This window comes from Acidobacteriota bacterium, from assembly GCA_016715115.1.
GTDB lineage: Bacteria > Acidobacteriota > Blastocatellia > Pyrinomonadales > Pyrinomonadaceae > JAFDVJ01.
On the sequence record JADKBM010000001.1, the window covers coordinates 115344 to 171712 of the forward strand.

59 protein-coding genes (1 of these 59 only partly in view) are annotated in these 56369 nt (G+C 55.8%); 37 read left to right on the forward strand and 22 right to left on the reverse strand.

Annotated elements, in window-relative coordinates; all coding sequences use genetic code 11:
* The 6 genes from hypD to IPN69_00580 all read right to left on the reverse strand — a co-directional run.
* Positions 1-911, reverse strand: the 5' portion of a protein-coding gene (hypD, locus tag IPN69_00555; GenBank protein ID MBK8809210.1) for a hydrogenase formation protein HypD. Its footprint begins 190 nt before the window's first position; the window shows 911 of its 1101 coding nt (coding positions 1-911); the start codon lies at positions 909-911; its stop codon lies beyond the left edge, outside the window.
* A 123-nt stretch (positions 912-1034) separates the two neighbouring features.
* Complete coding sequence (locus IPN69_00560; GenBank protein MBK8809211.1) at positions 1035-1316, reverse strand: HypC/HybG/HupF family hydrogenase formation chaperone; 282 nt, start codon at positions 1314-1316, stop codon at positions 1035-1037.
* Between the two features lie 94 nt (positions 1317-1410).
* Positions 1411-3762, reverse strand: a complete 2352-nt coding sequence (gene hypF / locus IPN69_00565; GenBank protein ID MBK8809212.1) for a carbamoyltransferase HypF — start codon at positions 3760-3762, stop codon at positions 1411-1413.
* Between the two features lie 61 nt (positions 3763-3823).
* Positions 3824-4501 carry a hydrogenase nickel incorporation protein HypB gene (hypB, locus tag IPN69_00570; GenBank protein ID MBK8809213.1) on the reverse strand — a complete coding sequence of 226 codons (678 nt, stop codon included), beginning with the start codon at positions 4499-4501 and terminating at the stop codon, positions 3824-3826.
* Positions 4479-4841 carry a hydrogenase maturation nickel metallochaperone HypA gene (locus IPN69_00575; protein MBK8809214.1) on the reverse strand — a complete coding sequence of 121 codons (363 nt, stop codon included), beginning with the start codon at positions 4839-4841 and terminating at the stop codon, positions 4479-4481. Before IPN69_00575 ends, hypB begins: the two co-directional genes overlap by 23 nt.
* Positions 4842-5233: 392 nt before the next feature.
* On the reverse strand, positions 5234-5578 hold the full coding sequence (locus IPN69_00580; protein MBK8809215.1) for a DUF1801 domain-containing protein: 345 nt from the start codon (positions 5576-5578) through the stop codon (positions 5234-5236).
* Between IPN69_00580 and IPN69_00585 the strand changes: the two genes are divergently transcribed.
* The 6 genes from IPN69_00585 to rpoZ all read left to right on the forward strand — a co-directional run bounded on the left by IPN69_00585 (position 5562) and on the right by rpoZ (position 7764).
* Entirely contained in the window at positions 5562-5846 is a 285-nt protein-coding gene (locus IPN69_00585; protein MBK8809216.1) for a hypothetical protein, read from the forward strand. The two genes, IPN69_00580 and IPN69_00585, sit on opposite strands and share 17 nt — an antisense overlap.
* A gap of 56 nt (positions 5847-5902) precedes the next feature.
* On the forward strand, positions 5903-6076 hold the full coding sequence (locus IPN69_00590; protein ID MBK8809217.1) for a hypothetical protein: 174 nt from the start codon (positions 5903-5905) through the stop codon (positions 6074-6076).
* Positions 6077-6241: 165 nt separating this feature from the next.
* Positions 6242-6658, forward strand: a complete 417-nt coding sequence (locus tag IPN69_00595; GenBank protein ID MBK8809218.1) for an STAS domain-containing protein — start codon at positions 6242-6244, stop codon at positions 6656-6658.
* A 119-nt stretch (positions 6659-6777) separates the two neighbouring features.
* Entirely contained in the window at positions 6778-7296 is a 519-nt protein-coding gene (locus IPN69_00600; GenBank protein ID MBK8809219.1) for a hypothetical protein, read from the forward strand.
* A 10-nt stretch (positions 7297-7306) separates the two neighbouring features.
* The gene (locus IPN69_00605) at positions 7307-7546 is read left to right on the forward strand and encodes a hypothetical protein (protein ID MBK8809220.1); all 240 of its coding nucleotides are present in this window, start codon (positions 7307-7309) and stop codon (positions 7544-7546) included.
* The gene (gene rpoZ / locus IPN69_00610) at positions 7543-7764 is read left to right on the forward strand and encodes a DNA-directed RNA polymerase subunit omega (GenBank protein ID MBK8809221.1); all 222 of its coding nucleotides are present in this window, start codon (positions 7543-7545) and stop codon (positions 7762-7764) included. The genes IPN69_00605 and rpoZ overlap by 4 nt, the downstream gene beginning before the upstream one ends.
* A gap of 680 nt (positions 7765-8444) precedes the next feature.
* Here rpoZ and dnaJ read toward each other — a convergent pair.
* The 5 genes from dnaJ to hrcA form a co-directional block, all read right to left on the reverse strand.
* Entirely contained in the window at positions 8445-9557 is a 1113-nt protein-coding gene (gene dnaJ, locus IPN69_00615; protein ID MBK8809222.1) for a molecular chaperone DnaJ, read from the reverse strand.
* Positions 9558-9820: 263 nt separating this feature from the next.
* Positions 9821-10483 (reverse strand): hypothetical protein, encoded by a 663-nt coding sequence (locus IPN69_00620; protein ID MBK8809223.1) that lies wholly within the window; start codon positions 10481-10483, stop codon positions 9821-9823.
* Between the two features lie 99 nt (positions 10484-10582).
* Entirely contained in the window at positions 10583-12388 is a 1806-nt protein-coding gene (dnaK, locus tag IPN69_00625) for a molecular chaperone DnaK (protein ID MBK8809224.1), read from the reverse strand.
* 55 nt (positions 12389-12443) lie between these two features.
* The gene (locus IPN69_00630; protein ID MBK8809225.1) at positions 12444-13262 is read right to left on the reverse strand and encodes a nucleotide exchange factor GrpE; all 819 of its coding nucleotides are present in this window, start codon (positions 13260-13262) and stop codon (positions 12444-12446) included.
* A gap of 40 nt (positions 13263-13302) precedes the next feature.
* Positions 13303-14427 carry a heat-inducible transcription repressor HrcA gene (gene hrcA, locus IPN69_00635; GenBank protein MBK8809226.1) on the reverse strand — a complete coding sequence of 375 codons (1125 nt, stop codon included), beginning with the start codon at positions 14425-14427 and terminating at the stop codon, positions 13303-13305.
* Between the two features lie 303 nt (positions 14428-14730).
* Here hrcA and IPN69_00640 point away from each other — a divergent pair, with 303 nt between their 5' ends.
* Positions 14731-15462: a M48 family metallopeptidase gene (locus tag IPN69_00640; GenBank protein MBK8809227.1), complete on the forward strand. Its 732-nt coding sequence runs from the start codon at positions 14731-14733 to the stop codon at positions 15460-15462.
* A 24-nt stretch (positions 15463-15486) separates the two neighbouring features.
* On the opposite strand, the gene IPN69_00645 is transcribed toward IPN69_00640, so the two are convergent.
* The 5 genes from IPN69_00645 to IPN69_00665 all read right to left on the reverse strand — a co-directional run bounded on the left by IPN69_00645 (position 15487) and on the right by IPN69_00665 (position 18865).
* A complete protein-coding gene (locus tag IPN69_00645; GenBank protein ID MBK8809228.1) occupies positions 15487-16386 on the reverse strand; it encodes a TIGR01777 family protein in 900 nt (299 codons plus the stop codon).
* Positions 16387-16755 (reverse strand): cytochrome c, encoded by a 369-nt coding sequence (locus tag IPN69_00650; protein ID MBK8809229.1) that lies wholly within the window; start codon positions 16753-16755, stop codon positions 16387-16389.
* Positions 16755-17525: a thiazole synthase gene (locus IPN69_00655; protein ID MBK8809230.1), complete on the reverse strand. Its 771-nt coding sequence runs from the start codon at positions 17523-17525 to the stop codon at positions 16755-16757. The genes IPN69_00650 and IPN69_00655 overlap by 1 nt, the downstream gene beginning before the upstream one ends.
* 179 nt (positions 17526-17704) lie before the next feature.
* Positions 17705-17905, reverse strand: a complete 201-nt coding sequence (thiS, locus tag IPN69_00660; protein MBK8809231.1) for a sulfur carrier protein ThiS — start codon at positions 17903-17905, stop codon at positions 17705-17707.
* A gap of 36 nt (positions 17906-17941) precedes the next feature.
* Positions 17942-18865: a hypothetical protein gene (locus tag IPN69_00665; GenBank protein MBK8809232.1), complete on the reverse strand. Its 924-nt coding sequence runs from the start codon at positions 18863-18865 to the stop codon at positions 17942-17944.
* 293 nt (positions 18866-19158) lie between these two features.
* Between IPN69_00665 and IPN69_00670 the strand changes: the two genes are divergently transcribed.
* The 24 genes from IPN69_00670 to IPN69_00785 all read left to right on the forward strand — a co-directional run bounded on the left by IPN69_00670 (position 19159) and on the right by IPN69_00785 (position 41807).
* The gene (locus IPN69_00670) at positions 19159-19647 is read left to right on the forward strand and encodes an NADH-quinone oxidoreductase subunit A (GenBank protein MBK8809233.1); all 489 of its coding nucleotides are present in this window, start codon (positions 19159-19161) and stop codon (positions 19645-19647) included.
* Between the two features lie 86 nt (positions 19648-19733).
* Positions 19734-20381, forward strand: a complete 648-nt coding sequence (locus tag IPN69_00675) for an NADH-quinone oxidoreductase subunit B (protein ID MBK8809234.1) — start codon at positions 19734-19736, stop codon at positions 20379-20381.
* Between the two features lie 64 nt (positions 20382-20445).
* Positions 20446-20922, forward strand: a complete 477-nt coding sequence (locus IPN69_00680; protein ID MBK8809235.1) for an NADH-quinone oxidoreductase subunit C — start codon at positions 20446-20448, stop codon at positions 20920-20922.
* A gap of 117 nt (positions 20923-21039) precedes the next feature.
* On the forward strand, positions 21040-22194 hold the full coding sequence (gene nuoD, locus IPN69_00685) for an NADH dehydrogenase (quinone) subunit D (protein MBK8809236.1): 1155 nt from the start codon (positions 21040-21042) through the stop codon (positions 22192-22194).
* A 76-nt stretch (positions 22195-22270) separates the two neighbouring features.
* Positions 22271-22621, forward strand: a complete 351-nt coding sequence (locus tag IPN69_00690) for a hypothetical protein (protein MBK8809237.1) — start codon at positions 22271-22273, stop codon at positions 22619-22621.
* Between the two features lie 44 nt (positions 22622-22665).
* A complete protein-coding gene (locus tag IPN69_00695) occupies positions 22666-23499 on the forward strand; it encodes an energy transducer TonB (protein ID MBK8809238.1) in 834 nt (277 codons plus the stop codon).
* A 13-nt stretch (positions 23500-23512) separates the two neighbouring features.
* Positions 23513-24040, forward strand: coding sequence for an NADH-quinone oxidoreductase subunit NuoE (gene nuoE / locus IPN69_00700; protein MBK8809239.1), 528 nt, complete (start codon positions 23513-23515; stop codon positions 24038-24040).
* Positions 24041-24045: 5 nt separating this feature from the next.
* Positions 24046-24429 carry a nuclear transport factor 2 family protein gene (locus tag IPN69_00705; protein MBK8809240.1) on the forward strand — a complete coding sequence of 128 codons (384 nt, stop codon included), beginning with the start codon at positions 24046-24048 and terminating at the stop codon, positions 24427-24429.
* Between the two features lie 103 nt (positions 24430-24532).
* The gene (locus tag IPN69_00710; GenBank protein ID MBK8809241.1) at positions 24533-25441 is read left to right on the forward strand and encodes an SIMPL domain-containing protein; all 909 of its coding nucleotides are present in this window, start codon (positions 24533-24535) and stop codon (positions 25439-25441) included.
* An 85-nt stretch (positions 25442-25526) separates the two neighbouring features.
* Positions 25527-26762 carry an NADH-quinone oxidoreductase subunit NuoF gene (gene nuoF, locus IPN69_00715; GenBank protein MBK8809242.1) on the forward strand — a complete coding sequence of 412 codons (1236 nt, stop codon included), beginning with the start codon at positions 25527-25529 and terminating at the stop codon, positions 26760-26762.
* Between the two features lie 93 nt (positions 26763-26855).
* Positions 26856-26981, forward strand: coding sequence for a 30S ribosomal protein THX (locus IPN69_00720; protein ID MBK8809243.1), 126 nt, complete (start codon positions 26856-26858; stop codon positions 26979-26981).
* A 13-nt stretch (positions 26982-26994) separates the two neighbouring features.
* Positions 26995-29220, forward strand: a complete 2226-nt coding sequence (locus IPN69_00725) for a molybdopterin-dependent oxidoreductase (protein ID MBK8809244.1) — start codon at positions 26995-26997, stop codon at positions 29218-29220.
* Positions 29221-29224: 4 nt separating this feature from the next.
* A complete protein-coding gene (locus IPN69_00730; protein MBK8809245.1) occupies positions 29225-29704 on the forward strand; it encodes a hypothetical protein in 480 nt (159 codons plus the stop codon).
* 24 nt (positions 29705-29728) lie between these two features.
* Complete coding sequence (nuoH, locus tag IPN69_00735) at positions 29729-30850, forward strand: NADH-quinone oxidoreductase subunit NuoH (protein ID MBK8809246.1); 1122 nt, start codon at positions 29729-29731, stop codon at positions 30848-30850.
* A 56-nt stretch (positions 30851-30906) separates the two neighbouring features.
* Positions 30907-31464: an NADH-quinone oxidoreductase subunit J gene (locus tag IPN69_00740; GenBank protein MBK8809247.1), complete on the forward strand. Its 558-nt coding sequence runs from the start codon at positions 30907-30909 to the stop codon at positions 31462-31464.
* A gap of 211 nt (positions 31465-31675) precedes the next feature.
* Positions 31676-31981 carry an NADH-quinone oxidoreductase subunit NuoK gene (nuoK, locus tag IPN69_00745; GenBank protein ID MBK8809248.1) on the forward strand — a complete coding sequence of 102 codons (306 nt, stop codon included), beginning with the start codon at positions 31676-31678 and terminating at the stop codon, positions 31979-31981.
* A 95-nt stretch (positions 31982-32076) separates the two neighbouring features.
* Entirely contained in the window at positions 32077-33309 is a 1233-nt protein-coding gene (locus IPN69_00750; GenBank protein MBK8809249.1) for a peptidylprolyl isomerase, read from the forward strand.
* A gap of 69 nt (positions 33310-33378) precedes the next feature.
* A complete protein-coding gene (nuoL, locus tag IPN69_00755) occupies positions 33379-35568 on the forward strand; it encodes an NADH-quinone oxidoreductase subunit L (GenBank protein ID MBK8809250.1) in 2190 nt (729 codons plus the stop codon).
* 80 nt (positions 35569-35648) lie between these two features.
* On the forward strand, positions 35649-37259 hold the full coding sequence (locus IPN69_00760; protein MBK8809251.1) for an NADH-quinone oxidoreductase subunit M: 1611 nt from the start codon (positions 35649-35651) through the stop codon (positions 37257-37259).
* Positions 37259-37882 carry a DUF1684 domain-containing protein gene (locus IPN69_00765; GenBank protein MBK8809252.1) on the forward strand — a complete coding sequence of 208 codons (624 nt, stop codon included), beginning with the start codon at positions 37259-37261 and terminating at the stop codon, positions 37880-37882. Before IPN69_00760 ends, IPN69_00765 begins: the two co-directional genes overlap by 1 nt.
* A gap of 16 nt (positions 37883-37898) precedes the next feature.
* Entirely contained in the window at positions 37899-39437 is a 1539-nt protein-coding gene (locus IPN69_00770; protein MBK8809253.1) for an NADH-quinone oxidoreductase subunit N, read from the forward strand.
* 9 nt (positions 39438-39446) lie between these two features.
* Complete coding sequence (locus tag IPN69_00775) at positions 39447-40079, forward strand: chloramphenicol acetyltransferase (protein ID MBK8809254.1); 633 nt, start codon at positions 39447-39449, stop codon at positions 40077-40079.
* Positions 40076-40567 carry a hypothetical protein gene (locus IPN69_00780; GenBank protein ID MBK8809255.1) on the forward strand — a complete coding sequence of 164 codons (492 nt, stop codon included), beginning with the start codon at positions 40076-40078 and terminating at the stop codon, positions 40565-40567. The genes IPN69_00775 and IPN69_00780 overlap by 4 nt, the downstream gene beginning before the upstream one ends.
* Positions 40568-40880: 313 nt before the next feature.
* Positions 40881-41807 (forward strand): hypothetical protein, encoded by a 927-nt coding sequence (locus tag IPN69_00785; GenBank protein ID MBK8809256.1) that lies wholly within the window; start codon positions 40881-40883, stop codon positions 41805-41807.
* A 73-nt stretch (positions 41808-41880) separates the two neighbouring features.
* On the opposite strand, the gene IPN69_00790 is transcribed toward IPN69_00785, so the two are convergent.
* Positions 41881-42375, reverse strand: a complete 495-nt coding sequence (locus IPN69_00790; protein ID MBK8809257.1) for a GAF domain-containing protein — start codon at positions 42373-42375, stop codon at positions 41881-41883.
* Positions 42376-42631: 256 nt separating this feature from the next.
* Here IPN69_00790 and IPN69_00795 point away from each other — a divergent pair, with 256 nt between their 5' ends.
* On the forward strand, positions 42632-43483 hold the full coding sequence (locus IPN69_00795; GenBank protein ID MBK8809258.1) for a 3'(2'),5'-bisphosphate nucleotidase CysQ: 852 nt from the start codon (positions 42632-42634) through the stop codon (positions 43481-43483).
* A 1273-nt stretch (positions 43484-44756) separates the two neighbouring features.
* On the forward strand, positions 44757-46454 hold the full coding sequence (gene ftcD, locus IPN69_00800) for a glutamate formimidoyltransferase (GenBank protein ID MBK8809259.1): 1698 nt from the start codon (positions 44757-44759) through the stop codon (positions 46452-46454).
* A 103-nt stretch (positions 46455-46557) separates the two neighbouring features.
* Here ftcD and IPN69_00805 read toward each other — a convergent pair whose 3' ends face one another.
* Together IPN69_00805 and IPN69_00810 are read right to left on the reverse strand one after the other, a co-directional pair.
* Positions 46558-47001: a DUF3368 domain-containing protein gene (locus IPN69_00805; GenBank protein ID MBK8809260.1), complete on the reverse strand. Its 444-nt coding sequence runs from the start codon at positions 46999-47001 to the stop codon at positions 46558-46560.
* Between the two features lie 43 nt (positions 47002-47044).
* On the reverse strand, positions 47045-47311 hold the full coding sequence (locus IPN69_00810; protein ID MBK8809261.1) for a UPF0175 family protein: 267 nt from the start codon (positions 47309-47311) through the stop codon (positions 47045-47047).
* Between the two features lie 327 nt (positions 47312-47638).
* On the opposite strand from IPN69_00810, the gene IPN69_00815 reads away from it, so the two are divergent.
* Entirely contained in the window at positions 47639-48091 is a 453-nt protein-coding gene (locus IPN69_00815) for a hypothetical protein (protein MBK8809262.1), read from the forward strand.
* A gap of 23 nt (positions 48092-48114) precedes the next feature.
* Complete coding sequence (locus IPN69_00820; protein MBK8809263.1) at positions 48115-49443, forward strand: S-layer protein; 1329 nt, start codon at positions 48115-48117, stop codon at positions 49441-49443.
* A 123-nt stretch (positions 49444-49566) separates the two neighbouring features.
* Here the strand turns inward: IPN69_00820 and IPN69_00825 are convergent, their stop codons facing one another.
* Positions 49567-49920 carry a hypothetical protein gene (locus IPN69_00825; GenBank protein MBK8809264.1) on the reverse strand — a complete coding sequence of 118 codons (354 nt, stop codon included), beginning with the start codon at positions 49918-49920 and terminating at the stop codon, positions 49567-49569.
* A 1-nt stretch (position 49921) separates the two neighbouring features.
* On the opposite strand from IPN69_00825, the gene IPN69_00830 reads away from it, so the two are divergent.
* Positions 49922-50986, forward strand: a complete 1065-nt coding sequence (locus tag IPN69_00830) for a hypothetical protein (protein ID MBK8809265.1) — start codon at positions 49922-49924, stop codon at positions 50984-50986.
* An 85-nt stretch (positions 50987-51071) separates the two neighbouring features.
* A complete protein-coding gene (locus IPN69_00835) occupies positions 51072-51359 on the forward strand; it encodes a GNAT family N-acetyltransferase (GenBank protein MBK8809266.1) in 288 nt (95 codons plus the stop codon).
* Positions 51360-52637: 1278 nt separating this feature from the next.
* Here IPN69_00835 and IPN69_00840 read toward each other — a convergent pair.
* Entirely contained in the window at positions 52638-53663 is a 1026-nt protein-coding gene (locus IPN69_00840) for a restriction endonuclease (GenBank protein MBK8809267.1), read from the reverse strand.
* Positions 53663-54637, reverse strand: coding sequence for an AAA family ATPase (locus IPN69_00845; GenBank protein MBK8809268.1), 975 nt, complete (start codon positions 54635-54637; stop codon positions 53663-53665). The genes IPN69_00840 and IPN69_00845 overlap by 1 nt, the downstream gene beginning before the upstream one ends.
* Between the last annotated feature and the right edge of the window lie 1732 nt (positions 54638-56369).

The window sequence follows — 56369 nt, forward strand, 5'->3', positions numbered from 1 at the left end:
CCCGTCACGTCAAATCTGAGCTCGGCGTCGAAATCGCGGTATTTCTCCGCCAGCGACCAGCCGCTTTTTGGGATCACACCGATTCCGCGCCAGGCCCGGTCGCTTTCGACAAAGACATCGGCGAGCATCGCCTGCGCCGCCTTGTTGCCTTCGTAGGTAACGATCCGCTCGTACGCGTTTTCGACCTCGTGACGACCCGATTCAAGCTGCAAAACGACCCGCCGGATGCCTTCCAGCACATCGAGCGGTTCAAATCCCGTGACGACGATCGGAACCTTGTATTTCTCGGCGAGCGGCGGATATTGCGAGAAGCCCATCACCGAACAGACGTGGCCCGCGGCGAGAAACCCCTGAACGCGGTTCGTCGGCGATTCCATTATCGCGGCGATCGCCGGCGGCACGAGAACGTGTGAGACGAGCATCGAGAAGTTCTTCAACCCCAGGCGTTTGGCCTGAAAAACCGCCATCGCGTTCGGCGGCGCGGTCGTCTCAAAACCGACACCGAAAAAGACGACCTCGCGATCCGGGTTCTCCTGCGCGAGCTTGATCGCGTCGAGCGGCGAATAGACCGTGCGCACGTCGCCACCGTCGCTCTTCACACGAAAAAGATCTTTTTCACTGCCCGGAACGCGCAGCATATCCCCGAACGAGCAGAAGATCACGCCCGGCTTGGCGGCGATCGCGAGCGCCTTGTCGATCAGTTCAAGCGGCGTGACGCATACCGGACAGCCCGGGCCGTGAATAAGTTCGATTTCTTTCGGGAGCAATTGGTCAATTCCGTTGCGGATGATCGAATGCGTCTGTCCGCCGCAGACCTCCATTATCGCCCAGGGCTTCGTGGTGGCGGCGCGAATCTCGTCAAAAAGCTTTCGGGCGAGTTCTGGATCGCGGAATTCCTGTTGGTACTTCATACGATTTTGGCCGGAGCGCAAGCGTCCCGCTTGCAATGAGCACGAAGTGCGAAAACGGCGATTGGATTTCGGAGTTCGCGACGCCGCTACGCGACGTTTGCAAGCGAGACGCTTGCGCTCCAATCAGTTCGTTTCAAACGAGTACTTTCCCGGCGGCGTTTCCTCTCCGAGTTCTTCCTCCAAAACGCCCATCTCGCGAAAGATCCGCAGCGTTTCAAGCGCCGATTCTTCGTCGAGCTTCTGGATCGCGAACCCGACGTGAACGATCGCATAGTCGCCGACGGCGATGTCGGGCAAGTATTCGAGGCATATCTCTTTCGTGATGCCGTCGAAGTCGATCTTCCCCATCCGCGCGCCGTTCGCCTCGTAAACTTCCCTGATTTGTCCCGGTACAGCTAAACACATAATTCATTTGCGATTGGCGATTTTCGATTTTCGATTGGCGGAAATTAATACCCCGGGATTCAAAGCCACGTGTTTCGGCCACTCAAATCCGAAATCACAAATCAGAAATCCGAATTCCTGCAAGCACTGCTTGCCCCAATGCCAGTCCGCCGTCGTTCGGCGGCACAATTCGATGAATCAAGACTTCGAACCTGTTTCGTTCAAGCATCGCGACCGATCTACTTAGAAGCGCAAGATTCTGAAAACATCCGCCGGTCAAAGCGACGCGGCCGATCCCCGTTTCACGCCGTAGTTTAACACTCAGTTCGACGATCAGCCGCGCGACCGCATTGTGGAATTTCGCCGAGATACGCGAAGCGCCGATGCCGTTTCGGACGTCCGCCACCACCTGCCTGATCAACTCCCGATAGTCGAACTCATCGCCGTTTATTTCAAACTCGTAAGATTCCGCCTCATTGTCATCCAAAACCGCTTCGAATTCAATCGCCGCCTGCGCCTCGTAAGTTGCGATCTGCCGGACACCCGCAAGCGACGCGACGGCGTCGAACAGACGTCCGAAGCTGCTGGTGTCGACCGTGTTCAGTTCCCGCTCGAACTGCGTCCTCAAGACTCCAAGTTCGGTCGGCGAACAATGAGCCGTGGTCGGCAGATCGTCCGACCATTCGACCCCCGCCTCGCGAAGCAGTCCGAGCGCGAGGCGATAGACGTTTCTCACCGATACATCGCCGCCGGCGAGCGGAAAGTACCTGAGGTGCGCGGCCCGTTCGAGCCGCTTGTAGCCGCCGACAAAGACCTCGCCGCCCCAGATCTTGCCGTCGGTGCCGTAACCCGTTCCGTCGAAAGCGAATCCGATCACCTCTTGGTCCGTGATTCCGTTCTCGGCCATTGCCGCCGCGACGTGCGCCTGATGATGTTGTATGCCGATGAAGTTCGACGAATTCCGCCGCGCCCAATTGCTCGAAAGATAATTCGGGTGAAGGTCGCCGGCGACGGCAACCGGTGCGACCCGAAAAAGGCGCTTCATTTGCTCGAAGGCGTTCTCGAACGCCCGGAGCGTCTCGAGATTTTCCATATCGCCGATATGCTGCGACATAAACGCGAAATTCTCTTTCGTCAGACAAAACGCAGCCTTGAGTTCCCCGCCCACGGCAAGGATTTCGGGCAGTCTGAACGGCAATTCGACCGGAAACGGCGCATAGCCGCGAGAACGGCGAACCGGGAGGATTTGCGATTTTCGATTTGCGATTTGCGATTGTTGTTCGTTCGCGCCTCGATCGTCCACATAATCCGCAATCCCAAATCCGAATTCCCAAATCCGCATCACGCTGTCGTCGCATTGGACAAAAATATCGCGGTTGTGAAGCAGAAAACTGTCGGCGAGGCTCTTGAGCGTTTCGAGCGCCTCGTCGTTGTCCTTTACGATCGGTTCATTCGAACGATTTCCGGATGTCATCACGAGGACGTCCAGTTCATCATCGAACAACAGATGATGAAGCGGCGCGTAGGGCAGCATTATCCCGATGAATTGGTTGTTCGGCGCGACTGATTCGGGAAGCGTGCCCGGCCTTTTCCGGAGAAGCACGATCGGCCGTTCGCGGCACTTCAAAAGTTCCCTTTCGGGGTCGTCGATCTCGGCAAACCGGCGCGCCGTTTCGATGTCGCGGCACATTACGGCAAACGGCTTGTCGATCCTGCCCTTGCGTCGTCGGAGTTCGTCGACGGCCAGCGCGTTCCGCGCATCGCAAGCGAGATGAAAACCGCCGATGCCCTTTATGGCAAGAAGCTTGCCCGATTTTAGATTTTGGATTTTGGATTTTAGATTTTCGAGCTGTTCATTGCGCGATGGTCGCAAAGCAGCGGAACAATCCGAAATCGAAAATCCAAAATCCGAAATCGCGGGTCCGCATCGCCAACAAGAAATTGGTTGCGCGTGAAATCGGCGATCGAGCGGATCGTGATATTCAGCCGAGCACGCGGCGCACATTTCGAAACGATCCATCGTCGTGTTCGGGCGGTCATACGGAACGGTGCGCGTGATCGTAAATCGCGGGCCGCAGTTGGTGCAGTTTATGAAAGGGTAAAGGTAGCGGCGGTCGGACGGATCAAACATTTCGCGCAGGCAGTCGTCGCACACCGAGATGTCAGGCGAGATCAATGTAAATTCCCCGGCGTGTGACTCGCTATCGATGATCCGGAAGTCCGCATCGCCCAGCGAGGCGATCTCGGTGACCGAAAACGAAGCGATGTGCGCGAGCGGCGGCGGATTTGCTTGCAGATAATCGGCGAACTCTGCCACCGACTCGCCTTCAGCTTCGATGAACACGCCTTTGCTTTCGTTTCCGACGAAGCCCCTGACGCCAAACCGTTTCGCCGCGGCGTAAACAAATGGACGAAATCCGACGCCCTGCACGACGCCTCCGATCTCAATCCTGAACCGTTTGCCCATAACCTCGCCAACCGCCCAAAGCTCACGGCTCATAGCTCGAAGCTCATAGCTCGAACCCGCCCTAACATACAACCGGTCGCTCACCGCTCACCCGCTCGAGATATCCGAACCATTCCGCAAAACCCGTTCCGCGTTTGGCCGAAGTTTCGATGATAGGGATGCCCGGCCGCACCGAGCGTATGTTCTCGTAACACGAATCGCGATCAAATTCGCATACTTCCGCCAAATCGATCTTGGTGATCAGCGCAACGTCCGAGCTATTGAAGATGGTCGGATACTTGAGCGGTTTGTCCTCGCCTTCCGTAACCGCGTGGAGTACCGCGCGCGACGTTTCACCGAGATCGTAACTCGAAGGGCATACAAGGTTTCCGACGTTCTCTATGAAGAGATAGTCGAGTTTCGCCAGGTCCCATCCATCGAGATGGCGTTCGATCATCTCGGCTTCGAGATGGCAGATCCCGTGTGTTTCGATCTGCCGCACGGGCACTCCGCTGCGTGCGAGGCGTTTGGCGTCGTTCTCGGTCGCGAGATCTCCGACGAGGGCCGCGACCCGGAATTCCAGCTCGGCCAATCGCCGCAGCGTTTCTTCGAGAAACGCGGTCTTCCCGGCCCCCGGCGACGAAACGAGGTCGATGACGCACACACCTGCGTCGCGAAATCGGCCGCGAAGGCCTTCGGCCAGTTGGTCGTTCTTCTTCAGGATGCCTTTCCTGACCTCAAGAATTCTCGGACTTTCCATCTTCAACCTCGATCGACAAAACTTCCAACTCCTTGCCCTGCAATAGCTTTCCGGTCAATTCGCCGCATCCGCCGCAGCGAAACACGGGCGGGATGCCGAGTACCGTATCGATACCGCAATCGTCACACCGGATGATCGCCGGCAGATCTTCGATCTCAAGTCTCGCGCCGGCGGAACGCGTTCCCTCGGCGGCGATCTCGAAACCGAAAAGCAGCGCGTCCCTGAAAACGCCAGCCATCGCTCCGATGCGCAGGTTGATAACGGTCGCACGCGATTCCGGAGTCGGCAGACTCTCTTCGACGGTTTCGACAATGCTGATCGCGATCGATAACTCGTGCATAGAATACGTAGTGAACCTTGTGGTCGGACGTCGTTGAGCAGTAAGCGGCCAACATTGTGGATTTGTTGGCCTCCGCCCCCGCACCGTTGACCACCGGCCACATCTTCACCGTTTACCGCTCACGGCTCACCGCTCACTGCTTACCGCTCACTGCCTACGGCTCACCGCTCACCGCTCCCTGCCTACCGCTCACCGCTCACCGCTCACTGCCTACGGCTCACTGCTTACCGCTCACCGCTTACCGCTCACTGCCTACCGCTCACTGCCTACGGCTCACTGCTCACCGCTCACTGCTTACCGCTCACGGCTCACCGCTCACTGCTCACCGCTCACTGCTTACCGCTCACGGCTTACCGCTCACTGCTTACCGCTGACGGCTTACCGCTCACTGCTTACCGTTTCGCCGCATTCCGCTCGACGCATAGCCGGAGCATCTTCTCGATCAGGGCATCGGGCAACGGGCGATCGAGCGTGAACTGAACCGTTCCCGCGGATGTCTTGAAATCCTTCAATTCATCGGCGCACGCGACGATCGGCGCGCGGCCCGGAAAAAAACTGCAGTGGTTCTTAAACGCCGCAAAACTGCATAGCATCCCGTGAAATTTGAGCGTCGGAACGCCGTAGCTGATACATTCTTCAGCTTCCGGCGCAATTCGTTTCGCGATTTCCCGCAAACGTTCAAGCTGCTCGCGCTGCTCGGGGCGAACGTTTGACAAATAAATGTCGATCTCGTTCATATTCACCGGACAGCTTTGCACGACCTGTCAAATTGTACAATTTTCATACTTCTATCTGATTCAACGACTGGACCTGATCGCCTTCAGCGAACATAAATCGACCGAACCAAAATCCGCAAGCCGGAGCCGAATTCGGACCATCGCGTTCCGTAAATATCCCACATTTGCGCGCATTTCCCTAGCGACGCAGGGAAGCCTGCAAAGCGTCCCGCACAGAATCGCGCATCCTGCAATTGCCGAGCATTCCGGTTGGTTTTTGCCGCAATGAAAGACTTCCTTTGAGGGCGCGTCGGCCGGGCGCAATCCACAAAACGCGAATGGTCGATGCAAATTCACGTCGAAGTCGTCGAAGGCCCCGAAGAGCCGGTCGGCGAGATCCTGCCGGGCGGCGTCGCCATCAGACGGAACGCTTGGGTTAGGGATCCGACCGCGCGCCCACCATTGATCACGAATCGCAAAACCCGACGGTTGCCCGACCGGCCACCGTCGCGGTTCTGAGTCGTCATCCGATTCGCAATCCCAAATCCGAATTCCCGATCCGCATCGACTTCGCCACCAATAGGGCGTATGCTTGAAATGTAAAGAATTTAGCTACTCTTTTCTCAGTTTCTCTGGAATCGGCCAGACCACCTGATCTGACACAGCTGATTAGCGGAGAATTCGATGAACAATCTTGAGATTACCGAACGCCGGGCTGGCGTCGTGACCGTGCTTGACCTGCGCGGAAACATTCGCTTGGGCGCGGGAAACATACACCTTCACAAAGCGCTGCGCGCGCTGGTCGACAAAGGCGAAAAGCGCATTCTGATCAATCTTGCCGACGTCACGCATATTGACTCCAGCGGGCTGGGCGAGTTGGTCGCGGGCTATACGACGCTCCAGAAAAGCGGCGGCGATATGAAACTCCTGAAACTCACGGAACGGGTCCGCGAACTGATGGTGATCACGAAATTGCTCACGGTTTTCGACGTTTTTGACGACGAACAGGAAGCGATCGGGAGTTTCGAAACGGTGGAAGACCCGGAAGTTGTCAACGGACCGCTCGAACAGGCCGCGGCCTCGCAGGGAGATTCCAAATGATAATCCTGTTTTTGCTGGGTTTGATCTCCGCTGCACTGTTCGTCAGATTTCAGGCGCTGGTGGCAGTGAACAATGTCAACACGTGCGCGATGCCGATCGATCAGAAGCTGGGGTGACGTATGTTGTTCGTAAATCTTCTGGTGAACGAGAAACTGCTCGACGCCGAAACCGCGCTGAGCCGCGCCGACGATCCGGCGAAGATCATCGGCCTGTGCCGAGATTACCTTGTTCTGCTCAACGTCTATCGTGACGAGCTCGGGAAACTCCGTGAGGATCGCAGGATCGCCGCGAGGCACACGTCGCCGCTGGCGAGGGATCTGACCGAACAGGTCCGGCGCGCGATCCGGACGGCCGTCGAGGTAACAACCCGTGAACGAAACCACGCCGAACGGCTGCTCGAATCGCTGACGGCGATCAGCGGCTACGAGGCGATGGAAACTTTCAACCTGCTCGCGTTTCGAGGGCTTTCGAATTGGGAGGTCCGGGCCGGCGGGGTCCGCGCGAAGTCCGCCAACGGCGATGCCTTCTTTACGATTGACGAGTCGGTCGCCGCCGCCGCCATTCTGCGCTGCGAAGAATACGCGGCCACGAAACGAACTTTTTTCCGCGACGCCGGCGATACTGCCGCCGCAGCCTGATTTGCGAATTATGACAACAGCGCTTTCAATTCCTTCAAAATGCGCCTGGTGCGAGGGTTCCGGAAAATGGAACGTCGCGCCGGGCAATGTGGCATCGTGCATCGTCTGCGGCGGCAAAGGCGCCGTCAACGCCGGCGTTTCGCCGGTCGAATGCCAACAATGCGGAGGCCGCGGCCGTGCGAACACCGTCACGCCGTGCCTGCAATGCGCCGGAACCGGATGGGAAACTTATCCGGCAAAAAAATTATGAGCATTATTACCGAACCGTTGATCGCGCCCGAGGATCTGATCCGCACGGGCTCGAACTTTCACAAGATCACCGTCGCGTTCCTGCGCTGGAAACAACTGAACCGCGGCGCCGACCCGCGCATCGAACCCGACAAATCGCGTCGCAAGAACACGACCATCGCCATCGAAGAGGTCCGTCAGGGCAAGATTCTGTTCTCGAAAAAAGACGAAGAAGAGTAGGACGATTGCGGATTTGGGAAATCGAATTTGGGAATTCGGGTTTCCGAATTTGGGATTCCAGATATTCCAGATTCGGGAGCTTTGAAAAACCCACGGGTTCTTTGTATTCGGGGCCGGGACGAGTCGGTACCATCTGCGGTAGCGGATGGTTGGTTGCGGCACTCCCGGACCGAGGTATTGATACCAATCTATCTTCAACCATCCGCTACCGCAGATGGTACCGACTCGACGCGATTGCAGCGCGATTCGGGATTTCCAGTCTCGAACCCTTGGAATTCTGGAATCTTGAATTCGGATCTGGAATCTTGGAATCTCGAACCTTCCTTGGAATCTTGGAATCTGGAATCCAAGTTCCAAGAATCTTGTATCGGCTTTGAAAAACCGAGGCGAACGAAGCAAGTCGCGTTTCCTACAGAACACAAATTGGCTGGGTGGAGCGGGTTTGTTTCAATCGATAGCAAAACGCTGGTTTCGAAGCATCCTCTTGCACCCGAGCTGTCTGTGTTCTGTCAGAAACGGCGCCGGTTACCGGGCAGCTGCTCGGCAAAGTGCTGGATTGCCATTCCCTAACCGGGTTTATCCCAGATTACGCTAAAGAAATTCTGACCGCGAAAAAACGCCAAGAAACGCGAAACCGTCTTCTCCGCAGAGTTCTCGCCGCCTGATGGCGGAACTCCAAGCTACCCGAAAATGTTCCGGACCTTGTCCATAAAGCTCTCGTCGTGGAATTCCGTGTCTTCGATCTCGGCGAGCTGTTCGAGGATCTTGCGCTGATCCTTCGTCAGGTTTTTCGGCGTCACGAGCGTCGCAGCGACAAAGAGGTCGCCTTTGCCGCGGCCGCCGAGGTTGGGCATTCCCTGGTTCTTGATGCGAAAGACCGTTCCGGTTTGGGTTCCGGCCGGGACCTTCAGCATCTCTTCACCGTCAAGGGTTTTGACGGAGATCTCCGCGCCGAGCGCCGCCTGAGTGAAGGAGATCGGGACCGAAGCGTAAAGATTCACACCCTGACGCTCGAAAAGATCGTGCTCCTTGACGTGGATCACGACGTACAGATCGCCTGTAAGCCCGCCGTTGACGCCGGCTTCGCCCTCGCCGCCGACGCGCAGCCTGGAGCCCGTCTCGACTCCCGCCGGAATCTTGATCTCCAGCGTCCTTTCCTTTTCGACCCGGCCCGCGCCACGGCATTTCTTGCACGGTGATTTGATAATCTGGCCCTTGCCGCCGCAGTTCGCACAAGTTCGCATCACCGAGAAGAAACCCTGCTGATATCGGGTCTGGCCGCTGCCGGCGCAGGCGATGCACGCTTCGGGGTCGGTTCCCTTCTCGGCGCCGCGTCCGTCGCATTCATCGCACGTTTCGAGCCTTGGAATATGGAGCTTTTCCTCTTTTCCGTGCGCCGCATCCTCAAGCGCGATCTCGAGATCGTAACGCAGGTCCGCGCCGCGCTGGGAAGACGTGCGCGACCCGCGCCCGCGGCCGCCGCCGAACATATCGCCGAACCCGAAGAGATCGAAGATGTCCTCGATGTTCGAAAATCCCTGACCTTCGAATCCCCCGAAACCTTGCCCGTTCGCCCCCGCGTGGCCGAAACGATCGTAGGACGCGCGTTTGTTGGCGTCAGACAGGACGGAATACGCTTCCGCCGCTTCCTTGAACTTGTCCTCGGCGGCGTGATCGCCCGGATTCTTGTCCGGATGATGCTGCACCGCCAACCGCCGGTAAGCGGTCTTGATCTCGGTTTCGGACGCGTTCTTCGAAACGCCCAGAATCTCGTAATAATCTCGTTTTGACATAATTTGCCGCTGAATTGCTGAACAATACGGATGATGTTTCGCGTGACCGGACAGAACGCTTCGAAAATGAAGAAACCGATCGGTCCAGATTCCAAAATCCCGCATCCAAAATGAAAATGTCAGCCCACGCTAATGAACTGACGTTTAAAGTATTTTTTGCGATATCCGGCACCGTCTTGACAAGCCCCGCCGGCTGACAGGCACAGTTACAGGCCGCCGCACTTCGCGGTTTGCACTTCCGAAGTAGCTGCGCAAGCCCTCGCTCAGTCGCAGAGTTTCTTGCAGACGATGTTTTCTATCTCCGGACAGATCGTCTTGCAGCTCTTTTCACAGACCTTTTCGCCGTTGACGATGCGGCAGTCCCATTCGCAGATTTCCTTGCAAACGATGTTGAAGATCCTCTCGCACGACTCGCGGCACTTCTTTTCCGGATCTTCGGTCGGTCGCGGAACTGCCTTCGCTCCCGCGTTCAGATCATCAAGATAGAACTTGCCGCCGTTCAGAAAGGCGATCTTCCGGTCGTCGGTAGCATTCCGGGCGAACGCCTTGAGTCCGTCGCGGAATTCCGGATTCTGAAAGCGTCCGGCAATCCGTTCGATCTCTGCCCCGGCCGAAATCTTCGGCATTCGATCCAACGACTTCGTGGTCATCTTTTCGCTAACGGATTCCTGTTTGTTGACGAGTTTGACGTCGCCTTCAAGATAGCCGATGCGATCTTCCGGAACTGCGACGCGGTCGCCCATTTCCATCCTCTTCAGCACCGCTTCGCGATACTCTTTGCGGACCGAATTCGCATTCTCGGGCGTGACCGTCGCCTGCGCCGCCGCCGGAATTTCGAATCTGGGCGCGGTCGCGAGGCTGTAGAACGCAAACAAAAAAGCGACCGCCACACCGGCGACCGCTATGATTTTTCGATAATTTCCCATTTCAGGAACCTCCTCGGCAAAAGAAATTTCCTGAAAAATATTGTGCCCCGAATGCGATTGGATTGCAATCTCGCCGCCTGAAGGCGGAACTCCGAACGCCTAAGCCATTACCATCAGGGCCGTTGTCAACTCGTTGGCGGCTTCTTCTGCCTTCTTGGTCGCCGCTTCGAGCTGTGCCCGATCGTCGGACGAAACGAACTCTTCGGCCTCGTTCAGCATCGCGTTGATCGATTTCTGCTGTTCGAGTTCCAGGCCTTTGCCGAATTCGGTCATCGCCTTGCGGGTGTTCTTGACGAGCGAATCGAGTTTGTTGCGCTGCATGATAAGTCCCTTCGCTTCCTTGTCGCGGTCGACCGAGGTTTCCGCCTCCATAATCAAACGGTCGATCTCGTCCGGCGACAATCCGGACGAGGGCGTGATCTGCATCGCCTGTTCGAGTCCCGTCATCTTGTCTTTGGCCGAGACGTTGACGATGCCGTTGGCGTCGATCTCGAACGAAACGTCAACCTGCGGAACGCCACGCGGCGACGGCGGGATTCCCACCAGCTCGAATTTGCCGAGACTTCGGTTGCCCGAGGAGATCTCGCGCTCACCCTGCAGAATATGGATCTCCACCGACTGCTGATTGTCGACGACCGTCGTGAACGTCATCGTGTTCTTGAGCGGGATCGTCGAGTTCTTCGAGATAAGCTTGACGAACAATCCGCCGCGCGTTTCAAGACCGAGCGACAACGGCAGTACGTCGAGAAGGACGATATCCTTGACATCACCGGTCATAACTCCGCCCTGGATCGCCGCGCCCATCGAGACGACTTCGTCCGGATTGATCTCCGCCGACGGTTCCTTGCCAAAAACCTCCGTCACGGTCGCACCAATGATCGGCGAGCGCGTCTGCCCGCCGACGAGAATTACCTTATCGATGTCCGTGGGCTTGAGCTTCGCATCCCAGAGAGCCTTCTGACAGGGCTCGACCGATGATTCGACGAGATCCTGAACAAGCTCTTCAAACTTCGCTCGCGTCAGCACCTTATTGATATGCTTCGGACCGGTCGCATCGGCCGCGATGAAGGGCAGATTGACGGTTGTTTCAAGGACGCTCGAGAGTTCGCACTTGGCGCGCTCGGCCGCTTCCTTGAGGCGCTGGAGCGCGAGTCTGTCTTCTCGCAGATTGATGTGATTCTCTTCGCGGAAAGTGTCGACGAGCCAATTGATGATTCGCTGATCAAAGTCCTCGCCGCCTAAGAAGGTGTTGCCGGATGTCGAAAGAACCTCGAAAACACCGTCGTTGATCTCGAGGATCGTGATGTCGAACGTGCCGCCTCCGAGGTCGTAAACGGCGACTTTTTCATTCTTTTTCTTGCCGAAACCGTAGGCCAGCGCGGCGGCCGTCGGTTCGTTGATGATGCGCTCGATCTCGAGTCCCGCGATCTTGCCGGCGTCACGAGTCGCCTGTCGCTGCATATCATCAAAATAGGCGGGCACCGTAATGATGGCCTCGGTGATCTTGTCGCCGAGGAATTCTTCGGCCGCCATTTTCAGGCGCTGAAGGACGATTGCGGAGATCTCCGGTGGCGAATAGTCGCGGTCGAGCACGCGGATAAATGCATCGCCATTTGGCGCCTCGACGATCTCGAACGGCACGGTTTCGCGCATTTTCTGCACTTCGGCCGAGTCAAACTTGCGGCCGATGAGCCGCTTGACCGCCGACAGCGTGTTCGTCGGGTTCGTTACGGCCTGTCGCTTGGCGATCTGTCCGACGAGCCGTTCGCCTTTGTCGGTAAAGCCGACGACAGACGGCGTGGTACGTCCGCCTTCCTTGTTGGGAATGATCTGCACGCTTCCGTTTTCCAGTACGGAAACGCAGCAGTTTGTTGTTCCAAGGTCAATGCCAATTACTTTGCTCATATTCGTCCTGAGTCCTTTCTTTGTTTGCGTGAATTCCGTGTGGAAACTGAGTGGATTATTCGCGATCGCCCGACGGTTGCTGAATTTCGGCCGGAGTTTCGGTTCGCGGGGCAACGGCGACTCGAACCATCGCAGCACGGATCACCTTGGTGCCGATTCGGTATCCGCGGAGGAGTTCCGAAGTGACTGTGTTCTGCGGCACGTCCGATCTCGGTTCGGCGGCGACGGCTTCGTGAAAGTTCGGATCAAACGGCTCGCCGACTGCAAGGATCGGAAAAATGCCCATCTCGGCGAGCACTTCGTTCAGTTGTTGGCTGACGAGCGCGATGCCGCGGAAAAACTCGTGAAAATCGCTGGACTTTCCATCAGAGTGCTTCTCGGCGAAAACGAGCGCGCGGTCCATATTATCGATCACCGGCAGCATTTGTCCGGCGAGGTTGCTGAGTTGATTGAGAAACGTTTCATCGCGTTCGCGTTCGGTCCGCTTGCGATAATTCTCAAAATCAAACTGCCGGCGGCGCATCGTCGAGGTCATTTCGGCCCGGTCGTTTTCGGCTTTCTCGAGCTTCGTTCTCAGCAATTCGACCTCGTCCTCGAGATCCGAAAACGTCTTATTGTTGGGCACCAAGTTCGTCGCGCGGATGGGTTCGATCTCGATATGTTTCCCGACGTTGAATTCCGATCTGATAAAATCGGGCGGATTCGTATCATCAAAATCAGCGCCCTCCACCTCGATATCAAGATCCGGTGAAATATGCAGATCCTTCTCTCGGGCTTCGAGCTGCCGAATGAAGTCTTCGATCGAAACTGCTCCGTCGTTGTCGATTTCAACGGCAGAAACATCCTGATTTTCGTAATCTTGATTTGAATCCATTATTTGACTCGTGACTTAGTGGATTGGCGTCGGGCGACTGCTAGCTGGCAGAAATATCCTTGGCCATATGTTTTTCAAGAATTCGGGCGACGTAGCCGACGATCGAGATGATCCGCGAGTACTCGATCCTCGTCGGTCCGAGCACACTTAGAGTTCCGATCGCCGATCCGCGTCCGATCTTGTACGGTGCGGTTATCAAAGTGCAGTCGCTGAGAGTGGCCGAGGCGTTCTCGCTGCCGATGACCACCTGAACGTTCCCTTTCGCCGTCGATTCGCGATCCACGCACTGGTTTAGAATGCGCATTAATCGCGACTTTTCCTCGATCGTCCGCAAGAGTTCGCGCAGTCGCTCCATATCGGTGAAGTCCCGTTTGGCGACAATGTTCGACGTTCCGTCAACATAGACCTCGCCGAGATTCTCGTCCTCATTCTCGATGCTCTGGGAACAGAGGATCATCGCCGTCTGGAGCAGTTTGTCAAAAAGGCTCTTTTCTTCGTGCATCAGCCTGAGAATCTCAACCCGTATCTCGGCAAGGCTCTTGCCTCCGAACTCCGCGTTGATGTATCGCGCGGTCCGATCAAGTTCGTCCTGCGGGAACGAATCCCTAAGCCGGATTATCTTGTTGTGGACGATGTTCGGGGCCGAGACCAGAACGACGAGAATGCGCCTTTCGGAAAGATTCACAAACTCGATGTGCTGGAGACGGTCGTGGGCGAGCGACGGCGACACAACAATGCCGATGTTATTTGAAAGAGCCGAGAGAAGGTGCGAGGTGCGTTCCATCAAGCGGTCGGGAGTTTCCTTGAATTCGCTTTCGAGGGAACCGAATTCCTCGCCGATAAAGCGAAGGTCCTCGTCCGAGAGGCGCAAGATCCCGAGCAGGTTGTCAACGTAGAAGCGGTAGCCCTTGTCCGTCGGAACGCGTCCGGCGGAAGTATGCGGCTGTTCGACCAGTCCGCTTTCTTCTAGATCGCCCATCACATTGCGGATCGTCGCCGAACTCAAGCCGAAGCTGCTGACAAACTTTTCCGCGATTGCTTTTGAGCCGACCGGTTCACCGGTGATGAGATGTTCGCCGATGATCGCCGTTAGGATCGCCTGCCCGCGCGTGTCGGGAAAATTACTAACTTTCTCGAACCCAATATTTGAACCGCGGACAGCCATTCTACATTTCGTGAGACCCGAAGCAGGCGTTTCCGAAAAGGGATGCCTGCGCTATTAAAACAGATAACATTTTAGTGCTAAACCTGTCAACAATTATTAGTTAAACGCTGTTTATCCTGAAAGCGCCGGCGGAACTTTTGAAGGAACTTTTGTCTTCGGAATAGCGGAAAACGGATAACTGAAAACTGATAAATGGCCGTTGACGGTTTCTTCGTACCGAACCGCTGACGGAGCCGCTGCAGACCAACGCCAAACCCGGCGGCTTTGCGCGTTCGGGTCTGAATCCACTACTCTCTATGTTTTATGAGCAAGGCTGCCGATGAATTGAAACCGTTTTACGTGGAAGCGTTCCGCGCGCTCGACCGCAGCGGGAATCAGATGCCCGAGATCTCGGTCGAGTTTTATCCGTACGTCGGCATCAATCATACGATCCGCATCCGTGACGGCCGGATACTGGTGCGTGTCGGCGAAATATGCCGGACGATGCCGCCGAATGAGCACAAGGCGCTCGCTTACATCCTGGTCGCGAAGTTGTTGCGCCGCTCGGTTCCGGCCGAGGCGAGGCGCGTCTATGCCGCGTATGTGAAGGGGCACGAGGTGCAGGAGAAGGCCCGCGAGAACAAACGATCGCTCGGCCGAAAAGTGATCAGCGGTGCGCGCGGAGCCGTTTACGACCTCGACGGCATCTTCGAAAAGGTGAATCAGATCTATTTCGGAGGCAATTTGGAGAAACCGGTGCTGACCTGGTCGGCGCGCAGAACCTACAGGATCCTCGGCCATCACGATCCGGCTCACCGGACGATCGTCATCAGCCGTTCGCTCGATGACGCGCACGTGCCGAAATTCGTCGTCGAATACGTGATGTTCCACGAAATGCTCCACGTGTTTCATCCGACGAAGAACATCAACGGACGAAGGATGAACCACACTCGCGAATTCCGCGAGAGTGAACGCAAGTTTTTATATTACGACGATGCCGAGCGTTGGATATCGGACAATGCGAGAAAGCTGAAGCGAAAGGCAAAAAGGTCTTGAGTGAGCGTGGTCCGTGTCTCAAGCCTAAACAAGTTGCGCGGCAAGCGCGCCTTCAAGATCAGTGAAATCGAATTCGAATCCCGAATCGAGTGCTTTTCTGGGAATCACGCGATTTCCCTGCAGCAACAGAGTCTCGCCCATCTCGCCGAACAGCAGCTTGATGGCAAATTCTGGGACGGGAAGAAATGTTGGTCTGTTGAGCACTTTCCCAAGCGTTTTCGTGAATACGGAGTTGGTCACCGGATTCGGCGCCGTCGCGTTGAGCGGTCCGCTGATCGATTCATTCTCGAGAGCGAAGACGATAATCCTCACAAGATCGCCGATTGCGATCCAAGGCATCCATTGTTTTCCAGATCCGATGATGCCGCCGACACCGAACTTGAACGGCGTGAGCATCTTTTCGAGCGCGCCGCCGTCTTTGGAAAGAACGATTCCGATACGCGGTGTCACAACGCGCGCTCCGAATTCTCTTGCCTTCAACGCTTCGGCTTCCCATCCCTGACAGATCTCAGGGAAAAAACCGCTTCCGGGAGCGGATTCCTCGGTCAGGATCTCGTCTTCCCGATTGCCGTAGAATCCGATCGCCGACGCCGAAATCAAGGTCTTCGGTTTGGTCTTGCATTCAGCCAGCGCGCCGACCAGCAATCTCGTCCCCTGAATGCGGCTCTCTCGTATGCGGCGCTTCTTGTCGGCGGACCAGTTCTCGGAAGCGACGTTGTCGCCGGCAAGATGGATCACGGCGTCAAATCCTTCTAGTTTCAGCGCTTCGTCATCGCTGAAGCCGTTCTCGGAATTCCAGATTATCTCGTCGGAACCCGCCGTCTTCGTACGGACAAGCTTCGAGATCGAATGCCCTTTTGATTCGAGGACCGGGATCAGCTGCTTTGCGACAAGTCCGGTCGCACCGGAGATCAGGATCTTCATTTATTGCCGTCCCTGCAGATCTTTGTAGATGAACTTTGCCATCCGCCGCATTTCTTCCTCGGTCAGCTGAAATTTGAACGACGGCATCGGCGGCTTGCCGGTGGCGATCTGTTCGTAGATCTGTTCCTCGGTCTTGCTTGCGATATCGCCGTGACGGAGCGACGGGATCATTCGGCCCTGCATCTCCTTTCCATATCCCTCGACGCCGTGGCATAGCGCACAATTCTGCCGATAGAGCGACGCCTCGTACATTTTGCTTTCGGCCAAGACGATCCCGACGCGCGGCTGACCCGGGGGCTCCTTTGCCGCGCAGGCCGCGATAAAAAGCGCCGCGGCGCTGACGATGATAATTAACTTAACTTCCCTCATTATTTGATCGCTCCCTCGATCGGGCTCGAAGCCGACGCGTAGAGTCGCTTCGGCATTCTGCCCGAAAGATATGAAAGACGTCCCGCCCTGACGGCGTAATTCATCGCCGTCGCCATCAGTTCCGCATCGCGCGCCTCGGCAATCGCGGTATTCATCAGGATCGCGTCGGCTCCGAGTTCCATCGCGATCGACGCGTCTGACGGCACGCCGACGCCGGCATCGACGATGATCGTCGCATCCGGCAACTGTTCGCGCATGATTCGCAGATTTGACGGATTCTGAACGCCCATTCCAGACCCGATCGGCGCCGCGAGCGGCATCACCGCCGGACATCCGGCGTCGAGCAGTTTCTTGGCCATTATCAGATCGTCGGAAAAATACGGCAGAACGATGAACCCTTCTTTGACGAGAATTCTCGCCGCTTCCAGCGTTTGTTCGTTGTCAGGCAAAAGGGTCACCGGATCGCCGATGACCTCGAGTTTGATCCAATCCGTCTCAAGCGCCTCGCGCGCGAGACGGGCCGTGCGGATCGCGTGATCGGCGTCGTAGCAACCGGCCGTGTTCGGGAGGATCCGCATCTCCGGATCGAGATAGTCGAGAAAAGATTCGGACTTGCGGTCGAGCGGAACGCGGTTGACGGCGACCGTCACCATTTCCGCCCCTGAAGCCTTGTGCGCCGCCTGCATCTCCTTGAAACTGCGATATTTGCCGGTTCCGATGATAAGCCGCGAGGTGAACGTTGTCCCCGCGAGTGTAAACGTGTCAGACATAATTCGATTTCGGAATCGGGTTTTCCGATTTCGGGTTAACCGAAATCCTGAAGTCACCGTCAGCCGATAAATCGAATGTACAATATTCGCGGATGCTTGTTAATTGCTGAGCGTTGATTGTTGATCGCGGGACGAAAGCCGCGAAGGTCCGAAACTCCGACATCGCCGGTCCGAATTGCCTAGCCTCCGCCGACGAAGTGGACGATCTCGATACGATCCGCGTCCTTTATTGTGATGCTATCCCAATCCCTTTTGCGGACGACCTCGCGGTTAAGTTCGATCGCGACCCGCGCGGTCGGCAGTTCAAGTTCTCTGAGCATCTGGAGCAAGGAAACGTCCGCCGCGAGTTCGCGCGATTCGCCGTTGACCGTGACTTTCATACTACGAGTCTAACAAACGCAAACTGCCAAATCGAATCAGCCCTGGCGGACGATCTGCCGAAGTTCGGCCTCTTCGCCTTTGTCCAACGCGCGGACAAGCAGGGCCGCGCGGCCCGAACGGAACTGCGGAACCTGGAGATGGATGACGGCGATGCCGGTGGCATCGGTCTTGGCGTGGAAAATCAACGGGCGAAAGCTCGAACCGAGCACTTTGACGACGATCTGCACGCCGACGATCCGCTTTGTCGGGTCGCCGCGGTGGACGCAGATCTGAAGCGTCTTCCGCTCGCCGGCCCGGAAAGTCGTTTTGGTCGCGAAGTCGATCTCAAGTTTCCCGTTGTAGGTCGGGATCGGTTCGACGAATTGAATTGCGTCGTCAAGCACAATCGTGTCGCCGGTCGCATCATCGATGATTCCGTCCGCTTCGACAACCAGTTCGTCGTCGATGATCTTCAACGGCAGATCCCAAACGAGTTCTTCATTCGGCTGCGGGATCGGCGCTGTGAAAGCGTGCGCCGGTTGGACGGGCGGACTCGGCTCGGCGCGAGCCGGTGAGATTGTCTGGACTGCCGGTCGGTACGGGCTGATGACCGGCGGCACCAACTCATTTGCCTGCGCACCAATAGGGTGCGCAGCTGGCTGCAGAACCGGTTTGGTCGGCGAAGAACTTCCACGTTTCAGCGCGGCATCCTTCGCGGCCATCTTTTTCAGGTCCTCGATTCGGCCGTTTCGGACAGCGGCGCAGATCAGTTTGTGCTGCTTCTGGAGTCGTTCGGCGAGAACTTTTTCGTCGAATCCATTCTCGATCAAGTCATCGTAAGGCGTGCGTTTACTGGCAAGAATTGTCCCGCGATCGTAAACGAGTGACAGGATGAGCGCCGCGTCCAGACCTTTATCCTCGGTCTGCACGTGGTAAACGACGCCGTTATGCTCAATATCTGTATTGAATCCTGTTATCACAATTTGAAATAGAAGCGGTGTGAAAAGCGGCTTTCGCGGCGCATTGCGCCAACTCAAAAGTAGCATAGGGCGCAAATTGCGGTCAACGAAAAATATTCCTGCAAAATTTGTATTAACTTGCCGCAATTTAACATCGGGGCGTCGCGAATACCGTCAAGAGCTTGTCAAAAGTTCGTCGCCTTGACACTGTTTCCGGCTTAACTTACGATTTGTTTTGTGCAATAATTCTCAAGTTCGCTACGTACGATTTCTCGATTTTAAGCAGTCTGAATTCAAGAAATTAAAAGGCTTCGATGAATAACTTCAACTTAATGGACTATGCGCCGATCGGGGTCATGTTTTTGATCGCGATGGGCTTTGCCGCAAGTCAGCTTTTGGTGACGCAGTTGATCGGACCGCGCAAGCGGACGGCGACGAAACTGATGCCGTACGAATGCGGCAAGGACCCGGTCGGATCGGCACGCGAGCGTTACTCGATCAAGTTCTACACGGTCGCCGTCATTTTTCTGCTGTTCGACATAGAAGTCTTGTTTATGGTCCCGTTCGCGGTCGCGTTCAAAGAACTGCTCGCGCAACAAAAGATCAGCGGCATCGCGTTCGGAACGATCGCGTTTATCGAGATCCTGATATTCATCGGCACGCTGGTCGTGGGCTACATTTATGTCTGGAAGAAAGGGACGTTCGACTGGGGAATGCAGGCCCGCGCTCAGGCCCGTGCGGAAGCGAAAGCAATAGTCAAGGCAAAGAATGCCGAACGGACTGAATTGAAAAAGGCCGCTTAGGAATTTGGGATCTTGGATTTTGGATTGGCGTGATGGGCTGGTCTTTCGGAATCAAAAATCCCAAATCGCAAATCGCAAATTGAATCATGGGTTTAGAAAATAGCATCTGGGAATCACTTCCCGACGTCGTGACGGTCAAACTCGACGCGGTGATCAACTGGTCACGAAAGTCCTCGATCTGGCCGGCAACTTTCGGACTTGCGTGCTGTGCGATCGAAATGATGAATACGGCCGCGTCGCGCAACGACATTTCCCGTTTCGGCGCGGAGACCTTTCGGGCAAGTCCGCGGCAGGCTGATGTAATGATCGTCTCGGGCCGCGTCTCGCGGAAGATGGCGCCGGTTCTCCGACGCATCTACGATCAAATGCCCGAACCCAAATGGGTCATCTCGATGGGCGCCTGTGCAACGTCGGGCGGTGTTTTCGACAACTACGCGATCGTCCAGGGCGTCGATAAGATCGTTCCCGTCGACATTTACATTCCGGGCTGCCCGCCGCGACCGGAAATGCTGGTGCACGCGATCACGATGCTCCAGGAAAAGATAATGACGGACTCGGTGAGGGACCGACGCGACGCTTTTGAAGAAGAATCGCGCAAGGCGATCGTTCCCGGAACGCTGCCGGTCACCGAGGGAACCGCCCTCGAACGCGAGATTGAGGCCGAAGTGGCGCAGAACAAGACGGCTCGTCCGTATTCGGTGCCGTCACGCCACGAGCGACGAAAGTCCTCGTAGTTGTTAATGTCGGACATTCGATTCGATCGAAGGGAAATAAACGGTCAGCAGAATTAACGTAACAATGAACACACTTCTGGAAATTGTCGAAAACCTGAAAGGCGAGAATGCTTCGTGGGTCGCCGACGTTAAGGATTCGCTTGGTGAAATCACGGTCACGGTGCCGCGCGAAGCGATCAACGCCGTGTGCGGATTCCTGAAGGGTTCGCACGGTTTCAACCTTCTCGCCGACCTTTGCGGTTCCGACCGCGGGCCGGAAGACGATCCGCGTTTCGAGGTCAACTATCACTTGTTTTCGACGACGCATCACCAACGGCTTCGTCTGAAGGTTTTGCTCTCGGAAGACGATCCGCACGTTGATACCGTCTCGGACATCTGGAAGTCGGCCAACTGGCACGAGCGCGAAGCGTATGACCTGGTCGGCGTGATCTTTGACAATCACCCGGATCTGCGTCGGATTCTTTTGCCGTCGGATTTCGACGGCCACGCTCTCCGCAAGGATTATCCGTTGCGCGGGTATGAACCCTATTCTTTGAGTTGATGTCGGATTTGAGATTTCGGATCGCGGATTTCTGCGGAGTTCGAATTTAAGACCATTATGGGATTGGAAAATGTAACCGATGGCGTCGAAGTTCTCGACCGAACGCTCGAGTCGCATATGACTCTGTCGATGGGGCCGCAGCATCCTTCGACGCACGGCGTTTTGCGGCTTGACCTGCGGCTCGACGGCGAACTGATCGTCAAAGCCGTGCCGGATATCGGCTATCTCCACACCGGAATGGAGAAGCTTTTCGAGTATAAGAAGTATCAGCAAGGAATCGTCATCACCGACCGAATGGATTATCTTAATCCGCTCGGAAACAATTTGGCTTATGTGATGGCCGCCGAAAAGCTGCTCCAGCTCGAGATCCCGGAACGAGCGCAAACGATCCGCGTCCTGATGTGCGAACTGCAGCGGATCGCGTCGCATATGGTATGGCTCGGGACGCACTGTCTCGATATCGGCGCGATGAGCGTCTTCTTTTTCTGCTTCAAGGAACGCGAGAAAATACTAAACATTATCGAATCGGTCTCCGGGGGCCGCTTGACGCCGAGTTATTTCCGCATCGGCGGTCTGATGATGGATCTCCCGGCGGGCTTTGAAAATCGTTGCCGACAGTTTCTTGACAACTTTCTCGACGCGATGAAGACGTTCGAAACTCTCGTCACGGGCAACACGATCTGGCAGTCGCGGACGCAAGGCATCGGCATTATTTCGGGCGAGGAGGCGATCGACTGGGGATTGACCGGGCCGTGTCTGCGTGGCAGCGGCGTCGATCTCGATCTCCGTCGCGACAATCCGTACACGAGTTACGAAACATACGATTTCGACGTCGTGGTCGAAAACGACTGCGACGTCTGGGCGCGTTTCCAGGTCCGGATGCGGGAATGTTACGAATCGCACAAGATCGTCCGCCAGGCGCTCGATCGCCTCAAGCCCGGCCCGGTCAAAGCCGACGCGCCGAAAGTCGTACTTCCGGACCGCGACGATATGCGCAAACATATGGATTCGCTGATCCATCACTTTTTGATCGTCGCCGAGGGCTTCAATGTTCCGGAAGGCGAGGTTTATATGCCGATCGAGGCATCGAAAGGCGAACTTGGCGTCTATATGAAATCAAACGGCGGCCCGAAACCCGAACGCGTCCACTTCCGCGGCCCGAGTTTCGTGAATCTCGCCGCGTTGCCGGCAATGAGCGAAGGCGAAATGGTCGCCGACGTCGTTGCGATCATCGGATCGCTGGATATTGTTTTGGGGGAAATTGATCGTTGATCGGTTAAAAACAGGGGATTTGAATACGGGGCTTTTTACTTAATACTCAGAGAAATTAGAAGAAGGAGAAATACTCATGACCGAAAATCAGGAAAAACAGATCTTTAAGATCCTCAACAACTTAGTGATCAGTGTCAACGCGATTCGTGAAGAATTGAACGTGATCAAGGCAGATATCGACGTTATCAAGGCAGATATCGTCGAAATCAAGGCAGATATCGTCGAAATCAAGGCAGATATCGTCGAAATCCGGGCCGATATCGTCGAAATCCGGGCAGATATTGCCGAGATTCGCGGGATCCAAACCGAACAGGGCGAATCGTTGCGGCGGCTGGAAGTGAAAACAGATTCGATCGCGGCCGAGGTGGCCGACAACGGTCGCCGGATCGATGCGCTCGAACGTCGCACGGAGCAGAGGGTTCATTAGTTAGTCAGCCGTCTGCGGACGGCTCTCGCTGTTGTTTTTGGCTGATGTCGAAATCCGAGATTTACACCAAAGGACTTGTGGGCGCTTTCATTCTTTGCGTCTTGTTGCCCGCAGCGGTTTCGGCGCAGGAACGCTGTGGGATCAAACTGAGGATCTTTGAGTTCAAAGAAGAAGGATCGTCCGAGCAGTTTCCTGTCGACGATGCGCAAATAACGCTTTCGGATGCGGAATCGGGCAAAGCCGCGACACCGATAAAGAAAGACGGTTCCCGGTTCGCTGAGCTGAACGTCGGCCGAACCTACCGAATAGAGATTCGGAAACGCGGATTCAAGACAACGATTGACAGAATCGGTTGCGAGGATAATGATGTGACGATTCCCGCGTCGCGGATTTTCTTTGTCTGGCCCGGCAAGGAAGCGGATATCGTTTCGCCCGCGCTGTTCGATTTGCGGCGGGTTAAGAAGAATTCGCCCGCGCTGTTCGATTTGCGGCGGGTTAAGAAGAATTCGGAAACAGTTGGTGACGGACGCAGCGATGATTTGACGGCAGTTCCGGATACTGACATCCCGCCGATCGTATCGGCAAACTCGCAAAGTACGGCGGAGCTGCCTGGCGAAGTTGTTAATGGGAAGGCGAAGAATCTTGTCGTCCCAAAGTATCCGGCCGCCGCCCGGGCCGTTCGCGCGATCGGCACCGTTTACGTGATGGTCACAATTGACGAACTAGGCTACGTCGTATCCGCCAAAGCCATTGGAGGTCATCCGTTGCTCCGAGCGGCATCGGTGAAGGCGGCCAGTGAATCGACTTTCTCGACAACTACTATCGAAGGGTATCCTGTTAGGGTAAAAGGCGTGGTGGTATACAATTTTAGGCCGTAGGCGAAAGAACAAGATGGCATCAGTAGCAACCGACTATACGAACAAGATCAATTACACCGACGAAGTAGCGGAGTTCTCTCCGGCGGTCGTCGCCGAGATGGAATCGCATTTGAAGAAGTATCCTGAGGAACGGAGCCGTTCGGCACTGATCCCGCTTCTTTTTGTGATTCAGCGCGAACGCGGTTGGATCGACAACCAGGGAGTGAACTTCCTCGCGAAGTTCCTCGGACTCGAGGTCACGGATATTTGGGAAACCGCGACGTTTTACTCGATGTTCAATCTCCGCCCGGTCGGACGCCATCATATTCAGATCTGCAAGACCCTGTCGTGCAAGATAATGGGCGAGCCGGACATCACGGACCATATCTGCGGCAAACTCGGCATCAAGCCGGGAGAGTCGACCGAGGACGGCAAATATACCGTGACGCTCGTCGAATGCCTCGGCAGTTGCGGCACGGCACCGATGATGCAGATCGGATTTGATTACCACGAGGATCTGACGATCGAAAAGGTCGACAAGATCCTCGATTCTTTGGAATAAAGCCAATGAACAACCGCCAAATCGTTGAAAGTCTGTACAAGGCGTTCGCATCCGGCGACATTCCGGGACTTCTCGGGTCGTTTGCCGACAACATCGAATGGACCGAAGCCGAGGGATTTCCGTACGGCGGGACGTATGTCGGCGCCGGCGCGATCGTCGAGAATGTCTTTCTGAAACTCGGGAGCGAGTGGGAAGGTTACAGCGCAGTTCCGTCGCAGTTCGTCAGCGACGGGGACACGGTCGTCGCGCTCGGCCGATACAGCGGAAAATATTGTGCGACCGGAAGATCGATGTCGGTTCCCTTCGCACACGTCTGGACGCTTCGCGACGGCAAGATCGCCAGATTCGTCCAGTACACGGATACGCTGAAGGTGGCCGAGGCGCTTTGATCTTTATTAGTAAGCCGCTGGTTTTCAGTCGGCGGCGATTCGGGATATTCCGCGTAAACGCTCTCCTCGGCGGGTTAGGTAAATTCTTTGTTTGAGGTGAGTTATGAGAAAAGGGTTCTGGATTTTTGTTATTTTGTTCTTTGTCAATTCGTTTTCGTTCGGACAGGAAAGATCAAATGCGTCGACCTACGGAAACACCGAACGGCGCCGGTCGCTCGCGACCGGCGAACTTGCCGGGAGCGAGGCCACGAAAGACGTCACCGAGGTCTTCTTTCTTGAAGCCACCGTGCTGATGAACGTCAAGGCCGACGAATTCGTCGCGTCGTTCGGAGTTCAGGGCGAAGGCCAGACGAGCGCTTTGAGCGAACAGTCGGTCGACACGAGGATCGACGCGCTGCGCTCGAAACTCGGAACGATCGGGATCACGGATATGTTCGTGGATTTCATCAATCAAGCGCCGTATTACGAGTTCGACGCATCGGGGAAGGTGGCGACTGAGAAGCTGAAGGGCTACAAAACGGCGAAGAACCTGATGATCCGGTTCAAAGACCGCGGCCTGCTGCGCCAGATCACGAATCTCGCGAACGCCGCGGGCATCTATGACCTGATCAAGATCGATTTCGTCGTCAACGATTTCGCCGGAATCAAGCAGCGAATGCTGACCGAAGCGACGAAGATCATCAAAGCGAAGGAGCAAACGTACGCGGGACTCGGGATCACTTTGAAACCGGTCGGTGTCGTCAATGAGAAGTTCAATTCGTATTCGCCGGATGAGCTCTATCAGGACTATACGGCGTATGAAGCGGGCAATACCCAGGGTTACCGCCGCGTTATTCAAAAAGCAAAGGCGTCGACCTCGTACTACGACGGTTTTGACGGAAGGGATTTCGACCTGACGATCAACCCTGCCGGGCTCGAACCGAATGTGCAGGCAGTGATGTATCTGAAGGTAAAATATCTGCCGACGATTCTCCCGGAGAACCGTTGCTGCGCCGAAACGAAAACGAAGTGACAATGAAAACTGCGATAGATTCGGGCTGGTAATTCTTGTTATGGAAATCAAAGCAATCGGATGTGAACCGTTACAGCTAAAGCTGATGCACGTCAAAGACGGGCACACGCTGAAGGTGTATCAGGATGCGGGCGGCTACAAATCGCTGAAAAAAGCGATGGGCATGTCGCAGGATGACATCATCAACGAAGTCAAGGCTTCCGCGCTACGCGGACGCGGCGGCGCGGGATTCCCGACCGGCATGAAATGGTCGTTCGTGCCGCGCCAGTCGCCGAAGCCGAAGTATGTCGTTTGCAACGCGGATGAATCCGAGCCGGGCTCGTTCAAGGACCGTTATCTGCTTGAGCGCGATCCGCATGCCGTCATCGAAGGGATGATCATCGCCGGATTCGCCCTCGGAGCTTCGACCGGTTACATATACTTCCGCGGCGAATACAATTACCTGATCCATATCGTCGATGCCGCGCTTGAAGAGGCGCGCGCCGCCGGAATCCTCGGCGACAACATCTTCGGCACCGGTTTTTCGATGAACATCCACACGCACACCGGCGCCGGCGCTTACATTTGCGGCGAGGAGACCGCGTTGCTGTCGTCGCTCGAAGGGTTCCGCGGTCACCCGCGGATGAAGCCGCCGTTTCCGGCAGTCGAGGGGCTTTACGCTTCCCCGACGGTCGTCAACAACGTCGAGACCTTCACGTCGGTCCCGCAGATCATCGAGATGGGCGGAACCGTATGGCGCGATCTCGGCACCGAGAAATCGGGCGGCACGAAACTTTGGTCGATCAGCGGTCACGTCAAGAAGCCCGGCGTTTACGAACTTCCGATGGGTTATGCCGATATGGAGAAGTTCATTATGGAAGACTGCGGCGGAATGCTCCGCGACGACAAGAAGCTCAAAGCCGTGATCCCCGGAGGGTCGAGCGTTTACATTATGAACGCGGACCAGATCATCGGTAAAAATGTAACGCTTGATTACGAAGGACTTGTCGAAGCGGGCTCGATGCTGGGCACGGGCGGGATGATGGTTATGGACGAGACCGTCGACATTATGGAATCGACCAAGAACCTGACCGAATTCTATCGTCACGAATCGTGCGGCTGGTGTACGCCCTGCCGCGAGGGAACGGATTGGCTGGTGAAGATCTTTAACCGGATCTCGACCGGCGAGGGAAGACCGGAAGACGCGCAGTTGTTGCTCGATATTTGCGACAACATCGAAGGCAAATCGTTTTGCCCGCTCGGCGACGCTGCTGCGTGGCCGATCCAGAGCGCGATCAAGCGTTTTCCGGAAGACTTCAAGAAATGGCTGAATGCAATTTAGATTTTAGATTTTGGATTTTGGATTGGTTCTCAGGCCCCCAATCCCCGAATGATCCAAAATCTGAAATCCAAAATCTAGAATTGGAGAATCATTATGGGAAGAGGCGATAAAAGAAGCAGACGCGGAAAGATCTTTGCGGGATCGCACGGCAAGAGCCGTCCGAAGACCACGAAAAAGAACACGCCGCCGAAGGCTGAGACCACAAAGAAAGACGCATAGGCAATAGTTGAAAATGTCAGCAGAACTAATCAAAGTCACGATAAACGAGCAGGAATACGAGGTTCCGAAAGGAGCCCGCCTGATCGACGTTTGTCACGAAAAGGGTTACGGAGTTCCGTCGTTTTGCTATTACGGCGATCTCGAAGTCCAGGCGTCTTGTCGTATGTGCCTCGTGCGCATCGAGAAGATGCCGAAACTTCAGACCTCGTGCACGATCTCGTGCACGGACGGGATGATCGTCACGACGCAAAGCGAGGAGATCGAAAAGGCGCAGCGTTCGATGGGCGAGTTTCTGCTCGCCAATCACCCGCTTGATTGCCCTGTTTGCGACCGAGGCGGCGAGTGCGAGCTTCAGGAAGTCATTTTCGATTGGGGCGAAGTTGAAGAGCGCTTTTCGGAAAAGAAGAACGCTCAGCCCGAGAAATATCTGTCGCCGATCGTCGCCAACGATCCGCAGCGCTGCATCGTTTGCAAACGCTGCACGCGCGTCTGCCACGAATGGATGGGTGAAGACGCGATCGAGGCCGGAAACCGCGGCGCGAACACCGTTATCGGAACTTACGGCGGTTGGTTGGGTTGCTCGCAATGCGGAAACTGCATCGAGGTCTGCCCGACCGGAACGCTGCTCGACGGAACCTACCGTCACGAAACGCGTCCCTGGGAACTCGATCAGACGGTGACCACCGATCCGTACGGTTCGGACGGAATGCAGATCTCGATCGGCACGCGCGGCGGCAAGGTTCACCGCGTTGTCGCCCGCGACCGATATGTCAACGGTCTTAACGGCGAGTTTCTCGACGTCAAGGCTCGTTTCGCGCACGATTTCATCAACTCGCCGGATCGCATCAAGACGCCGTTGATCCGCTACAAAAAAGGCGGCAAACTGATTCCCGCGACGTGGGACGATGCGATCGCGCACGTCGCCGCGAAATTCAAGGAACACGGCAAGAACGTCGGCGTCGTCGCTTCGCCGCGGCTGACGAACGAGGCTGTTTTCGCGCTCAGGAAATTCGCGCAAGATGTTGTGCACTCAGATGGTTACGCCGTTTCGGACGTTTCCGATCCCGGTCCGTTTTTCGAAAATTTGAGCGCGCCGCTCTGCACGCATAAGGAGATTCGTTACGCAAGAACGATCCTTCTCGTCGGCGGCGAACCGGAAGAAGAACAGTCGTTCACGGCGAAGCAGATCCGCCAGGCGGTCAAGAACGGCGGCGCGAAACTGATCGTCATCAACGACACTCCGATCCGACTCAATTCGGCGGCGAGCCAGTTCGTCCATATCAATCCGAATTCGTACGATGCCTTTGTTTCGACGTTCATCGGCAACGGCAAAGAGACCGGAAAGCTGGGCATCGACGCAAAAGAGATCGACGCGATCAACCGGACCATCAGCGAAACCGAGGGCGATCTGATCATTATGGTCAGCGGCGAGCTTTCGGCGGACGCGCAGGCAGCGCTTGCCGGTTCGGCCGCCAGATTCGGCGCGGAAAACCGTCGCGTGCTGCTTCATCCGTTGTCCCGCTACAACAACTCGGTCGGCGCGCACGATATGACTCCGGGACGGAAGCCGGTCGCGGATGTCGTCAAATCGGCAAAGGCGCTGCTTATCGGCGGAAGCCTTCAGGATGCTTCGGTACTTGCCGGCAAGGATTTCGTCGTGGTTCAGGAGCTTTTTGAAACTGAAACGACGACTCACGCGGACGTCGTGCTTCCCGCCGCGAGCTTCGCCGAGGTCGATGGCACGTATACCAATAATTCCGGATTCGTCCAACGCGTCCGCCAGGCACTCGAACCGCAAAACCAGGCGAAGGCCGACTGGGTGATCACCAGTCTCATCGCCCGCGAGATGGGAGTCGATTTCGGCTTCAACTTCGCGGCGACGGCAGTTTTCAAGGCGATCGCCGATTCGACTCCGGCGTACGAAGGCCTGCGTTACCCGAATCTGAAAGATGAATCGCGGCCGGTTCAGGTAAAGCACGCCGTTTCGACCCCGGACGTTTCCGAACGGTTTAAGGCACTAGCCGAAAGCGCGTCGAAGCTTCCGGACGCGGCCGAGAAGTTCAACGAAACGCCGCGCGTCGGACACAAACTGCATCGGTTGACGACGATGACGTCGAAGACGCCGCAGTTTCATCTGCTCGCGGCGGGCAATCCGAAACCGGAGAGCCTTTTCGTTTCGCCGCTGGTCCAGCTCAATCCCGACGGGAGCCGTCGAGATTCGGCCGTGGCAGCGGGTTAGGTCTATGAAATTTGCCGCGTTTTTGCTTTTCGTTTTTTTCGGCGGCTTGAAGATTTTTGCGCAGGACGGCAGCGATATGAAGTATGTCAAGCCGTCCGATTTGAACGATTCGCATCTCGGACGTACGCTGCATATCGATTTCTTCAGGAGATCGTTCTCGTTTTTTGGTTCGCCGCGCGATTTGGATTCGATCGAGATCGACCTCGACGGCCGAAAGTCGAGATTTGTCGAGCACCGCGTCGATGACGGTTTCAACAACTGGTTCAAGGATCAGTATCTTGAGGCGGTTGAGATTATTGACCGGTCGCGTTTGCGGATCGTTCGATTTGAACTCTTGAAGTTAGCCGGCGACAGTATATTTGTTCGCGCGTATTTTCGCTGTTTCGACAAAAAAGGCGTTGAATCGCCGGCGAAAGCGTTCAGTCGCGAACTGACGTTCAAAAAGGCGGACATTGCCGAACTTTTGTTTGAGGCTTCGAACTGATTTCCGTTCGATGCGTTTTGAGAAATGGAACAAATCTTAAAAACAGCGTTTCCGTTCATCGTTTTCGCGACCGCGATCGGCGTCGCGTTCGGCGGCGTGATGGTTGTCGTCGCGTACACGGTGCTTGCCGAACGAAAAGTCCTCGGCTGGATTCAGGGCCGCATCGGACCGAATCGCGTCGGCCCGTGGGGACTTTTGCAGCCGTTCGCGGATCTCCTGAAGTTCATATTCAAGGAAGATCTGACGCCGGACAAATCGACGAAGTTTATGTACTTCCTCGCGCCGCTCGTCGCGCTGACGTGTGCGCTGCTCCCGATGGTCGTTTACCCGTTCGGCCCGCAGATCAGCGATCCATTGAGCTGGCTCGTTCCGAAGGTCGAGGGGATCGCCTATCTCGGACCGGTCGTCGCATATGTCGCGGAAGCAGCGAAAGAGATGCCGCTGACGATCGCGCGGATCGACGTCGGCGTGCTCTTCGTGCTCGGCATCACATCGGTCGGTGTTTACGGGATCGCGCTCGCGGGCTGGTCGTCGAACAACAAATACAGCCTGATGGGCGGTTTGCGTTCGTCGGCGCAGATGATCTCGTATGAACTCGCGATGGGGGCGTCGGTGCTCGGCGTCGTGATGCTTGCCGGAACGCTTGACCTGAACGGCATCATTTTCGCCCAGGCGCAATCGCCTTTCAAGTGGTACATCATCCCGCAGTTCATCGGCTTCATCGTTTTTCTGATCGCGGCCTTTGCCGAAACGAACCGCGTTCCGTTCGACCTGCCGGAAGCCGAAACCGAGCTTGTCGCGGGCTTCCACACCGAATACTCGGCGCTCAAATTCGCGCTCTTTTTTATGGCGGAATACGTGAATATGTTCACGGTTTCGGTGATGTGCACCGTTCTTTTTCTAGGTGGCTGGTATGTCCCGGGTCTTTCGCGGATATTCGAGGTCGGGTCGATTCCGTACGCGCTGATCAGCGTCGGCGCGTTCGTCGCCAAGATCTGCGCCTTCCTGTTCTTTTACATCTGGGTCCGGGGAACATTGCCGCGCTTCAGATTCGACCAACTGATGAACTTCGGTTGGAAGTTCTTGCTGCCGCTCGCGCTGGCAAACGTGATCCTGACGATCATCGTCGTCTTTTTGTTGAATTAGTTTAGAGTTCCGCCTGAGGGCGGCGTTCGGAGTTCCGCGTTCACGCGGCAAATTCTATGGCAACCACAGTCTTGTTTTTCATTTTCGCCGGACTCGCGATCGGATGCGCGATCTCGATGGTCTATCATCGCAATCCGCTTTATTCGGCGGTTTCGCTGGTCGGAGTCTTTGTCGCGCTGTCGTGCATCTACGTGACGCTTGCGGCGCCGTTCATCGCGGCGGTCCAGATCCTGGTTTACGCCGGAGCGATAATGGTGCTTGTCATCTTCGTGATAATGCTGCTCAACCTCGATCGTGACAAACCGGTGACCCGCCTCCGCTATTTGTACGCGGTCGGTGGATTTCTCGGGATCATCCTGCTGGCGCAGACGTTCTTCATCGTCGCGGTCGTCATGAAAGGACCGAAAACCAGTATCGATCCGCAGGAAACGGTCGGCAAAACGCTGTCGATCGGGACGAATATGTACACCGAATATCTGCTGCCGGTCGAGATCGTCGGGGTTTTGCTTTTGATGGCGATCATCGGCGGCGTCATTCTGGTGCGGCGTTTGAGTCAACCGGAAATCGAACTGGTCGTCGAACAGGAAATGGAACGACGACATATTGGGGACTAGGGATTTGGGATGTGGGATGTGGGATTTGGGAATTCGGATTTGGGATTTGGGAATTCGGATTTGGAAATTGGGAATTGGGAATTGGGAATTGGGAATTGGAATTTTGAATAGGAATTTGGAATTCAGGGTCTTTCGAGGTAATTGAGTTGTTTTTTGAATTTGCTGCGTTTCTGAGATCCGAAATCAGAAATCACAATTCCGAAATTAGATTATGGAACCGAGTTTATCAACTTATCTGGCGCTCTCCGGCATATTGTTCACGATCGGCGCGGTCGGCGTGATCTTCAAACGCAACGCGATCGGGATGTTTATGTGCATCGAGTTGATGCTCAACGCCGTTAACCTGACGTTCATCGCGTTCTCGCGTCATTACGCGGACGTGACGGGGCAGTTGTTCGTCTTTATGGTGATGAGCGTCGCGGCCGCCGAAGCCGCCGTCGGACTCGGCATCATCATCGCGTTCTTCCGCAACCGCGTTTCGGTTGACGTCGACGACGCGAGCATTTTGAAGAATTAAGGGCACTTCCGGCGGAACGACGGTCAGGCGTTATCGGAATCGTTTGAGATCGCGTTTGATCCGGCCGTCAAGTTGAACGACTGAAATCACTGGATATGGACAAAATAGTCAGAAACATCGGAATTATCTTCGTTTTCGCCGGTTGCATTACCGTCACGGCTTCCGCCGTCGAGAGCAACGTCCCGCATTCAACTGCCCGGCCGCTCGTCGTCGGGACGCCCTGTACGACGAGCGTTTCGCAGAAGGAAATCGGATTTCTGCTAGCGGGTGGCTCACCGGAAACACGGCGGAAGATGACCGATCCGGCCTTCAGGAAACAGCAATTCGACGATCTGAGGAGGATGTTCGCGATCGCCTGTCAGGCCGTCAAGGACGGCTTTGCCGACGAATCCGACAGTGGTGCGGTGCTGAAGCTTATGGAGATCGGCGTGATCGCGCAGGAATACGACCGGATCACGTCCAAGACGAGCGGCGCGACGCAGTATGAATGGATAACGACCGAACAGATCGAAGAGTTTTACGGCGATCGGCAGAATTTGACCGACTTTGAAAACTTCCAGGCGCTCCAAAAGCGGAAAAGCCCCGAAGAGACGCAAGACGGGCCGGAAGCACGTCGGGAATTCGCCGTGATGATGATCGCCTACCGCGAATCGCTGGAACGCGCGAACGAACTGCCGGCGGACTTCCGGGAACGGACGGATTTTGCGGTCAGGGCCCAGCAGGCGCAGTATTTGAATCGGCTGTACTCCGAACGCGTGTTGGCTCCGAAAACGAAGGCAACTGACGCCGAGATCGACGCATATATCGCCGCCAGACCGCAGTATTCAACGGTGGCGAAGAGGAACCGCGCCGAGGGCATCTTGAAACGGGCGTTGGCGGGCGAGAACTTTGCCGTGTTGGCGCGGACGAACTCGGAAGATCCGGGCAGCAAAGCGGCAGGCGGTCTGTACGAAAACGTGGTTCCCGGCACCTTCATAGATGATATTGAAACGGCAGCGCTCCGGCTCGCACCGGGCGAGATCGCTCGGCAGCTGGTCGAATCGTCGTTCGGGTTTCATATCGTCAAGCTCGAACGAAAGGGCGAGACTCGTGACGCCAACGGAAAGCTGGGTATGACATTCGACGTGCGCCACATCCTGATCTCGACGATGGTCAAAGAATCGAATTCACCCGCCGCCCGTGAAATTCCGGTGCGGGAGTTCGTCCGCAATACGATTGAAGACGAGCGCGAGAAGTTGGCGATGGACGCAATCGTGAAGGCGAATCCGGTGACGATCGCCGGCGAAGCGCCGAACGCGACAAAAAAACCGGCACCACGCAAGAAGTAAGGGACCGGACGACGGGCGGCACCACGGACGCATCTTTTCGACACGTCCGGCAGTGATACTAATAGCAAAATGGCTGAGAACAATCTTTTAAGTCTGATCATATTCGCACCGCTTGCCGGCGCAGTCATCAACTGGCTGGTCGGCGGCAAGCTGAAGAACGAACTCTTCAGCGGCGTGCTCGCCTGCGGCACGATCTTCGTCTCGATGATCGTCGCTTTCTACATCGCTTTCATTGCCGACGGCGGCGCTCTTCACGCCGACAAACCGGTCCTCGATCATCTCTGGACGTGGATGCAGGTCGGCGGATTCCGCGCGGACTTCGGCCTCGGAATGGATCGCCTGAGCGGTATCTACGCGTGCTTCGTGACCTTGGTCGGCTTTCTGATCCATATTTTCGCGACCGGCTATATGCACGGGGACAAGGGTTTCTATCGCTTTTTCGCGTATATGAACCTGTTTATGTTCTCGATGCTGACGCTCGTGCTCGCCGACAACTACCTGCTGATGTTCGTCGGTTGGGAAGGCGTCGGACTCTGCTCTTACCTGCTGATCGGTTACTACATCAAAAAGGACGAAGCGCGCGAAGCGGCCAAAAAGGCGTTCGTGATGAACCGCATCGGCGACTGGGGCGTGCTGATCGGGATTTTCCTTCTCTTCTCGCTGACCGGCACGATCTCTTTCTTCGACAAAACCGTCGACGGCGTTCAGGTTCAGAGTGTTTTCAACTACGTTCTTGCCAATATGTCGGCCGATCCGTTCACCTGGGGCGCGATCGTCGCGGGCGGAATGACATCGGTCGGAGTCCTGCTTTTCATCGGCGCGACCGGCAAATCGGCGCAGATCCCGCTTCTGACGTGGTTGCCGGACGCAATGGCCGGCCCGACGCCGGTTTCGGCGTTGATCCACGCGGCGACGATGGTCACCGCGGGCGTTTATCTCGTCGTCCGCTCGAACGCGATCTACCAGTTTGCACCGACGGCGATGTGGATCATCGCGGTTATCGGTGCGGCGACGGCGATCTTTGCGGCGACGATCGCCATCGCCCAGAACGACATCAAGAAAGTTTTGGCCTATTCGACCGTTTCGCAGCTCGGATTTATGTTTCTTGCGGCCGGCGTCGGGGCGTTCGTCGTCGCCATCTTCCACGTGATGACGCACGCGTTTTTCAAAGCGCTGTTGTTCCTCGGCTCGGGCTCGGTGATCCACGGAATGCATCACGAGCAGGATATGCGCAAGATGGGCAACCTGCGGAAGTATATGCCGGTCACCTTCATCACGATGTGCACCGGATGGCTGGCGATCGCCGGAATCCCGATCTTCGCCGGATTCTTCTCGAAAGACGAAATTCTCTATAAGACCTTCGCTGCCGACAAATACTTCCCCGCCGGGGCTTTTCCCGGAGAAGAAGTGTTGTGGACCGTCGCTATCATCACCGCTCTTTTGACGGCCGTTTATATGACGCGAATGATGGTGATGACCTTTTGGGGCAAGGAGCGCTTTCACGAGGAAGAAGCCGAAGTCCACGCATATTCGGGCCACGACGACTCGCAGACGGACGCGCATTCGGACGTTCACGACGAAGAAGACGAACATCATCATTTGCCTGCCGATTTCAAACCGCATGAATCGCCGTGGGTGATGACCGTGCCGCTCATCGTGCTCGCGTTTCTCTCGACGGTCGGCGGTTTGATCGGAGTCCCGTATGCGATGAGTTCGCTGGTCGGAGCCGGCGAGGTGAATGCGTTCGAACACACGCTCGAACCGGTTGTCGCCGAAAAGGCGAAAGGCGCGCACGACGAACACGGAGCGACGGCTCCGCAAGCTGAATCAAAAAAGACCGAACCGGCGGCCGATCATAACGCGCATTCGCCCGAGGTCATCTTGAAGGAACTCCTTTTGGCCGGACTTTCGGTCGTCGTCGCGTTGCTCGGAATGGGTATCGGCTGGGTTCTCTTCCAAAAGGACCCGCTCCGCAAAATGCCGAAGATCCTCGAGGAAAAATGGCGGCTTGACGAGTTTTACAATGGGTACATCGTCGATCCCCTGACGAATTTGTCGCGTGCCGTTCTGTGGAAGGGATTCGACCTCGGCGTCGTCGACGGATTCGTCAACGGCATCGGATCGCTCGTCGCGGCGCTCGGCGGAACGATCCGTCGTGTCCAGATGGGCTTTGTACGCGGTTACGCGGCGTTCATCCTGCTCGGCGCGCTGGTCGTGATCGGCTATTTCGTTTATTACGGATTGAAGCTTATTAGATAAGAGACGATCTTTGGTCTTCGAACTTTGATCTTGGATAGAACGAAGATCAAAGATGAACAATCAAAGTTCACACCAATAAAATGGATTTCATTACGGAAAATCTTCTGACGATTCTGATCCTGCTTCCGGCCTTCGGCGCGCTCGCCGTGGTCGGTCATCAGATGTTCTGGAAGCAAGAGAGTCACTTGAAATGGATCACGCTCGGTCTGACGCTGGTCAATTTCGTTGTTTCCCTGCTGCTCTTCACCGGCGCAAAAGTCTCGGCCAACGGGTTTATGTTCGAGAAGAACATCCCCTGGATCAGGGCGATAAACACCAATTACCACATCGGCGTTGACGGCTTGAGCTTCTGGCTCCTGATCCTGACGACGTTCATTATGCCGATCGCGGTACTTTCGACCTGGCACGCCGTCGAAAAGAGGCACGCGGCGTTCTATGCGTTTCTGCTGTTGCTCGAGAGCGCGATGATCGGTGTCTTCGTTTCGCTCGATCTGCTCGTCTTCTACCTCTTTTTCGAAGCGTCGCTGGTGCCGATGTTTTTCCTGATCGGCGTCTGGGGCGGCGAAAACCGCATCTATTCAGCCGTCAAGTTCTTTATTTTCACGGCGTTCGGGTCGCTGCTGATGCTGGTCGCGATCATCGCGCTCTACTATCTGTACGCGGGAGTCAACGGCGGTGTCGGATCGTTCGATTTCGTCGCCATCCTGAACGCGATGAAATCCGGAGATCTGTTGATCGCCGGACAAACGGCTTCGCTTCTCTTCTGGGCTTTCGCCATCGCCTTTGCGATCAAGGTCCCTCTGTTTCCGCTCCACACGTGGCTGCCGGACGCGCATACGGACGCGCCGACGGCGGGTTCGGTGATCCTTGCGGCGGTGCTTCTGAAGATGGGAACGTATGGTTTGATGCGCTTCAACTTCGCACTGTTTCCGGATTCCTCCAAGGAGTTCGCCTATATTTTCATCATTCTGGCGATCATCGGCATCATCTACGGCGCGCTCGTCGCGATGGTCCAGCCCGATATCAAGCGACTCGTGGCCTATTCGTCGGTCGCGCATATGGGCTACGTGATTCTGGGAATGTTTTCGTTTACCGAAACCGGAATGCAGGGGGCGCTTTACCAGATGCTGAACCACGGCGTTTCGACCGGCGCGCTCTTCCTGCTCGTCGGGTTTATTTACGAGCGCCGTCACACGCGGCAGATCACGGATTTCGGCGGCGTCGCGAACGTGATGCCGCTTTACGCGACTTTGTTCGTGATCACGGCGATGTCATCGATCGGATTGCCGCTCTTGAACGGTTTCGTCGGTGAATTCCTGATCATGGTCGGGATGTGGAAATCGACGGTCCTCGGAATTACCGACTCGGCCAACTGGAACCATATCGCGACGATGCTCGCCGGAACCGGCGTGATCTTTGCGGCCGTCTATCTGCTCTGGATGATCCAGCGCGTCTTCTTCGGCAAGCTTACGAACCCGAAGAACAGATCGCTCAAGGATCTTAGCTGGCGCGAGATCGGCGTGATCGCGCCTTTGCTCGTTTTGATGGTGTATATGGGCGTTCACCCGGCACCGTTCCTGAACCGCTCGAAGGACGCGATCATCGCGATCCAGGAGCGCGTCGTTCATCAGGCCGGCGGAACGATCGAGAAAGCCGAGAAACCTGGAGAGCCGGCGAAACCGGCACATTGATGCGCCGGACGTTATCGATATTTTGCGGTCTTCTGATTTTTGCCGCGACCGTCGCGGGGCAAACGTTCTACGGATCGACCGACGTCAAGACGTTTCGCGCGGGCCGCGACGGCGAGTTTCGAAATCGGTCCGAATCACCTCTGCTCGACGAGGATTTCGCGAATGTCAAGGGGCTGAATTATTTCGAAACGTCAGACAAGTTCGTCGTCGCGGCGAAACTCGAAAGGGGCGCGGGAACGGAAAAGTTTGTTTTGCCGACATCGGCCGGCACGACCCGTAAGTATTTGAAATACGGGACTTTGAAATTCAAGATCGACGGCGGGGAGTTTTCGCTCACGGTTTTTCAACCGGAATCGAAGCCGAAGATTGCGGCCTACGCCGATCTGCTGTTCATCCCGTTCCGCGACCTGACGAACGGCAAGGAAACATACGGCGGGGGACGTTACATCGACCTCAAAACGCCGGCGAGCGAAACGGTCGTTGTCGACTTTAATCTGGCGTACAACCCGAATTGCGCGTATGGCAGCGATCGATACAGTTGTCCGGTGCCGCCGAGAGAGAATTTTTTGCAGATCAAGATCTTTGCGGGCGAGATGAACTTCGAACACGGCCCGAAAGAGTGAAGTTTAACCGAAGAAAATGAACACGATCCTTTTACAGACTCTGACCAACCCGAACGTTAATCTGGCAGCGGTTTTGCCGGAAATGGTCGTCGCGCTGACGGGCATCATCGTGATGCTCTACGACGTCTTTGTTCCGAAACAGCGAAACGTGACGACCGCCATCTCGCTGATCGGGCTGGCGATCGCCGGCTATCTGACGCTCTCGATGTGGGGCGAAGCGACGCAGAATTCCTGGAACGGAATGATCGCGACGGATCCGCTGAGGCTCTCGTTCTCGATCGTTCTGATCTTCGTCGCGGCGATGACGATCCTTGTTTCGACCGTTTGGGCCGAACGCGAGACGATCCCCGTCGGCGAGTATCACGCGCTCCTGCTTTTCGCGACGTTCGGCAGTATGTTTATGGCTTCGGGGAACGATTTCGTGATCATTTTCCTTGGACTCGAAACGCTGTCGATCGCAACCTACGTGATGGCAGGACTCCGGAAATCCGACCTGAAATCTAACGAATCGGCGATGAAGTACTTCATTCTGGGTTCGTTCGCATCGGCCTTTCTGCTCTACGGGATGGCGCTCATTTACGGCGCAACCGGTTCGACGAACATCACCGAGATCGCCGTCCGGATCGCAACGCCGAACTTTCCCGGACTCCTTCTGATCGGCGGCGCGATGCTCGTCATCGGTTTCGGATTCAAGGTCGCGACGGTTCCCTTCCACGTCTGGACGCCGGACGTTTATGAAGGCGCGCCGAGCCCTGTTACCGGCTTTATGGCGGCCGGACCGAAGGCCGCGGCGTTCGCCTCGTTCATTCGCGTTTTCGTCATCGGATTCCCGTTCGTCGCCGGCGCGACCGCCGCCGGTTACCTGCACGAGTCCTGGATCACCGCTCTCGCAGTGATGGCGATGCTGACGATGACGGTCGGCAACATTTCCGCGATCGTGCAGAACAACGTCAAGCGAATGCTCGCCTATTCTTCGATCTCGCACGCCGGCTACGCGATGGTCGGATTCATCGGCGCCGGCGTTGCCAAAACAAACGAAGGGCGTGACGTGGCTATCGCGGCCGTCGCCTTCTACTTGCTGACCTACGCCGTGACGAATCTTGGCGCGTTCGCGATCGTGTCGCTCGTCGGGCAAAAAAACGACCGGCGGACGGAGTTCGAGGATTACAACGGAATCGGCTTCAAGTCACCGGTGATCGCGTTCTCGCTTTCGCTTTTTATGCTTTCGTTGCTCGGGATGCCCTTGACTGCCGGGTTTATCGGTAAGGTTCTCGTCTTCCGCCCGGCGCTCGAGGCCGGCAGCGTCCTGCTGACGACGCTGGTTGTCGTCGCCGTCGTCAACACCGCGATCTCTGCGTACTATTACCTGCGGCTGATCGTCGTGATGTTTTTCCGGGAACGCACGACCGACTGGCTCGAGCCGAAAATGCCGGTCGGAGTCGCGGCGGCGATCCTGATCACAGTTATCGGCGTTTTCTATTTCGGCGTCTTCGCAGACAGCTGGATCGAAAAATTCACCAACCCGATGCCGGTCGCCGCGGCCCAGTCCAAGTAAGCTTTTCGAATGCGGAAGATCGACATCGGAAGTTGGAAACGGAGAACGACATTCGAGTATTTCAAGGATTTCGAGGACCCGTTCTTCAATCTCACGGCGCCGGTCGATGCGGGATCGCTGTATCGATTCGCCAAAGCAAACGATCTGTCGTTTGCACTGATGTCACTTCATTGCTCCCTTCAGGCCGCGAATTCGATTCCGGAACTGCGTCTGCGGATCATCGGTGACGAAGTCGTCGAATTTGACCGGATCCACGCGACGCAGACGATTCTCAACGCCGACGATACTTTTTCCTTCTGTTACTTCGAATACCACCCGAACCCGATCGACTTCGTCCGCGCGGGCAAAGTGTCTCTCGACAAATACCGAGGCCTGAAGACCTTCGACGTTGAGGACGAACGGCTCGACCTGATCTACTACTCGGTCATACCCTGGGTTTCGTTCACGAGTTTCAAACACGCCAGCCGCCACGATAACCGGCAGTCCGTCCCGCGTATGGTCTTCGGAAAGTTGTATCGGGACGGCGAAAGGCATATGATGCCGCATTCGGTCGAGGTCCATCACGCGCTTGCCGACGGCCTCCACGTCGGGCGCTATTTCGAGGCGTTGCAAACAACTATGGATGCGGTTGGAAATTTATGAGTTTTGCCGTCGAGACAATCACGAAGATTCGTCAGATCCTGGCCGACGAATGGCCGGCGGTGATCTACCGCGACCGCGTCCGGACGCAGCGCACGCGAGCTTACGCGCTCGACCTTCCGATGCGCGAACAGCGGACGTCGATCCAGTACACATTGCTCGGGATCGAGCTCAAGGTCGGCAACAAGCGTTTCAACTGCCCGGACCTCGGCACGGCGCGCTATCTTCAGGTATTCGCGCGATTGGGCTGTTACGACTGCGCGGTACCGTACGATATCACTAAGATCTCGCCGGTCGCCGACGCGCTCGAAACGGGCTGGCAGAAGTCGTTGCTGCTGCTCGACGAGTTCTCGTCGGACAAAACCGCAAGCGTCCGCGGCCGCATACGTTCGGCGCTCGTCAACGAACTCCGGCGCGAACTAACCGAGATCGGCGCCGGACCGCTAATGCCGGAGTTCCGGCAATCGACAAAACAGCGGAGTAGCGGATAGTGCAACATAGTGCAGAGTGCTGCAAAGTGCAGAGTGCATAGTGCAGAGTGCATAGTGCATAGTGCAGAGAGCATAGTGCAGAGTGCAGAGTGCATAGTGCATAGTGCAAAATGCAGAGTGCACAGTGGATGAAATAGTTCTGTTGCTCTGCACCCTGCTCTTTGCACTATGCATTCTGCACTATGCATTCTGCACTATGCACTTTGCACGCACTCTGCACTATGTTGCACTCTGCGGCATTATGCGCGCTTTGCCCGATGGTGTTATACTTGGCTAGCGAGCCAAATTGAATTTTGGCTTTCATTTTGGACCGATGTTCGACGCAGCAATCCAGAGGACGGCAACCGAAACGCTGCCGTTTCCCTTTAACAAACAAACATTCTGCCGGTACGAGCCGATCGAGAAAAAGATCGAGTTCGCGAAGGTTCTAATTGTAAACGATCTGCTCCGCTACGAATCGGACCTGTCCGAAACCGCTTTCAAGGAGCTCGGCGAAGCGGGAGTCAAGAGCCTTCTCAAGTTTGAGAATATGGTCTCCGGTATGGCGTGCGACAACATCGCCAAAAACGTCATACGCCTCGTTCAGCAGCCGAAATTCCTGACGGTTCATCTTTCGGAAGTTTCAGAGGCGGCCCGCGATTTTGCGCCGGACGCGATCGTGATGAGCGGCACGTACAGTGACTTCGACTATTACAGCACCGAACAGCTCGTTCACTTCGGCCATTTCGTCCGCGAGACTCAGATTCCGATCCTTGCAATCTGCGGCGCGCATCAACTGGTGGCGCACAGCTTTGGATCGAGACTGAAGACGCTTGACGATCTCGAACTCTCGCAGAAGCGTAAGAACCGCGTTTCGGAGTATCAATATCGATTCGTGAAGATCATCGATACCGACGACGATATTTTCGACGGGATGCACGACCGGCAATCAGGGGTCTGGCAAGATTACACAAAGGAATCGGACATTCTCCGCGTCTGGCAAAATCACGCCGTTCAGGTCGTCGGCGTTCCCGAGGGATTTCACCTGCTTGCGACGTCATATCTTTGCAAAAACCAGATGATGGTCAAACGGTGCGACGGACAGCTGATCTACACGGTCCAGTTCCACCTCGAAAAATCGTTCGAGGAATGGTCGAAAAACCCGACGCGCTGGGAACACCAGAACGAATCGCGCGACGGCCGGATCCTCTTCGAGAATTTTCTGAAACTCGCGTTGAAGCACAACGAAGCGCGTTTATGATCATTTGCATTCGAATGTTACTCGCAGAAACGCCGCGCTCCGAACCAACGCACAAAGATCCGTCGAATCGCCATTAGCCGTCCATTTCCAATCCTTCGATGATCTCAACGATCCGTTCCAGTCCCTCGCGGTCGAGTTCCGAAAAATCGTCCAACTTGTCGCTGTCGACATCGAGCACGCCAAAGACGTTCCCGCTCTTGTCGAATATCGGAACGACGATCTCCGAACGCGATTCGGAAGCGCAGGCGATGTGTCCCGGAAACGCGTCGACGTCGGCGACGATGACCGTTTCGCGCGTCGTGTAAGCGTGGCCGCAGACGCCCTTGTCGAAGTCGATCCGCGTACAGGCAAGCTTTCCCTGAAACGCGCTGAGCACCAGCTGGTCGCCTTTCTTGAGATAAAATCCTACCCAGAAGAATCCGAACGCTTCCTTCAGGACCGCAGTGATGTTCGCAAGATTCGCGACGAGATCCGTCTCCCCCGCGACCAGCGCGCTGATCTGCGGCACCAATTCCCCATATACAACCGCGCGATCCGCGCCTTTCGTAAATGCAACGCTTTCTGCCATACCGATAGTTTAGCAGAGTAAGCGGTGAGCGGTGAGCGGTGAGCGGTTTGAGTCGCAGCGTCATCGGCTAATGGCAAAATCAAGAAAGAATACCCGACACGCTGCGAAGCATGCTCACTGCTTACCGCTCACCGCTCACCGCTTACTGCTTGCCGCTCACCGCTCACCGCTCACCGCTCACCGCTCACCGCTCACCGCTCACCGCTCACCGCTCACCGCTCACCGCTCACCGCTCACCGATGCTAGAATGTTACCAATGCTCAACCAAGAACTTGAAACCGCCATCGATCTCGCACGCCGGGCCGGCGCGGCGATCCTCGAATTCTACCGGAACGGATTCGAAGCCGAAGAGAAGATCGGCGCGGATAATTTTACCGAACCCGTTACGATCGCCGACCGCACCGCAAGCCGGATCATCGTCGACGGACTCGAAACGAAATTCCCTTCCGACGGCATCCTTTCCGAAGAAGAGCCCGACACGCATCACCGGCTCGACCGGAAAAGAGTCTGGATGATCGACCCGCTCGACGGCACTGCCGGATTCATCAAACGCGACGGCGATTTCGCCGTCCAGATCGGGCTCGTCGAAGACCGGAAACCGGTCCTCGGAGTCGTATTCCTGCCGAACGAGGATACTCTGTTATTTGCCGCCAAGGATTCAGGCGCGTTCCGCACCGTCGACGGCGGATCGCCGCAACGGCTCGAGGTGTCAGGCCAGCGTCATCTGTCCCGCATCACTATGGCCGCTTCACGCAATCACTACAGCAAGCGTATGTCGCGGGTCGTCGACGAATTTCGTGTCGCCCGGGAGGTCCGCCGCGGTTCGGTCGGGCTCAAGGTCGGCCTCATCGCCGCGCGCGAAGCGGATCTTTACATTCATCTTTCGCCGCGCACCAAGCAATGGGACACCTGCGCGCCCGAGATCATCCTCGAAGAGGCCGGCGGCCGTCTGACCGACATCTTCGGCCGCGAGATCAAATACAACACGCGCGACATCCAAAACCACAACGGCATCCTGGCCTCAAACGGCGCGCTCCACAGCAAATCCGTCGATCGCCTGAAACCGCTCCTCGACCAATTCGACCGACGACCGTTTCGCCACGAATGACACGGATTTCACGAATGCTCATTCTGGGCGTTCAGCCGCCTGAGTCGAATAATCGGCGTGGAATCTCAGTTCTTGCGAGGTTCAACCCGGGAATCCTTTGAAGACAAAGGCAATCATCGAACGTCCGCGATAACGACCAAAGCAAATTAGTGCAATTCGCGAAATTCGTGGCAAAATAAACCGCGCTCCACACCAATTCCGTCGAGCGCCTGACACCGCTTCTTGACCAATTCGAACGACGGCCGTTTCGCCACGAATGACACGGATTTCACGAAAGCACATTTTGAAGGTTCAAGGGCTTGTGGTTCGTCGCGCCGCCCGAAAGGCGTAGGCGGTGCCGAATCGGCGTTCTTCCGATGTACAGCCTTGAAAGAAGACACAGGTTGGTACCGCACGTCCGCGATAACGATCAAAGCAAATTAGTGCAATTCGCGAAATTCGTGGCAAAATAAACCCCGCTCCATACCAATTCCGTCAAGCGCCTGACACCGCTCCTCGACCAATTCGAACGACGGCCGTTTCGCCACGAATGACACGGATTTCACGAAAGCACATTTTGAAGGTTCAAGGGCTTGTGGTTCGTCGCGCCGCCCGAAAGGCGTAGGCGGTGCCGAATCGGCGTTCTTCCGAAGTTCAGCCTTGAAAGAAGACACAGGTTGGTACCGCACGTCCGCGATAACGATCAAAGCAAATTAGTGCAATTCGCGAAATTCGTGGCAAAATAAACCGCGCTCCACACCAATTCCGTCGAGCGCCTGACACCGCTCCTCGACCAATTCGAACGACGACCGTTTCGCCACGAATGACACGGATTTCACGAAAGCACATTTTGAAGGTTCAAGGGCTTGTGGTTCGTCGCGCCGCCCGAAAGGCGTAGGCGGTGCCGAATCGGCGTTCTTGCGAGGTTCAACCCGGGAATCCTTTGAAGACAAAGGCAATCATCGAACGTCCGCGATAACGACCAAAGCAAATTAGTGCAATTCGCGAAATTCGTGGCAAAATAAACCCCGCTCCACAGCAAATCCGTCGAGCGCCTGAAACCGCTTCTTGACCAATTCGAACGACGACCGTTTCGCCACGAATGACACGGATTTCACGAATGCTCATTCTGGGCGTTCAGCCGCCTGAGTCGAATAATCGGTGTGGAATCTCAGTTCTTGCGAGGTTCAACCCGGGAATCCTTTGAAGACAAAGGCAATCATCGAACGTCCGCGATAACGACCAAAGCAAATTAGTGCAATTCGCGAAATTCGTGGCAAAATAAACCCCGAAGATTATGAAAAAGCTCATCGAATGCGTTCCCAATTTCTCCGAGGGCCGTGACCTCGGCGTCATCAAACAGATCACCGATGCGATCGAAGGATCGGGCGGCGTAAAACTGCTCGACGTCGATCCAGGGGCGTCCACGAACCGCACGGTCGTGACCTTTGTCGGCGCGCCCGACGAGGTCGTTGAAGCCGCTTTCCAGGCGGTCAAGAAAGCGCGGGAACTGATCGATATGCGTTCCCACAAAGGCGATCACCCGCGGTTCGGCGCGACAGACGTCTGCCCGCTCGTCCCCGTCTCGGGGATTTCGATGGAGGAAACGGCTGAATACGCACGCAAACTCGCCGCTCGGATCGGCGACGAACTCTCGATTCCAGTTTACTGTTATGAATCGGCGGCCTCGGAAGAAAAGCGCCGAAATCTTGCCAACTGCCGCGAGGGCGAATATGAAGGACTGAAGGACAAACTCGCGAATCCCGATTGGAAGCCCGACTTCGGCCCCTCTGAATTTTCCGAGTCGGTCGCGCGTTCGGGCGCGACGGCCGTCGGCGCACGCGATTTTCTGATCGCCGTCAATTTCAATCTCAATACGACCTCGACGCGCCGCGCAAACTCCATCGCTTTTGACGTTCGCGAAAAAGGGCGCGTAAAGCGCGAAGGCAACCCGATCACCGGCAAGCCGTTGAAGGATGAAAACGGCGACGAGATACGCATTCCCGGCACGCTTCCGGGAACCAAGGCGATCGGCTGGTACATCGCCGAATACGGCATCGCGCAGGTTTCTATGAACATCACGAACCTCTCGCAGACGCCGCTCCACGTCGCCTTCGACGAAGTTTCTGCGAAGGCGGCCGCGCGCGGCATTCGCGTCACGGGACTCGAGATCGTCGGGCTCGTCCCGAAACGGGCGATCATTGACGCCGGCAAACATTATCTGACCAAACAACGCCGCTCGATCGGAATCGCCGAAAGCGAGATCGCGAGGATCGCGATCAAGTCGATGGGGCTCGACGATCTCAAGCCGTTCGATCCGCAGGAGAAGATCATCGAATACGTTCTCGCCGCCGAAGACGCCGCACCGCGCCTGGTCGATATGACCTGCGCCGCGTTCGCCGACGAGACAGCATCGGAATCGCCAGCGCCCGGCGGCGGTTCGATCTCGGCCTATATGGGCGCACTCGGCGCCGCTCTCGCGACGATGGTCGCGAACCTCTCGTCGCACAAGGCGGGATGGGATGACCGTTGGGAAGAGTTTTCGGATTGGGCCGCCCGCGGGCAGGCGATCAAGGACGATCTGATGCATCTCGTCGATGAAGACACGGCCGCGTTCAATCTTGTGATGGACGCCTTCAAATTGCCGAAGAACACTTCGGAAGAAAAGGCCGCCCGCACCGAAGCGATCCAATCGGCGACTCGCTACGCGACCGAAGTTCCCTTCCGCACGATGGAGCGCGCCTTTGACGCCTTCGAAGTGATCCGCGCGATGATCGTCGAAGGCAACCCGAACTCGGTAACGGACGCCGCCGTCGGCGCCCTCTGCATCCGCTCCGCCATCATCGGCGCCTTTCTGAACGTCAAAATCAACGCCGCCGGTTTGAAAGACAAAACCTTCGCCGCCGAGATCCTGCAAAAAGGCGCCGAGATCGAATCAAAAGCGATCGCGACCGAGACCGAGCTATTGGAGATCGTGAACAAAAGAATGTAATGCAGATACGCGCACGAAGTAAGCGTGCCCGAATGTCCAATGCAGAAACGCGCACGAAGTAAGCGTGCGCATCGGCGGTTCGCGTGTCCCTCACCGTCCGTCGTCATTCGTCGGACGACGCCGACTCTTTCATCTCAAACAGAAATCGTGCGACCAGACGCTTATCGTAGAAGATGCCGCCCTTCTCGGCAGTCCGTATGAACGGAGCGACGGCATCGATCAGGCCAAGGTTCTTCGCACGCGCCAAAAGACCGAGGCTGCCGATAACCGCGAGCCCCGACATTGCTGCAAAGCGCCGGGCCTTTCGTTCATCGATGCAGACGAAACCGACATCAAGATCGAGCGCGAGCTGAATCACCGACGCTTCGCCCTTGTCGAGGTGTATGAGAAGTCTCTGGTCGGCCGCTCTATCCGAACGAACGACCTTGACCCAGTCTGGAATTCCAAACTGATAACCTTTCGCAGCACCGGCGAGCATTTCGTCGCGGACTTCCACCGGAGTCAAAAAGCTATACGGCAGGCATCCGACAAATCGTTCAATCCCCATTTTGGAAACTGCGATAAGCGGTCCGGTATTTATTACGATCGTTTCATTCGGCTTTGCCGGCAAACTTGAGGTCATCGCAAAGGTCGTCTTGAGTGAGATTGCTGGTCGGCACGCCGACCGTCGGGATCAACGCGAGGAACTCGACCCGTTCCATCCCCGCAAGTTCCGCCGCCCGCCCGGACGACAACCGCCCGAGTTCATAGAGCTTCGCGGCGAGCAGGAACCGCGCCTGTTGATTGAATTCCGTGTCGGACACTCCCAATACTTTCAGCAATTCGCTCTCGTATTTGATCCGAAGCACATTCTGCATATTGGGAATATAGCACAATCGACTCGTCGAGCTTCAGGAACGCGTCCCAAAAAATCACGCGTTCACGTGTGACCGACTTCGAGTTCCCGATTCTAAAGTTCGCGACCTATTTGTCTGCAGAAACGCGCACGCACGTCAACACCGCGTTCCGCCGGCGTACGTACGAGTACGCAACAAATGCCGGGTACCCGGAATGACCCATTGTGCGATGTTTTGTCGTTTACGTAATCGGAGATCGAAGCCCGGCTGTTCCCGATTTGCAGACAACCGAAAAAGGTGGCCGGCGCAACAAAGATCGCGTGGCAGTAGATCGGCATCAATAAACTTATGAAACAGATTGTTTTCGCCGTCGCAATAACTCTCTTGATGACAGGAATTTCCGCGTTCGCTCAAACAACGAAATCCGCGGAGCTACCCGCCGGCATCGCCGGTTGGAGCGGCGAAGATTCCGACAAACTCCTGAACGATCCGGTGATCAAGACGCGTCTTAAAAAGCTCCTGGGCAGAAAGAACTACGCCGCGTTTATGGACTCTTTCGAAACTTTGACCCCGATTACCAAAGACGGCGACATTCTCTTTGCGAGCGGTTGTTTGATCCACGCCTGCACGCATCTGGAGTCGGCGATCGCGATCGATCTCAAGAACAACACGATCCACGCCGCGATATACAACGACGAAAAACGGACGCGGTTCTTCAACGAACGCGGCAAAAAAACACCCGCACAGATCGTCGATTGGGCGCGGAGACTTGCCGGTCTCAAAAGCAATAACCCTTCATAATCTGAATCTGCGAGGACAAAAAGATGAAATCAACTGTCGTCCTTTTCTTGATGATCTTGGTCATTTGCATATCGACCAATGCCCAAGACTTCAACAATTACACAAAAGAATACGTTCTTGTCTCGCAGACCGAGGCCCGGACCGAGGCTTCCCGGACGCACCGAATGATCCTTTGCGATTATCAGCCTTCGGGACTTTACGTTCGGCGCGGGGAGACGATCACGGTCGTCGTCAACGAACTTGACGATGAATACAAGCTCTCGACGATGATCGGCTTCAAGCCGATGTGGGGGAACCGCAACCGGACCCAGGAAAACGAACTGGAAAACGGCGAGAACACCGTGACGGTGAGCCAGGACGGCATACTTTCATTCATCTTCGTGAAAAGGGACGGCTTTGACGAGGATCCGTCGACGGTCGAGATCAGCGTGACCGGCGGCAAGGCCTTTCCATTGTACAAAGTCGGCCGGACGAACGATGCGAATTGGGAGAACGATCTGCGGAAGATGTTGGGCGCTCCCTTCGTCCAACTCGTCTCCGACAAAGCCCTGCTGACGATCACCTATCCGGATTATCTCAAGCATCCGATCAGCGATGTTCCGGCGACGTTCGAAACGATTCACGAGATGATCGATCTCGAGGAAGAACTCGCGGGCTTCGACGATTCGTCGCCTGAGAATATGCGGACCCGCAACCGTATCAATTTTCTGATCGACCTCTATTCCACGCCGGAGGAAGCCGCCAATTACTATCTGTACGCCTCGAACTATTTTATCGGGATGAAACGAAACAATTTCACAGATCTGACGGAAAATCTGAGCACGGAATGGGGCATCTGGCATGAAACCGGACATACGCACCAGCAACGAAGCTGGACCTGGGGTTCGATCGGCGAGATCACCGTCAACATCTTCTCGCTCTACGTGCAGGAAAATTTCGGTTTGCCGTCGAAGCTCAATGACCGCGAAGGCGGAACGGGCCCGACAACCTTTGAAAAGGCCCGGACCTACATTGCCGACCCGCGAAAGAACTATATGGTCCGAAGCAAGACCGACTACAGCGAGCTGTTTACGAAGCTGGTTATGTTTCACCAGCTCAAATCGGTCTATGGTTGGGAGGCGTTCACCGAATTGCATCAGTATTTCCGCAAAAAGCCCTTTGTTTACGACCCGAACCTGACCGACGCCGAAAAGGCGAACAGATTCGTCTATGCGATGTGCCTCGTCACAAAGAACGATCTCGTGCCGTTCTTCAAGAAGTGGGGGCTCACCATCGACGCCGCAACGACGCAGAAGATCAACGCCCTCCGGCTGCCGAAACCGTCGACCGATCCGTCGACGATCTTTCGTTAGACGCTGGACAGGATTCAAGATTCGAAGTATTCCAGATTCCAGGAGGCTGTCGGCATAATCGATTCAGTGAGCGGAGCACACGCGCGTACGATAGCACCACGTGAAGCGGAGCGGAACGTGGTGTCATCGTACGAGCGTGTACTCGGAACATCGATTTTCCCGACAGACGCTTCGCTTTTGGATCTTCCCTGAGGCTGAAATCTGGAATCTTGGAATCCTGGAATCTGGAATCTGGAATCGGGAGCTTTGAAAAACCCACGGGTTCTTTGTATTCGGGACCGGGACGAGTCGGTACCATCTGCGGTAGCGGATGGTTGAAGATCGTTTGGTATCAATACTTCGGTCCGGGAGTGCCGCAACCAACCATCCGCTACCGCAGATGGTACCGACTCGACGCGATTGCACCGCGATTCGGGATTCCCAGTCTGGAACCCTCGGAATTCTGGAATCTGGAATCTGGAATCTTTTAAGAAACATTATGAAAAAACAACTTATGCTAAAAACGTTTGTCTATCTTTCCCTGCTGACGGTCGGTTTCGCCATTCCGCTTGCGGCGCAAACGATACAGGTTGAAACTGCCGAAAAGCCCGTTCCTTTTCTGGCCCAGGCGACCGGCGCCGCGGACATCAAGATCGAAGTCTCGGCCGTGGTGTCAATAGATGATGCGGGCGAATTGCTGCTTGCCGCCGATGACGAGAACTCTAAACTGCTCGTGATCGAAGCCAAAACAGGACGCGTGATCGATCAGCTCGTTTTGGCGGGGATCGACAAACCCAAACCGAAATGGGAAGGGCTGGCAAAGGACGATGAGGGCGCTTTCTATGTCATCGGCGGGCATACCGTGAAGAAAGAAGAGGAAAGCGATATCGCCAAACTCAAGGCGCGTTCGCGGGTCTTCAGATTCTTCATAATCGAAAACGATGAGAATCCTTCGGGTCTTGGGATCGACGATTCGCGCATTCTTGAATGGTCCGTTGCCGAATCTCTGGTGAAAGAAGAGAAAATAAACAACCCTGCAAACATAAAGATCAAGACCGAAGGGTTGGCCGTAAAGACCCTTGTCGACGCCAACGGAAAGGTTACGAAACGCGAATTGGTGATCGGAATGCGCGAACCGGGCGATCCGGTCCGGGTGATGACGGCGGATATCACGGCGTTGCCGGCGGACGGCGCAAAGCTCGATATGCGCAGGCTTTTCACGTTCAGCAGCGGGTCGGTCAACGGCGTTGCGTTCCGGCTTTCGTCGATAGAGTATGCGCAGCAATGGAAAGGATTTCTGATACTGACATCGACCGAAGACGCGACGAACAACTTCCACGGCAACGCGCTGTGGTTTGCGCCCGACGCGGGGCTTGGATCGCCGACGTTTGCTCCGCAAAAGATCTGGACCTTCGGGGACGGCATCAAGGCGGAGGGCATCTGCGTGTTGCCGAATGCAGACAGCAGTTCAAAAACAATGCGAGCTTTTCTGATCTATGACAACGACGGCAAAACGAACAGTTTGCTCCAAAGCGTAGTCTTGGCCAGGTGGGCGGAGAAATAGGGTCCGGCCCTCGATCATCCCGACGCTTTCGAATCTATCGCGTGACGAATCTTATTGACGTGAAAGCCGGGTATCGGTCGACAAGATCGCCGGAGCCATCGTATCGGTTGCCTCTGCCGAGGGTCGCCCGGACCTTCCGTCCCTTGAACCGCGACGGCATCTCCGCATTCTCGTTCCAAGGCCTGCAAAGCGCCGCGGCGCACAACGCGTGGTGCTTTTTGCCCTTGAGGTCGATGATCGTCAGATAGCAGTTGTCGCCGCACTCATATTCGGAGATCGTGCCGACGATCACGCGCGACGGCTTTTTTTGAGCCGAAGCAATACCCGGAGCCGCCAGAACGGCGATGCCGGCAAAGAAGAAGATCAACAGTGATTTTTTCAAATTAGACTCCTTTTGAACCGATTCTGACGTAACGGGAAAACCGCCCGTCAAAAACAGTTTCGCAGAACTCCCAGCCCTCGTAAAGGGTCCTGCAATGCAGAACCCCGCACGCAGTAAGGGGGTACGGCCGGAGACTCAAATGCAGAACCCCGCACGCAGTAAGGGGGTACGGCCGCATAGCGGTCGGCGCGCTTCGAATTTTCAACAAACGCCCCCGCTCGCGCCAAACGACGCCCCACAGTGCAGAACCCCGCACGCAGTAAGGGGGTACGGCCGCAGAGTGGTCGACGCGCTTCGAATTTTCAACAAACGGCCCCGTTCGCGCCAAACGACGCCTCGCAATTCAGAACCCCGCACGAAGTAAGCGTGCCCAAAATGCAGAAACGCGCACGAAGTAAGCGTGCCCGACCGCAGCGCGGTCGAAGGCCCCGCTTCGATCCCGCGTGCCCGGAAGTTCGAGAGAACTTTAACCGCAACATGCGCGAAGCACCGCGAAACACTCTCCGTCTTTCGCGCCCTTTCGCGCATTTCGCGGACGATCTCACCATGCGATCATTCTGTTTGAGCGTTTGAAGGCCGCTCTCGTTCAAATCCAAAATCCAAAATCCAAAATCGACTGCGTCTCCGGCGCCCGGATGTGCGGCGATGCTCGGCATCGCCGCCGAGCCCCGATCTTATCCAAGCGGCTGCGCCGCTGAGTAGATCACCGATCCGGCCAAGGTTCTTCGCAAGCGCCAGAAGCAACCCGCCAGAGGCCGGTCGCGCACCTCGTGCAACTGTTGGTTCTATGCAGCATTGCAGAAACGCGCACGAAGTAAGCGTGCCGGACTCGCAATGCAGAAACGCGCACGAAGTAAGCGTGCCCGACCGTCGCAATGCAGAAACGCGCACGAAGTAAGCGTGCCCGACTCGCAATGCAGAAACGCGCACGAAGTAAGCGTGCCCGACCGCATTGCAGAAACGCGCACGAAGTAAGCGTGCCCGACCGGCATTGCAGAAACGCGCACGAAGTAAGCGTGCCCGACCGCAGCGCGGTCGAATACCCCGTTGCGATCCCGCGTGCTCGGAAGATCGAACGCAGGTGGTTCCAAATCTCAACCACCCTCAGAGTCTTTTCAATAAGCCCTTTATCGTGCGACTCTCAAGCCGCGGGAAGCTGCTCCGAAAAGATCCGGACGACCCGCGCCAGAAAGCGTGCCCGACAGCAGCGCGGTCGTCGCGCTGCCACCATCGCCCACTCCCCATTCGCGCCGAACGATTCCCGTTACCTCACCCCGTGCCCACTATCGCCCGCAACCTCTCCTCGATCTCTTTCCAGCCCGCTGCGAGATTCACCGTCCGCACCAGAAACCGATGGCCCTCGTATTCATAATCGAGATCGATGTCGCGGTCCGTTCGCGCGTAGAGCAGAATCCCGGTCGTCCGCATCGACCGTTCATCAACTCGCTGGTTCAGCAGATAACTGAAAAGCTGATAGAGATTCGCCGCCGGCAGCTTTTCGGAGTCGTAACTTCCCTTCAGCGGATCGGCATAAAACTTCGTCTCGATGATGATCTTTTCCCGCGCGCTGCGGAGCGTAACGTCCGTTTGCATCTTCGGCAGCAGCGCCCGGTCGGGTCCTTGAAGTTGCCAGTAAATGTCCTCGCGTCCGACGCGAAACTCGTCTTGCTCGATCTCGTAAAACCGCCGCACAAACTCCTCGAACAACCCGCTCATCTTCCGTTCGTCGCGGACGAAATCCTGAAACTCAAACTCGCCGGTGCGTTCCGACAACAACCGGTTCTCGAACACGATCCGGCAGACGCGCAGGACGAAATCATAGAATTTGTTGTTTCGATGCAGCTTGACCGCCGCAAAATGCGCCCGCGTCAATTCCAAAGGCTCAACATCGCCGAACCGCCAGACAAGATCCTTGATGTCCTTTTTGAACCCTGCATCGAGCCCGCGCGTCCGCAGAAGGTCGCGCAGCGTCGAGAGCAGAATCCGGTTCGTCATAATGTTCGACGAAAATTCGTCGAAACTGCAGATCGTACGTTGGCGCAAAAGCAGGTCCGTTTTCAACGTCGCGCTCAGTTCCAGCTTTCCCTTGACGCCCGCGAACTCCGTCGTGATCGGAACATAATTCCGGTCTATTCCGCGCTTGAGCAAGATCCGGGTCGAATTGATCAAAACCTTCGCAAACAAATCGAGCAGCGTCGAGCAATCTTCCGTCGAGACCTTAACCCGATCACGCTCGTCGAGTTTGTTCCAAGCGTAACAGAGCAGGTAATAGATGTTCTCGATCGGTATCGCCATCAGAAATTGAAATGTCCGACCATTCGTCTGACGGTTTCGGGATCGTCGAACCAGATCTCCTCGAACAGCGGCCTGATCTCGAATTCGACGATCTCATTGAGCCATTCGGCGTGATCCTTTCCGTCCGGATTCGTGCAAAAGTAACTGTGCCCGATCTGAAATCCTTCGCCGAGATTGATGTCGGAAGCGATCGTCTGGTTGACACGGTCGATCGCGGTGCAAAGCGCGTTGACAAAACTGTCCGCGAAACCAAAAGAGCCGAGATGCGACCGAAAACGCTCGTTGAACTCTGGCCGAAGCGGTATAAACGCGAACCTCCGGCGCAGCGCGTAATCGACGATCGCGAGGCTCCGGTCGGCGGTGTTCATCGTCCCGATGATGTAAAGATTCGGCGGAACCCAAAACCGATCGGCCTCGTCTTCCGCGTAAGTCATCTTCACCGCGAACTTCTCGCTCCGTTTGTCGGATTCGATCAGCATCATCAGTTCGCCGAAGATTTTAGAGAGATTGCCGCGGTTGATCTCGTCGATAATGAGGAAGAATTTCCGGTCCGGATGCAGCGACGCCTGCTGGCAAAACGTGTAAAAAACGCCGTTGCGAAGTTCGAAACCGGATTTAGACGGGCGCAGTCCCTGAATGAAGTCTTCGTAACTGTAGGACTGGTGAAACTGGACCATCTCGATCTGCGCATCGTTTTTCTGCCCCATCAATTCATAGGCGATCTTGCGCGCTATAAACGTCTTCCCGACGCCGGGCGCGCCCTGCAGAATGATGTTCTTTTTCCGCCTCAGTATTTCCGCCGCCTTCCTGAAATCAAGCGGCGAAATGAAGGGCTTGTCGGCGTCCGTTTCAAAGGAATACGGCCTGACCTCCTCAACTTCGCGCGGAATGTTCTTCTCGTCGATCAGTTCGCGAATGATGTCGAACTCTTCGGGCGTGAGTTTGAACAAACTTCCCTGATTGTTGTTGAGCACCTCGCAGTCCTTTAATCCGACGTTGCTTTGGAGCTCGCTCCAAAAGACCGGAACATCGAGCTTTTCCTGCAGCACGATTTCGATGACCTCGCCCTCGGTCGTAGTGTGCAATCCACGTGTGACCTCGAATATCGCCTGAATCTGCTTGCTCGGACTCGATTCATAACCGATGACCAGATCACCCGGCTGCACGGCCTCGAAATACTTGTAGACCCTTCGCTTGTTTCCCTTCTCGTTTCGCGAAGTGTATGTCTGGGTCTGACCCTGCGAAAACGTACTGATCTTCCAGATGTTCGGATTCGCATTGAGCCACCAGAAGTTCGTCGGCTCCGTCACATCGACAATCGGTGGATCGACAACTATCGGATCTTTGTACTCCAAACCAAGATCGTCAAAGACCGGCTTCAACTCGGGGTAGTTTCGGGCGTATTCGCTCAAAAGAAACGGACCGACCTTCGTCGGCGTGAAGTAATCCGGCCGAAAAAGAACACGATAATCCGCATATGACAAAGGCTTGTAATGGTATGAGTTCCGCGTTAGCCACCGGACTCGACGGCGGCTGTCCATCTTTCCACCGGGATGAAACTCGTATTCACCTTCAATCACGCAAATGCCGTGACATTTGTTGAATCCCTCGCCGATGAACACAATGTCGCCGACGTTCGCAGTTGCGAGCAGCCATGCATTCCAACTCGCTTGGTACGAGTTATGATCGCGGGGATAACCGAGTCGTTCGTTTAGTTCCGGGAGCGATTCGATCACCGAAAGGTCCCCGATTGGAGTTTCTTCCCAATCGGCTCGCCCGATGTATTCGTTGATGTCATTAATTGTGTAACCCGCTGTCTTGGGGTCGTATTTGTAAAAACTCCGTGTTTTTTGGTTGAAGTCTATGACCTCAAGGCGGCGTTGGCGAAGTTCTAAAAGCAGATCCGCGTAATCGCTGACGGCTCTCATCAACCGCTCTTGGTTCTTTAGTCGAGCACCATCCGTGCGTCCGGCTTCAGTCTTCCCCGAAAACCTGACGTGCAGCTGCCTTGCATCCTGATGCGAAAGCTTGTTGCCCGGATAAAGAGATAGCCAACAATAGGTCGCTCCGAAGTTGTTTGCGCCGTAAAAATCGACGTAATGGGATTTGTAATCAGCAAGCTCAAGATCTTTGAGGAGCGCATTGGCGATCTGGTCAAGATATAGCTGCGTCGTCTCTTTAACCTTCGCTCGATAGAAGAACGTGTGAAATAAAGTCCATTCTCTCTGCCAATTCGCAAAGACATCGCGCGGTCCGTAAGAGTACTCGTTCAGCTGCACGAGGAATTCCACAGGGAGATGCGAAAAGTAGTTGGCATCTTTTTCGCGGATCTTCGACTTGATTTCTTCGACCAACGGAAGTGAGATCTCTGAACCGTGTAGACGCTGACGTGCGATTTCCGCACGGAGAAGCGTTACGGGCCTAAAAAGTTCACGGTTGTACTCGTCGACGATCTCCCGGATCGTCGCATCGGGGAGTTCGTTGAGTGCCGAATAAAGCGCCTCGGCATTGTTTGACAGGAATTCGAAACGCGTCGCGAGTTCGTTTATGAAGTTGATTTGTTCGTTCATAGTGCCTGGTTCACCACAGTTGTGAACGCTGTTCCGCAACCTCCCCGCAGACCAGCGCTGCCTGCATCATCATAACAGCCGCGTACGGCTCCGCCGCCCGGATGTGCGGCAAGGCTTGGCCTTGCCGTGAGTCACC

What these genes read in the sequence shown, in the direction of transcription:
- IPN69_00825 (MBK8809264.1), bottom strand. Translation starts at nt 49,920, where the DNA reads ATGTTTCTTAAAAGATTCCAGATTCCAGATTCCAGAATTCCGAGGGTT.
- nuoL (MBK8809250.1), top strand. Translation starts at nt 33,379, where the DNA reads ATGGCTGAGAACAATCTTTTAAGTCTGATCATATTCGCACCGCTTGCC.
- IPN69_00560 (MBK8809211.1), bottom strand. Translation starts at nt 1,316, where the DNA reads ATGTGTTTAGCTGTACCGGGACAAATCAGGGAAGTTTACGAGGCGAAC.
- IPN69_00840 (MBK8809267.1), bottom strand. Translation starts at nt 53,663, where the DNA reads ATGGCGATACCGATCGAGAACATCTATTACCTGCTCTGTTACGCTTGG.
- IPN69_00725 (MBK8809244.1), top strand. Translation starts at nt 26,995, where the DNA reads ATGTCAGCAGAACTAATCAAAGTCACGATAAACGAGCAGGAATACGAG.
- IPN69_00730 (MBK8809245.1), top strand. Translation starts at nt 29,225, where the DNA reads ATGAAATTTGCCGCGTTTTTGCTTTTCGTTTTTTTCGGCGGCTTGAAG.
- IPN69_00790 (MBK8809257.1), bottom strand. Translation starts at nt 42,375, where the DNA reads ATGGCAGAAAGCGTTGCATTTACGAAAGGCGCGGATCGCGCGGTTGTA.
- IPN69_00630 (MBK8809225.1), bottom strand. Translation starts at nt 13,262, where the DNA reads ATGGATTCAAATCAAGATTACGAAAATCAGGATGTTTCTGCCGTTGAA.
- IPN69_00810 (MBK8809261.1), bottom strand. Translation starts at nt 47,311, where the DNA reads ATGCAGAATGTGCTTCGGATCAAATACGAGAGCGAATTGCTGAAAGTA.
- nuoD (MBK8809236.1), top strand. Translation starts at nt 21,040, where the DNA reads ATGACTCTGTCGATGGGGCCGCAGCATCCTTCGACGCACGGCGTTTTG.
- IPN69_00710 (MBK8809241.1), top strand. Translation starts at nt 24,533, where the DNA reads ATGAGAAAAGGGTTCTGGATTTTTGTTATTTTGTTCTTTGTCAATTCG.
- IPN69_00575 (MBK8809214.1), bottom strand. Translation starts at nt 4,841, where the DNA reads ATGCACGAGTTATCGATCGCGATCAGCATTGTCGAAACCGTCGAAGAG.
- hypB (MBK8809213.1), bottom strand. Translation starts at nt 4,501, where the DNA reads ATGGAAAGTCCGAGAATTCTTGAGGTCAGGAAAGGCATCCTGAAGAAG.
- nuoK (MBK8809248.1), top strand. Translation starts at nt 31,676, where the DNA reads ATGGAACCGAGTTTATCAACTTATCTGGCGCTCTCCGGCATATTGTTC.
- IPN69_00645 (MBK8809228.1), bottom strand. Translation starts at nt 16,386, where the DNA reads ATGAAGATCCTGATCTCCGGTGCGACCGGACTTGTCGCAAAGCAGCTG.
- nuoF (MBK8809242.1), top strand. Translation starts at nt 25,527, where the DNA reads ATGCACGTCAAAGACGGGCACACGCTGAAGGTGTATCAGGATGCGGGC.
- IPN69_00670 (MBK8809233.1), top strand. Translation starts at nt 19,159, where the DNA reads ATGAATAACTTCAACTTAATGGACTATGCGCCGATCGGGGTCATGTTT.
- hrcA (MBK8809226.1), bottom strand. Translation starts at nt 14,427, where the DNA reads ATGGCTGTCCGCGGTTCAAATATTGGGTTCGAGAAAGTTAGTAATTTT.
- IPN69_00720 (MBK8809243.1), top strand. Translation starts at nt 26,856, where the DNA reads ATGGGAAGAGGCGATAAAAGAAGCAGACGCGGAAAGATCTTTGCGGGA.
- IPN69_00805 (MBK8809260.1), bottom strand. Translation starts at nt 47,001, where the DNA reads ATGGGGATTGAACGATTTGTCGGATGCCTGCCGTATAGCTTTTTGACT.
- IPN69_00680 (MBK8809235.1), top strand. Translation starts at nt 20,446, where the DNA reads ATGAACACACTTCTGGAAATTGTCGAAAACCTGAAAGGCGAGAATGCT.
- IPN69_00585 (MBK8809216.1), top strand. Translation starts at nt 5,562, where the DNA reads ATGTCGATCTCGTTCATATTCACCGGACAGCTTTGCACGACCTGTCAA.
- IPN69_00830 (MBK8809265.1), top strand. Translation starts at nt 49,922, where the DNA reads ATGAAAAAACAACTTATGCTAAAAACGTTTGTCTATCTTTCCCTGCTG.
- nuoH (MBK8809246.1), top strand. Translation starts at nt 29,729, where the DNA reads ATGGAACAAATCTTAAAAACAGCGTTTCCGTTCATCGTTTTCGCGACC.
- IPN69_00770 (MBK8809253.1), top strand. Translation starts at nt 37,899, where the DNA reads ATGAACACGATCCTTTTACAGACTCTGACCAACCCGAACGTTAATCTG.
- rpoZ (MBK8809221.1), top strand. Translation starts at nt 7,543, where the DNA reads ATGAGCATTATTACCGAACCGTTGATCGCGCCCGAGGATCTGATCCGC.
- IPN69_00780 (MBK8809255.1), top strand. Translation starts at nt 40,076, where the DNA reads ATGAGTTTTGCCGTCGAGACAATCACGAAGATTCGTCAGATCCTGGCC.
- IPN69_00620 (MBK8809223.1), bottom strand. Translation starts at nt 10,483, where the DNA reads ATGGGAAATTATCGAAAAATCATAGCGGTCGCCGGTGTGGCGGTCGCT.
- IPN69_00655 (MBK8809230.1), bottom strand. Translation starts at nt 17,525, where the DNA reads ATGTCTGACACGTTTACACTCGCGGGGACAACGTTCACCTCGCGGCTT.
- dnaJ (MBK8809222.1), bottom strand. Translation starts at nt 9,557, where the DNA reads ATGTCAAAACGAGATTATTACGAGATTCTGGGCGTTTCGAAGAACGCG.
- IPN69_00760 (MBK8809251.1), top strand. Translation starts at nt 35,649, where the DNA reads ATGGATTTCATTACGGAAAATCTTCTGACGATTCTGATCCTGCTTCCG.
- IPN69_00595 (MBK8809218.1), top strand. Translation starts at nt 6,242, where the DNA reads ATGAACAATCTTGAGATTACCGAACGCCGGGCTGGCGTCGTGACCGTG.
- thiS (MBK8809231.1), bottom strand. Translation starts at nt 17,905, where the DNA reads ATGAAAGTCACGGTCAACGGCGAATCGCGCGAACTCGCGGCGGACGTT.
- IPN69_00750 (MBK8809249.1), top strand. Translation starts at nt 32,077, where the DNA reads ATGGACAAAATAGTCAGAAACATCGGAATTATCTTCGTTTTCGCCGGT.
- IPN69_00580 (MBK8809215.1), bottom strand. Translation starts at nt 5,578, where the DNA reads ATGAACGAGATCGACATTTATTTGTCAAACGTTCGCCCCGAGCAGCGC.
- IPN69_00600 (MBK8809219.1), top strand. Translation starts at nt 6,778, where the DNA reads ATGTTGTTCGTAAATCTTCTGGTGAACGAGAAACTGCTCGACGCCGAA.
- IPN69_00775 (MBK8809254.1), top strand. Translation starts at nt 39,447, where the DNA reads ATGCGGAAGATCGACATCGGAAGTTGGAAACGGAGAACGACATTCGAG.
- hypF (MBK8809212.1), bottom strand. Translation starts at nt 3,762, where the DNA reads ATGGGCAAACGGTTCAGGATTGAGATCGGAGGCGTCGTGCAGGGCGTC.
- IPN69_00690 (MBK8809237.1), top strand. Translation starts at nt 22,271, where the DNA reads ATGACCGAAAATCAGGAAAAACAGATCTTTAAGATCCTCAACAACTTA.
- IPN69_00765 (MBK8809252.1), top strand. Translation starts at nt 37,259, where the DNA reads ATGCGCCGGACGTTATCGATATTTTGCGGTCTTCTGATTTTTGCCGCG.
- IPN69_00590 (MBK8809217.1), top strand. Translation starts at nt 5,903, where the DNA reads ATGCAAATTCACGTCGAAGTCGTCGAAGGCCCCGAAGAGCCGGTCGGC.
- IPN69_00650 (MBK8809229.1), bottom strand. Translation starts at nt 16,755, where the DNA reads ATGAGGGAAGTTAAGTTAATTATCATCGTCAGCGCCGCGGCGCTTTTT.
- IPN69_00795 (MBK8809258.1), top strand. Translation starts at nt 42,632, where the DNA reads ATGCTCAACCAAGAACTTGAAACCGCCATCGATCTCGCACGCCGGGCC.
- IPN69_00705 (MBK8809240.1), top strand. Translation starts at nt 24,046, where the DNA reads ATGAACAACCGCCAAATCGTTGAAAGTCTGTACAAGGCGTTCGCATCC.
- IPN69_00675 (MBK8809234.1), top strand. Translation starts at nt 19,734, where the DNA reads ATGGGTTTAGAAAATAGCATCTGGGAATCACTTCCCGACGTCGTGACG.
- IPN69_00815 (MBK8809262.1), top strand. Translation starts at nt 47,639, where the DNA reads ATGAAACAGATTGTTTTCGCCGTCGCAATAACTCTCTTGATGACAGGA.
- IPN69_00820 (MBK8809263.1), top strand. Translation starts at nt 48,115, where the DNA reads ATGAAATCAACTGTCGTCCTTTTCTTGATGATCTTGGTCATTTGCATA.
- IPN69_00695 (MBK8809238.1), top strand. Translation starts at nt 22,666, where the DNA reads ATGTCGAAATCCGAGATTTACACCAAAGGACTTGTGGGCGCTTTCATT.
- IPN69_00640 (MBK8809227.1), top strand. Translation starts at nt 14,731, where the DNA reads ATGAGCAAGGCTGCCGATGAATTGAAACCGTTTTACGTGGAAGCGTTC.
- IPN69_00785 (MBK8809256.1), top strand. Translation starts at nt 40,881, where the DNA reads ATGTTCGACGCAGCAATCCAGAGGACGGCAACCGAAACGCTGCCGTTT.
- IPN69_00740 (MBK8809247.1), top strand. Translation starts at nt 30,907, where the DNA reads ATGGCAACCACAGTCTTGTTTTTCATTTTCGCCGGACTCGCGATCGGA.
- dnaK (MBK8809224.1), bottom strand. Translation starts at nt 12,388, where the DNA reads ATGAGCAAAGTAATTGGCATTGACCTTGGAACAACAAACTGCTGCGTT.
- nuoE (MBK8809239.1), top strand. Translation starts at nt 23,513, where the DNA reads ATGGCATCAGTAGCAACCGACTATACGAACAAGATCAATTACACCGAC.
- IPN69_00605 (MBK8809220.1), top strand. Translation starts at nt 7,307, where the DNA reads ATGACAACAGCGCTTTCAATTCCTTCAAAATGCGCCTGGTGCGAGGGT.